Origin of the sequence: Streptomyces sp. NPDC002884 (assembly GCF_040295245.1) — a bacterium.
Taxonomy (GTDB): Bacteria; Actinomycetota; Actinomycetes; order Streptomycetales; family Streptomycetaceae; genus Streptomyces.
This window is the reverse complement of record NZ_JBEOVB010000006.1, coordinates 285,824-342,577: the sequence shown is the minus strand read 5'-3', so window position 1 is coordinate 342,577 and position 56,754 is coordinate 285,824. Positions and strand designations below refer to the sequence as shown.

Annotated in this window: 47 protein-coding genes and 3 tRNA genes (1 of these 50 running past the window's edge); 25 read left to right on the top strand and 25 right to left on the bottom strand. The window is 72.0% G+C overall.

The window, feature by feature from the left end; genetic code table 11:
- Positions 1-31: 31 nt before the first annotated feature.
- Positions 32-1,162, bottom strand: a complete 1,131-nt coding sequence (locus tag ABT070_RS16140; protein ID WP_351760359.1) for a WD40/YVTN/BNR-like repeat-containing protein — start codon at positions 1,160-1,162, stop codon at positions 32-34.
- A 285-nt stretch (positions 1,163-1,447) separates the two neighbouring features.
- Between ABT070_RS16140 and ssgD the strand changes: the two genes are divergently transcribed.
- The 5 genes from ssgD (at position 1,448) to ABT070_RS16115 (ending at position 6,752) form a co-directional block, all read left to right on the top strand.
- Entirely contained in the window at positions 1,448-1,807 is a 360-nt protein-coding gene (gene ssgD / locus ABT070_RS16135) for a spore wall synthesis regulator SsgD (RefSeq protein WP_351760581.1), read from the top strand.
- A 267-nt stretch (positions 1,808-2,074) separates the two neighbouring features.
- Complete coding sequence (locus tag ABT070_RS16130) at positions 2,075-3,697, top strand: ABC-F family ATP-binding cassette domain-containing protein (RefSeq protein WP_351760357.1); 1,623 nt, start codon at positions 2,075-2,077, stop codon at positions 3,695-3,697.
- Between the two features lie 157 nt (positions 3,698-3,854).
- On the top strand, positions 3,855-4,631 hold the full coding sequence (gene ddaH / locus ABT070_RS16125) for a dimethylargininase (protein ID WP_351760354.1): 777 nt from the start codon (positions 3,855-3,857) through the stop codon (positions 4,629-4,631).
- A gap of 217 nt (positions 4,632-4,848) precedes the next feature.
- The gene (locus tag ABT070_RS16120) at positions 4,849-5,823 is read left to right on the top strand and encodes an acyl-ACP desaturase (RefSeq protein ID WP_351760351.1); all 975 of its coding nucleotides are present in this window, start codon (positions 4,849-4,851) and stop codon (positions 5,821-5,823) included.
- Positions 5,824-5,909: 86 nt separating this feature from the next.
- Positions 5,910-6,752, top strand: a complete 843-nt coding sequence (locus ABT070_RS16115) for a hypothetical protein (RefSeq protein WP_351760348.1) — start codon at positions 5,910-5,912, stop codon at positions 6,750-6,752.
- A gap of 45 nt (positions 6,753-6,797) precedes the next feature.
- Here ABT070_RS16115 and ABT070_RS16110 read toward each other — a convergent pair.
- A tRNA-Trp gene (locus ABT070_RS16110) sits at positions 6,798-6,873 on the bottom strand.
- A 98-nt stretch (positions 6,874-6,971) separates the two neighbouring features.
- On the opposite strand from ABT070_RS16110, the gene ABT070_RS16105 reads away from it, so the two are divergent.
- Both ABT070_RS16105 and ABT070_RS16100 read left to right on the top strand, forming a co-directional pair.
- On the top strand, positions 6,972-8,378 hold the full coding sequence (locus ABT070_RS16105; protein WP_351760345.1) for a vWA domain-containing protein: 1,407 nt from the start codon (positions 6,972-6,974) through the stop codon (positions 8,376-8,378).
- 17 nt (positions 8,379-8,395) lie between these two features.
- Positions 8,396-10,219, top strand: a complete 1,824-nt coding sequence (locus ABT070_RS16100) for an AAA family ATPase (RefSeq protein WP_351760342.1) — start codon at positions 8,396-8,398, stop codon at positions 10,217-10,219.
- Between the two features lie 27 nt (positions 10,220-10,246).
- Here the strand turns inward: ABT070_RS16100 and ABT070_RS16095 are convergent, their stop codons facing one another.
- The 5 genes from ABT070_RS16095 to ABT070_RS16075 all read right to left on the bottom strand — a co-directional run bounded on the left by ABT070_RS16095 (position 10,247) and on the right by ABT070_RS16075 (position 13,367).
- Positions 10,247-11,488: a leucine-rich repeat domain-containing protein gene (locus ABT070_RS16095; RefSeq protein WP_351760339.1), complete on the bottom strand. Its 1,242-nt coding sequence runs from the start codon at positions 11,486-11,488 to the stop codon at positions 10,247-10,249.
- Entirely contained in the window at positions 11,485-12,852 is a 1,368-nt protein-coding gene (locus tag ABT070_RS16090) for an SDR family NAD(P)-dependent oxidoreductase (RefSeq protein WP_351760337.1), read from the bottom strand. Before ABT070_RS16090 ends, ABT070_RS16095 begins: the two co-directional genes overlap by 4 nt.
- A 43-nt stretch (positions 12,853-12,895) precedes the next feature.
- Positions 12,896-12,967: transfer RNA gene (locus ABT070_RS16085), tRNA-Glu, on the bottom strand.
- A gap of 9 nt (positions 12,968-12,976) precedes the next feature.
- Positions 12,977-13,049: transfer RNA gene (locus tag ABT070_RS16080), tRNA-Ser, on the bottom strand.
- A 72-nt stretch (positions 13,050-13,121) separates the two neighbouring features.
- Positions 13,122-13,367 (bottom strand): WhiB family transcriptional regulator, encoded by a 246-nt coding sequence (locus ABT070_RS16075; RefSeq protein ID WP_351760334.1) that lies wholly within the window; start codon positions 13,365-13,367, stop codon positions 13,122-13,124.
- A gap of 312 nt (positions 13,368-13,679) precedes the next feature.
- Here ABT070_RS16075 and ABT070_RS16070 point away from each other — a divergent pair, with 312 nt between their 5' ends.
- On the top strand, positions 13,680-14,471 hold the full coding sequence (locus ABT070_RS16070; RefSeq protein WP_351760331.1) for a VOC family protein: 792 nt from the start codon (positions 13,680-13,682) through the stop codon (positions 14,469-14,471).
- Positions 14,472-14,533: 62 nt separating this feature from the next.
- Here the strand turns inward: ABT070_RS16070 and ABT070_RS16065 are convergent, their stop codons facing one another.
- Together ABT070_RS16065 and ABT070_RS16060 are read right to left on the bottom strand one after the other, a co-directional pair.
- A complete protein-coding gene (locus tag ABT070_RS16065; protein WP_351760328.1) occupies positions 14,534-15,559 on the bottom strand; it encodes a LacI family DNA-binding transcriptional regulator in 1,026 nt (341 codons plus the stop codon).
- A gap of 81 nt (positions 15,560-15,640) precedes the next feature.
- Positions 15,641-16,648 (bottom strand): multicopper oxidase domain-containing protein, encoded by a 1,008-nt coding sequence (locus ABT070_RS16060; protein WP_351760325.1) that lies wholly within the window; start codon positions 16,646-16,648, stop codon positions 15,641-15,643.
- A gap of 199 nt (positions 16,649-16,847) precedes the next feature.
- Between ABT070_RS16060 and ABT070_RS16055 the strand changes: the two genes are divergently transcribed.
- Both ABT070_RS16055 and ABT070_RS16050 read left to right on the top strand, forming a co-directional pair.
- The gene (locus ABT070_RS16055) at positions 16,848-19,325 is read left to right on the top strand and encodes a ThuA domain-containing protein (protein WP_351760323.1); all 2,478 of its coding nucleotides are present in this window, start codon (positions 16,848-16,850) and stop codon (positions 19,323-19,325) included.
- A 53-nt stretch (positions 19,326-19,378) separates the two neighbouring features.
- The gene (locus ABT070_RS16050; protein WP_351760578.1) at positions 19,379-21,526 is read left to right on the top strand and encodes an OmpL47-type beta-barrel domain-containing protein; all 2,148 of its coding nucleotides are present in this window, start codon (positions 19,379-19,381) and stop codon (positions 21,524-21,526) included.
- 10 nt (positions 21,527-21,536) lie between these two features.
- Here ABT070_RS16050 and ligD read toward each other — a convergent pair whose 3' ends face one another.
- On the bottom strand, positions 21,537-22,574 hold the full coding sequence (ligD, locus tag ABT070_RS16045) for a non-homologous end-joining DNA ligase (RefSeq protein ID WP_351760320.1): 1,038 nt from the start codon (positions 22,572-22,574) through the stop codon (positions 21,537-21,539).
- A 95-nt stretch (positions 22,575-22,669) separates the two neighbouring features.
- Here ligD and ABT070_RS16040 point away from each other — a divergent pair, with 95 nt between their 5' ends.
- A complete protein-coding gene (locus ABT070_RS16040) occupies positions 22,670-23,746 on the top strand; it encodes an ATP-dependent DNA ligase (RefSeq protein WP_351760317.1) in 1,077 nt (358 codons plus the stop codon).
- A 355-nt stretch (positions 23,747-24,101) separates the two neighbouring features.
- Here the strand turns inward: ABT070_RS16040 and ABT070_RS16035 are convergent, their stop codons facing one another.
- A complete protein-coding gene (locus ABT070_RS16035; protein ID WP_351760314.1) occupies positions 24,102-25,292 on the bottom strand; it encodes a zinc-dependent alcohol dehydrogenase in 1,191 nt (396 codons plus the stop codon).
- 445 nt (positions 25,293-25,737) lie between these two features.
- On the opposite strand from ABT070_RS16035, the gene ABT070_RS16030 reads away from it, so the two are divergent.
- Positions 25,738-26,724 (top strand): DUF3048 domain-containing protein, encoded by a 987-nt coding sequence (locus ABT070_RS16030; RefSeq protein ID WP_351760311.1) that lies wholly within the window; start codon positions 25,738-25,740, stop codon positions 26,722-26,724.
- A 186-nt stretch (positions 26,725-26,910) separates the two neighbouring features.
- Here ABT070_RS16030 and ABT070_RS16025 read toward each other — a convergent pair whose 3' ends face one another.
- Positions 26,911-27,375: a MarR family winged helix-turn-helix transcriptional regulator gene (locus ABT070_RS16025; RefSeq protein ID WP_351760308.1), complete on the bottom strand. Its 465-nt coding sequence runs from the start codon at positions 27,373-27,375 to the stop codon at positions 26,911-26,913.
- Between the two features lie 212 nt (positions 27,376-27,587).
- On the opposite strand from ABT070_RS16025, the gene ABT070_RS16020 reads away from it, so the two are divergent.
- From ABT070_RS16020 to pcaDC, 7 genes are read left to right on the top strand one after another with little or no spacing between them, the layout of a single operon-like run.
- A complete protein-coding gene (locus ABT070_RS16020) occupies positions 27,588-28,370 on the top strand; it encodes a CoA transferase subunit A (protein WP_351760305.1) in 783 nt (260 codons plus the stop codon).
- Positions 28,370-29,017, top strand: a complete 648-nt coding sequence (locus ABT070_RS16015) for a CoA transferase subunit B (protein ID WP_351760302.1) — start codon at positions 28,370-28,372, stop codon at positions 29,015-29,017. Before ABT070_RS16020 ends, ABT070_RS16015 begins: the two co-directional genes overlap by 1 nt.
- Positions 29,014-30,228, top strand: coding sequence for a thiolase family protein (locus ABT070_RS16010; protein ID WP_351760299.1), 1,215 nt, complete (start codon positions 29,014-29,016; stop codon positions 30,226-30,228). Before ABT070_RS16015 ends, ABT070_RS16010 begins: the two co-directional genes overlap by 4 nt.
- Positions 30,229-30,244: 16 nt before the next feature.
- Positions 30,245-31,018 (top strand): protocatechuate 3,4-dioxygenase subunit beta, encoded by a 774-nt coding sequence (gene pcaH / locus ABT070_RS16005; RefSeq protein ID WP_351760296.1) that lies wholly within the window; start codon positions 30,245-30,247, stop codon positions 31,016-31,018.
- A gap of 6 nt (positions 31,019-31,024) precedes the next feature.
- Entirely contained in the window at positions 31,025-31,630 is a 606-nt protein-coding gene (gene pcaG, locus ABT070_RS16000; RefSeq protein WP_351760293.1) for a protocatechuate 3,4-dioxygenase subunit alpha, read from the top strand.
- A complete protein-coding gene (gene pcaB, locus ABT070_RS15995) occupies positions 31,627-32,958 on the top strand; it encodes a 3-carboxy-cis,cis-muconate cycloisomerase (protein WP_351760290.1) in 1,332 nt (443 codons plus the stop codon). Before pcaG ends, pcaB begins: the two co-directional genes overlap by 4 nt.
- Positions 32,955-34,079, top strand: a complete 1,125-nt coding sequence (pcaDC, locus tag ABT070_RS15990) for a bifunctional 3-oxoadipate enol-lactonase/4-carboxymuconolactone decarboxylase PcaDC (protein WP_351760287.1) — start codon at positions 32,955-32,957, stop codon at positions 34,077-34,079. The genes pcaB and pcaDC overlap by 4 nt, the downstream gene beginning before the upstream one ends.
- A gap of 290 nt (positions 34,080-34,369) precedes the next feature.
- Here the strand turns inward: pcaDC and ABT070_RS15985 are convergent, their stop codons facing one another.
- Entirely contained in the window at positions 34,370-37,084 is a 2,715-nt protein-coding gene (locus ABT070_RS15985; RefSeq protein WP_351760284.1) for an ATP-binding protein, read from the bottom strand.
- Positions 37,085-37,370: 286 nt separating this feature from the next.
- Between ABT070_RS15985 and ABT070_RS15980 the strand changes: the two genes are divergently transcribed.
- Complete coding sequence (locus ABT070_RS15980; protein ID WP_351760282.1) at positions 37,371-38,411, top strand: DUF2510 domain-containing protein; 1,041 nt, start codon at positions 37,371-37,373, stop codon at positions 38,409-38,411.
- Positions 38,412-38,581: 170 nt separating this feature from the next.
- Here the strand turns inward: ABT070_RS15980 and ABT070_RS15975 are convergent, their stop codons facing one another.
- A complete protein-coding gene (locus tag ABT070_RS15975; protein WP_351760279.1) occupies positions 38,582-39,196 on the bottom strand; it encodes a TetR/AcrR family transcriptional regulator in 615 nt (204 codons plus the stop codon).
- Positions 39,197-39,416: 220 nt separating this feature from the next.
- On the opposite strand from ABT070_RS15975, the gene ABT070_RS15970 reads away from it, so the two are divergent.
- On the top strand, positions 39,417-40,214 hold the full coding sequence (locus tag ABT070_RS15970; protein ID WP_351760276.1) for a phosphatase PAP2 family protein: 798 nt from the start codon (positions 39,417-39,419) through the stop codon (positions 40,212-40,214).
- Complete coding sequence (locus ABT070_RS15965) at positions 40,211-41,170, top strand: DMT family protein (protein WP_351760274.1); 960 nt, start codon at positions 40,211-40,213, stop codon at positions 41,168-41,170. The genes ABT070_RS15970 and ABT070_RS15965 overlap by 4 nt, the downstream gene beginning before the upstream one ends.
- 61 nt (positions 41,171-41,231) lie before the next feature.
- On the opposite strand, the gene ABT070_RS15960 is transcribed toward ABT070_RS15965, so the two are convergent.
- Positions 41,232-42,050 carry an LURP-one-related family protein gene (locus ABT070_RS15960; protein WP_351760271.1) on the bottom strand — a complete coding sequence of 273 codons (819 nt, stop codon included), beginning with the start codon at positions 42,048-42,050 and terminating at the stop codon, positions 41,232-41,234.
- Positions 42,051-42,141: 91 nt separating this feature from the next.
- Complete coding sequence (locus tag ABT070_RS15955; RefSeq protein ID WP_351760268.1) at positions 42,142-44,196, bottom strand: phosphocholine-specific phospholipase C; 2,055 nt, start codon at positions 44,194-44,196, stop codon at positions 42,142-42,144.
- A gap of 697 nt (positions 44,197-44,893) precedes the next feature.
- Between ABT070_RS15955 and ABT070_RS15950 the strand changes: the two genes are divergently transcribed.
- Positions 44,894-46,354 carry an MFS transporter gene (locus tag ABT070_RS15950; RefSeq protein WP_351760266.1) on the top strand — a complete coding sequence of 487 codons (1,461 nt, stop codon included), beginning with the start codon at positions 44,894-44,896 and terminating at the stop codon, positions 46,352-46,354.
- 369 nt (positions 46,355-46,723) lie between these two features.
- On the opposite strand, the gene ABT070_RS15945 is transcribed toward ABT070_RS15950, so the two are convergent.
- The 6 genes from ABT070_RS15945 to ABT070_RS15920 all read right to left on the bottom strand — a co-directional run bounded on the left by ABT070_RS15945 (position 46,724) and on the right by ABT070_RS15920 (position 51,913).
- On the bottom strand, positions 46,724-47,677 hold the full coding sequence (locus tag ABT070_RS15945) for an SDR family NAD(P)-dependent oxidoreductase (RefSeq protein ID WP_351760264.1): 954 nt from the start codon (positions 47,675-47,677) through the stop codon (positions 46,724-46,726).
- A 253-nt stretch (positions 47,678-47,930) separates the two neighbouring features.
- Entirely contained in the window at positions 47,931-49,169 is a 1,239-nt protein-coding gene (locus tag ABT070_RS15940) for a cytochrome P450 (RefSeq protein ID WP_351760261.1), read from the bottom strand.
- A gap of 49 nt (positions 49,170-49,218) precedes the next feature.
- The gene (locus tag ABT070_RS15935; RefSeq protein WP_351760258.1) at positions 49,219-49,413 is read right to left on the bottom strand and encodes a ferredoxin; all 195 of its coding nucleotides are present in this window, start codon (positions 49,411-49,413) and stop codon (positions 49,219-49,221) included.
- Between the two features lie 19 nt (positions 49,414-49,432).
- Positions 49,433-50,638: an NAD(P)/FAD-dependent oxidoreductase gene (locus ABT070_RS15930; protein ID WP_351760256.1), complete on the bottom strand. Its 1,206-nt coding sequence runs from the start codon at positions 50,636-50,638 to the stop codon at positions 49,433-49,435.
- 66 nt (positions 50,639-50,704) lie between these two features.
- Entirely contained in the window at positions 50,705-51,445 is a 741-nt protein-coding gene (locus tag ABT070_RS15925; protein ID WP_351760253.1) for an SDR family NAD(P)-dependent oxidoreductase, read from the bottom strand.
- Positions 51,446-51,520: 75 nt separating this feature from the next.
- Positions 51,521-51,913: a carboxymuconolactone decarboxylase family protein gene (locus tag ABT070_RS15920; RefSeq protein WP_351760251.1), complete on the bottom strand. Its 393-nt coding sequence runs from the start codon at positions 51,911-51,913 to the stop codon at positions 51,521-51,523.
- Between the two features lie 178 nt (positions 51,914-52,091).
- On the opposite strand from ABT070_RS15920, the gene ABT070_RS15915 reads away from it, so the two are divergent.
- Positions 52,092-53,762: a flavin-containing monooxygenase gene (locus tag ABT070_RS15915; protein ID WP_351760248.1), complete on the top strand. Its 1,671-nt coding sequence runs from the start codon at positions 52,092-52,094 to the stop codon at positions 53,760-53,762.
- Positions 53,763-53,826: 64 nt separating this feature from the next.
- Here the strand turns inward: ABT070_RS15915 and ABT070_RS15910 are convergent, their stop codons facing one another.
- Together ABT070_RS15910 and ABT070_RS15905 are read right to left on the bottom strand one after the other, a co-directional pair.
- Positions 53,827-54,234: a nuclear transport factor 2 family protein gene (locus ABT070_RS15910; RefSeq protein ID WP_351760245.1), complete on the bottom strand. Its 408-nt coding sequence runs from the start codon at positions 54,232-54,234 to the stop codon at positions 53,827-53,829.
- Between the two features lie 38 nt (positions 54,235-54,272).
- Positions 54,273-54,671: a nuclear transport factor 2 family protein gene (locus ABT070_RS15905; RefSeq protein WP_351760243.1), complete on the bottom strand. Its 399-nt coding sequence runs from the start codon at positions 54,669-54,671 to the stop codon at positions 54,273-54,275.
- Positions 54,672-54,835: 164 nt separating this feature from the next.
- On the opposite strand from ABT070_RS15905, the gene ABT070_RS15900 reads away from it, so the two are divergent.
- Positions 54,836-55,882 (top strand): cyclase family protein, encoded by a 1,047-nt coding sequence (locus ABT070_RS15900; protein WP_351760240.1) that lies wholly within the window; start codon positions 54,836-54,838, stop codon positions 55,880-55,882.
- 140 nt (positions 55,883-56,022) lie between these two features.
- Here the strand turns inward: ABT070_RS15900 and ABT070_RS15895 are convergent, their stop codons facing one another.
- Positions 56,023-56,754: the 3' end of an alpha-ketoacid dehydrogenase subunit alpha/beta gene (locus ABT070_RS15895; RefSeq protein WP_351760238.1), read on the bottom strand. Its footprint extends 1,266 nt past the window's final position; only the last 732 of its 1,998 coding nucleotides appear in the window; its start codon lies off the right edge, out of view — the gene reads right to left on this strand; it ends in the stop codon at positions 56,023-56,025.

Sequence of the window (56,754 nt, the reverse complement as noted above, 5' to 3'; positions counted from 1 at the left end):
GCGTTCGCGCCCAGCGGTGCCCCGAAGGCGCTCAGCTCTCCAGGCGTGCCACGCGCCCCTGTTCGCCGGCGGCCCAGCAGCCGAGGTCGGGGGTGCAGTCCACGGTGTCGTACGAGCCCGTGTCGAGGGTGCGCCAGGTGCGGCCGGCGTCGGTGGTCAGGTCGGTGCCGGTGGGCCCGACGGCGAGGGCGGCGGAGCGGCTGTGCGGGAGCCAGGCGACCCCGGAGCGGTAGGCCGGCGGCGGCGTGGCGGCCGGCCGCCAGGTGCGGCCCGCGTCGCCGGTCGTCGCGGCCGCCCGCGCGGAGGGCTGGTCGGCGCGGTAGTCGCCGCCGACGGCGAGGCCGTGGGTACGGTCGCGGAAGGCGACGGCGAAGACCCCGCGCGCGGGGTCGCCCGCGGGGATCGGGGTGTCGGCGGCCGTCCACGTCAGCCCCCGGTCGGAGGAGTGCAGCACCCGCGCGCGGGCGGCTCCGCCGGTGGCCAGCCAGACGTCCTTCGTCCCGGCGGCGACCAGGCACTGGCCACTGGCCGCGAAGCCCGCCTCGCCGTCCAGGGCGGCCGGCATGCCCTCGTTCGGCAGCACCTGCCAGGAGCGGCCGCCGTCGCCGGTCGACAGGATGCGGAATCTGCCGTCCACCGGGTCGCTCATGGCGAGGCCGTGGCGGCGGTCGAAGAAGGTCATGCAGTCGTAGAAGGCGTGGGCGTCGGTGTTGCGGAAGGACTCCGTCCAGGTCGTTCCGCCGTCCTCGGTGCGGTAGACGCGCGACGCCTCGCCCTCGCCGATCGCGAGCACCACGGCGCGGCGCGCGTCGAACGCCTCGATGTCCCGGAACTGGAGGCCGGCGGCGCCGGGCGGCGAGACGTCCCGCCAGCTGTCGCCGCCGTCGGTGGTGCGCAGGACGGTGCCCTGGGTGCCGGACACCCAGGCGGTGCGCCGGTCGACCGCCGCGAGGCCCCGGAACCGTACGGCGGCCGCGCCGGTGTCCTTGAGGTCCCAGTGCGGCGCCGCGGACCCCCGGGTGTGCTCCGGGTCGAGCGGTGTGTGCGCCCGGGCGGGCAGGGCGGTCAGGAGGGCCAGAGCCGCCCCGAGGGCCGCCGCCACCACCCGTCCGCTCCCGAATGCTGTCCGAACCGTGCGTCGCGTCTTCCCCAAGCGCCTCATGGCGGGCGAAGCTAGCCCACGGCTTTCGGTGACGTCCAGAGGCCCGCGATCACCTCGACCGTCCCAGCAGACACGGGAGGAGAGGTGAGTCACTCGCGTGCATGAAAGGCGGTGACCGAGGTCACTAGGAATGGGTGTGCACGGATCGGCCGCTTCCGGCGTCTCTTCCAGTGTCCGGACGCACCGCCCGGAAGATTCGTCCCGCCGTCACGAGGGAGCAAGGCGTTGTCCACCACCGTCATCGAGCAGCCCGTAGAGGCGCGTCTGGTCGCCGCCGCGCCTCGGATGCAGACCATCCCCGCCACCTTGTCCTACGACCGGCAGGACCCCTTCGCCGTCCGCATGACCTTCCCGGCCCCGGCCACCCTGGAGGGCGTCGAGGTCTGCTGGACCTTCGCCCGTGACCTGCTCGCCGCGGGCCTGCACGACGCCGAGGGCCACGGCGACGTCCGTGTGCGGCCCTACGGGTACGGCCGCACCGTGCTGGAGTTCCACGCGCCCGAGGGCACCGCCGTCGTGCACGTCCACACGGAGGAGATCCGCGACTTCCTGCGGGCCACGAGCGAGCTGGTGCCCACCGGCACGGAGTACCGGCAGCTCGACCTCGACCACGACCTGGCGGAGCTGATGCGGGACGCCTGTTAATCCGTTGACAGCCCTTGCGGGCCTTCCTACCGTGTAGAACGGTTCTGTTGCCGCCGATAGGAGAAGGACGTTGCTCGTCTGAGGTCATGAGACACCGCGCCACGCCTCTGGAGTGTGTGCGCCGCGTGCGACCTCGGCCTTCGAGCCGTCCCTGCGGAGCAGGACTTCCTGCATGTCTCCGCGCTCCCCCGCTGCCGCGGTGGTCGCCGCTTTCCGGTGTCTCGACACGTGTCGCCCCTGACCGCACACGCCACCACGAGGCCCGCTTTGACTCACTCCATCACCTGTACCTCCCTCGCCTTCTCCTGGCCGGACGGCACCGCCGTCTTCGACGGACTCGACGTCGCCTTCGGCCCCGGCCGGACCGGACTCGTCGGCGTCAACGGCTCCGGCAAATCGACCCTGCTGAAGCTGATCGCCGGGGAACTCGCCCCCGCCGACGGCACGGTGCGCCTCGCCGGCGAGGTCGGACACCTCCCGCAGCACGTCACCCTCGACACCACGCTGAAGATCGACGCGGCACTCGGCATCGCCGCACAGCGGGCCGCGCTGCACGCCATCGAGGCCGGTGACGCGTCCGAGCGGCACTTCGAGACCGTCGGCGACGACTGGGACGTCGAGGAGCGCGCGCTGGCCACCCTCGGCGAGCTGGGGCTCGGCCACATCGACCTCGACCGCACCATCGGCGAGGTGTCGGGCGGCGAGTCGGTCCTGCTGCGGCTGGCCGCGCTGCTGCTGCGCCGGCCGGACGTCCTGCTGCTCGACGAACCGACCAACAACCTCGACCTGTACGCCCGGCGGCGGCTGTACGCGGCCGTCACGTCCTGGCCGGGCGTCCTGGTCGTGGTCAGCCACGACCGGGAGCTGCTCGACCTCGTCGACCAGATCGCCGACCTGCGCGCCGGGGAGGTCACCTGGTACGGCGGCAACTTCTCCGCGTACGAGGCGGCCCTGGCCACCGAGCAGGAGGCCGCCGAGCGCATGGTGCGCGTCGCGGAGGCCGACCTGAAGAAACAGAAACGCGAACTGGTCGACGCCCAGGTCAAGCTCGCCCGCCGCAAGCGGTACGGGCAGAAGATGTGGGACAGCAAGCGCGAGCCGAAGATCGTCATGGGGGCGCGCAAACGCGCGGCGCAGGAGTCGGCGGGCAAGCACCGGATCATGCACGAGGAGAAGCTCGCCGGGGCCAGGGACCGGCTCGACGACGCGGTGGAGGCCGTACGCGACGACGACGAGATCCGCGTCGACCTGCCGTACACGGCCGTACCGCCGGGGCGGGAGGTCCTGCTCCTCCGGGACCTCCGGCTCGCGTACGGCGCGCGCGTGGACGGCGGTCTCGACCTGCGCGGTCCCGAGCGGGTCGCGCTGGTGGGACGCAACGGCGCGGGCAAGACGACGCTGCTGCGCACCATCGCCGGGGAGCTGGCGCCCGAGGCGGGGGAGGCGCACGCGTACGTGCCGCTGCGTTTCCTGCCCCAGCGCCTCGACATCCTCGACGGCGACCTCACGGTCGCCGAGAACGTGGCCCGGTTCGCGCCCGGCGCCACCAACAACCGGGTCCGGGCCCGGCTGGCCCGCTTCCTGTTCCGGGGCGCCCGCGCCGACCAGAAGGCGGCGACCCTGTCCGGCGGGGAGCGCTTCCGGGCGAGCCTGGCGGCGCTGATGCTCGCCGAGCCGGCGCCCCAGCTGCTCATCCTGGACGAGCCGACCAACAACCTCGACATGGCGAGCGTGCGCCAGCTCACCACCGCCCTGGAGTCCTACGAGGGCGCGCTGATCGTGGCCGGCCACGACCTGCCGTTCCTGAAGTCCATCGGCATCACCCGGTGGCTGCTGCTGGACGGGGAGCTGCGGGAGACGACGGAGGCGGAGGTGGCGGACCCGGCCTGACGCCGCCGGCGGTCGCTCGGTCCCAGGAGGGGCACATGGTCTCAGGAGGGGCACATTGTTACTGCGGGGTTTTGTCCTGGTGGCCCCGCCCTGCATGATGGCTGACCGGCGCCGCGTCCGAGGCGCCGGTTGTGCCACCCGATTCGGAGACCTGGACGTGCCCAGCAAGAAGGCCCTCATCCGCCGCCCCAGCCCGCGCCTCGCCGAAGGCCTGGTGACGCACGTCGAGCGGGAGAAGGTCGACGTGGAGCTCGCCCTGGAGCAGTGGGAGGCGTACGCCGAGGCCCTGCGGGCGCACGGCTGGGAGACCGTCGAGGTCGACCCGGCCGACGACTGCCCGGACTCCGTGTTCGTCGAGGACACGGTGGTGATGTACAAGAACGTCGCCCTGATCGCGCGCTCCGGCGCCGAGTCGCGGCGCGACGAGACCCTCGGCGTCGAGGAGGCCGTGGCCCGTCTGGGCTGCTCGGTGAACTGGGTCTGGGAGCCGGGCACGCTGGACGGCGGTGACGTGCTCAAGGTCGGCGACACGATCTACGTCGGCCGGGGCGGCCGCACCGACGCGGCCGGGGTGCAGCAGGTGCGCGCCGCCTTCGAACCGCTGGGGGCGCGGGTGGTGGCCGTACCGGTGAGCAAGGTGCTGCACCTGAAGTCGGCGGTCACGGCCCTGCCCGACGGCACGGTGATCGGCCACATCCCCAAGGTGGACCGGCCGTCGCTGTTCCCGCGCTTCCTGTCGGTGCCCGAGGAGGCCGGTTCGCACGTGGTGCTGCTCGGCGGTCCGCACGTGCTCATCTCGGCCGCCGCGCCGAAGACGGCGGACCTGCTCGCCGATCTCGGTCACGAGCCCGTCGTCGTCGACATCGGCGAGTTCGAGAAACTCGAAGGATGTGTGACATGCCTCTCGGTGCGTCTGCGTGATCTGTACGCCTGAGCGGGTGATCGAATCACCCATTCGGCCCTGGGACCTGCGGCTCCCGGGGCTGTTTGACATGCCCCGAATCACCTGGCGCAACCCGGCTGATCAGCGATCTTTACGTTGTTCTTAACCTACGGTTTCGTAACCTACGGATACGTAGCCTACGATCCCGTAAGTTCCGGCCTCGCTCGCCGGAGTGTTCCACTCCGCTTCACGTCCCCCTGGAGTTCTCGTGACGATCACCTCCCCTCACCTCGGTAGCCCCGCCGTCTGGACCGACGCCAAGCTGCTGCACGCGCTGGAGGAAGTGGTCGAGACGGAACTCAACCGGCATCTGAAGGTCACCAAGGACTGGATGCCCCACGAGTACGTGCCGTGGAGCGACGGCCGCAACTTCCCCGGCTTCTTCGAGGACGGCCAGGCCTGGGACAAGGAGCAGTCCAAGGTCACCGAGATCGGCCGGATCGCGCTCGTCGTGAACCTGCTCACCGAGGACAACCTCCCCAGCTACCACCACGAGATCGCCTCGCTCTTCGGCCGCGACGGCGCCTGGGGCACCTGGGTGCACCGCTGGACGGCCGAGGAGGGCCGGCACGGCATCGTGATGCGCGACTACCTGCTCGCCTCGCGCGCGGTGGACCCGGACAAGCTCGAAGCCTTCCGCATGCAGCACATGAGCGAGGGCTTCGAGTCGGACAACCGGCACTCGATGCTCCACTCGGTCGCCTACGTCGCCTTCCAGGAGCTGGCCACCCGCGTCTCGCACCGCAACACCGGTCACCAGTCCGGGGACCCGGTCTGCGACCGCATGCTGGCGCGCATCGCGACCGACGAGAACCTGCACATGGTCTTCTACCGCAACCTGTTGAAGGCCGCCTTCGAGCTCGCCCCCGACCTCACCATGCAGGCCGTCCGCGACGTCCTCGTCAACTTCCGCATGCCCGGTCACGGTATGCCCGGCTTCGAGCGGTTCGCCGCGCAGATGGCGATCGGCGAGGTCTACAACCTGCGCATCCACCACGACGACGTCATCCAGCCCGTGCTGCGCTTCCTGAAGGTCATGGAGATCGACGGCCTCGGCCCCGAGGGACAGAAGGCGCAGGAGGAGATCGGCCTGTACATGGGCGGTCTGGACAGCGAGGCGTCCAAGTTCGACGAGAAGCTGGCGACGCGCAAGGCCCGGATGGCGGCGCGGGCGGCCGGCTGACCCGCCCCCGCCTCTCGCTTCGACGGCTCGCACAGGGAACCGAATTCCCGGTGCGGGCCGTTCGCGACCTGCGGCATCATGCCGCCATGGGTGACAGAGAAACGGTCCAGCAGGCGGTCGGCTTCCTGCTCGGCCTGACCGCCGAGGACACCGCCGACCGGATCCGGGCGCGGATCGGTCTGCCCCCTGCCGCCACCGGGAACGCGGCCGCGATCCGGCGCAGGCTGGACCGTGCGTGGACCTGGCCCGCCGCGCCCGCCTCGGTGGTGCTGTGGGTCCTGGAGCAGGACGACCCCGCGCTGAACGCCGTCGTGTGGCGCTTCGTCGGCAACGACCTCGGCCTGCGCCGGGCCCTCGCCCGCGGGGTGCCGTTCGGTCCCGGGCGCACGAAGCCCCTGAAGGTGCGCTCCGGCCACGAGCGGCAGGAACCCGACATCCCCGAGAGCTACGTCCGGCACGGCCTCGTCGGTGCCCTGCGCAAGGCGCACTCCATGCCCGCCGCCCGCGCCGCCGCGTCCATGGTGCTGACCCGGGGCGACTGGGAGACGGTCGGCGCTGCCCACGACGAGCTTCCGCTGCCCGGTTACGCGCGCTGGGCGCTGTCGGTGCGCCCGGACTGCCCGCCCGCGCTGCGCGCCGGGTTCGGCTCGCACCCCAAGTTCACGCACCGGCTGCGGCAGGCGGGCGTCCTCGACGGCCCGGCCGAGTACGCGACGGCCCACGGTCCGGCCCTCAAGGTCCTGGAGGTGCTGTCCCTGGGCCATCTCCTGTTCCCGGCCCGGGTCCGCGAGGCCGAGGACGCCCTGCGCCCGCTCGTGCGGGACCACTTGGGCGGGCGCGAGGAGGCCTGGGCGGTGCTGGCGCAGCTCATCGACACGTTCCACGGGACGACGCCGGAGCTCGTCGTGACGGCGGGCGCCATCGCCTGACGCCGCGGAGGCGCCGGGGGCGCGAGGGGCGGGCGTTCCGAGGGGGGCGGGGCGGCTGGATTCGAACCAGCGTGATCCGGTTCTGGAGACCGGTGCGGCTGCCCCTGCGCTACGACCCCGCCCTTGCCCGAGAGCGTAATGCCTTGGCCCGATGTCAGTGGGGCCTGCTACCAATGAGGCACTGGGGAAAGCGCGGCAAAGAGGGCACGGGGGCACGACATGGCGTACGGGGAGGGCGGGCGGCGGCGTCCGGCGGTGGTCGACCTGGCCGACCGCAGGGCGCTGGAGGCATACCTGCCGGCATCGCCCGAAACGGTCGCCGAGGCACGCCGGTTGAAAGAAGCCGCGCTGCTGGACTTCGGGCTGACCGAGTCGGCGGTGGCGTCCTGGCTGTACACCAAGTGCCATCACCAGATCCCGACGACGGCGGTGGACACGGCGGCCGTGGTCGCCTCCGGCGACGGCACCTGTCTGCTGCTGTACAACCCGGACTTCTTCGTCGGACTGGGCCTGGACGGCGTCAAGTTCGTCCTGTTCCACGAGGCCCGGCACCTCGTGCACCGGCATCTGCTCGCCGAGCCGGAGCTGCGCGAGGATCCGGTGTTCGAGCTGGCCGCCGAGGTGTCCATCAACCATGTGGCACTGGTGCGGCTGGGCCGCGAGGAACTGCCCCTGCTGAACGGCCGCCCCACCGGGGTCGACCCACGCCGGGTCCACGACCTGTACGTCGAGGACCTGACGGCACACGGGCTGGAGCCGGTGCCGTACGAGACGTTCACCCGGACCGACACCCGCGTGTACGGCGAGCTGAAGCGCATGCGCCACCCGCCCGTGCCCGAAGAACGGCTGTGCGTGCACCTGACCGCCGGCGCGGTCCCCGCCGACCAGGAGACCGTCGACGCGGTGACGTCCTCCGCCCTGCTCAACTCCCTGCTGGCGGCCCGGCGCGGGCACGCGGGCGCCGAGCGCGAACTGCTCGACCTGATGGGCCGCACGGAGGGCGACTCGGCGCGGGCCGCCCGACTGTGGGGCAGGCTGGGCGCCGGCATGCTGCGCGGCGAGACCACCCGCACGCGCACGGTCGACTGGTGGCAGCGCTGGCTGGTCGACGTGCTCGGCTCCAAGCTGCGGGACGGCGAGCGGCTCGTCTACCCCAAGAAGCGGGGCGCCCTGCTCGCCGCGCTCGGCCAGGATCCGGTGCTGGCGCGGCGCGGCCCGGTCCGCGACAAGGTCCTGGTGATCGCCTACGACACCTCGGGGTCGATGCCGCAGCACGTCGTCCACTGGCTCACCGAGCTGGTCGGCCGGATCGACGGCGTCGAGGCCCACTGGCTGTCCTTCGACACCGTGGTGATGCCCTTCAGCCCCGGTGAGCGGGTGTACGGGGGCGGCGGCACGAGCTTCCAGGCCGTCGCCGACCACGTGGAGGGACGCACGGAGGTGAACGGGCGCCGCTTCGACGAGCGTCCGGACGCGGTCGTCGTCCTCACCGACGGCTACGCGCCGCCGATCACCCCGGCCGAGCCGGACCGCTGGATCTGGCTGATCACCGAGGGCGGCCACGAGTGGCCCGAGACGCACACACCCGCGATGCTCTGCCATCGCGTCACCACAGGATCGAGGTGAAGGACCGGATGGACGCCATGAGCACACGGACCGAGCCCACGCACGACACCGGCGACCGGCCGGCCGCCGGCGAGGTCTCCCGCCTCGAAGGATTCATCGACGCGATGATCGACCTCGGGCAGACCGGCCAGGTCTTCGGCGAGCACGGCATCGGCAAGACGGCAACGTTCTTCTCGCACATCGCCCGCGCCCACCCGGGCACCGAGCTGGTGTACGTGCCGGCGGCGAACCTCACCCCGGACGACCTGCTCGTCAACGCGCCGGTACGCGATCCGCGCTCCGGTGAACTGGTGCTGCGCCAGCTGGTGATGAGCCAGTTGCAGCCGGGCCGGCCGTTCGTGCTGCTCATCGACGACTCGTTGCAGGCGGGCGACACCATCCAGTCGCAGCTGATGCAGATCGCCTGCGACTGGACGCTCGGCGAGCACGACCTGCGCGCCCTGGGCTGCGTCGGCGTCTTCCTCACGGACAACGAGTCGCAGGCGGAGACGTCGGCCCGGCGCAGCGACCTCGCCCTGCTGGACCGGATGGTCACGATGCGGATCTCGGCGAACGACACGTCCTGGCGCCGGCACCTCGCGGTCAAGTACCGCCCGTGGGACCTGCGTCCGGTGTTCGCCGTTTGGGCCTCGCTCTCCCCCGCCCTGCGCGAGCTGCTGTCACCGCGCACGCTCGACCACGTCCTGGCCAACGCCCGTGAGGGGTTCCCGCTGCGCTGGGGCCTGCCGTTGATCGACGGCGAGCGGCTGCGACTCACCGAGCCGGGTCCGGACGGCCGGCCCGGCCAGAACCGCACGGCCGAGATCCTCGACCGGCTCGCGCAGGCACTCGGCGTGGCCAACCCGGCCACCGTTCCCGACCCCGTACGGCAGGTGGTGCGGGCGGCCCTGCGCAACCGCTGGACGGTGCTGCTCCAGGGGCCGCCCGGGTGCGGCAAGACGGAACTGGTGCGGGAGACGGTGCGTGCCGGGCTGGGGCGGGACGCCCTGTACTTCTCGCTGCCGGTGACCAACGTCGAGGACCTCTGCGCGCCCGTGCCGTCGCCCGACGGCACGCTGGACAACCTCCTCGCGGCGAAGTTCACCGGACCCGAGCCCAAGGCGATCGTGTGGGACGAGTACAACCGGCCCAAGGACAAGGCCGCGTTCGCCAAGCTGATGGAGATCACCCAGGAGTGGTCGCTCGCGGGGAAGCGGATCGAGAACCTGCGGGCCCAGATAGCCGTACAGAATCCGCCGTACCACCTGGGCCGCAAGCTGCTGGTGTCCCGCAACAACATCGCGCAGGCGACCCGGTTCACGGCTTCCCTGGAGGTGGCGCCGCAGGACATCCCCGCCAACGAGTGGCTGCTGGCGCGGTACGGGGCGGACGCCGAGACGGTACTGGAGTGGTGGAAGCACGACATCGACGAGGAGGGCCGCGCCTGGATCACCAAACGCACCCTGGAGCGGCTGATCAAGCTGCACCGGCACGGGCTGCCGCTGGAGATGGCGACCGTCTACCTCGGCGACGGCGAGTACGCGCCGGTGCCGCTGACCGCGCTGATCGACCGTCTGAAGGGCCGCCCCGTGACAGGCCTGCGGGAGCTGGCCCGGGACGCGGACGCGTGGGAGGCCCGGCTGCGCCGCGCCGCCGCCCGCTCCGACGAGGGCGGCGACGACAGCGACGTCGTCCACCAGATCCTCGCCAACGCGGAGCTGTCCCAACTGCGCAGGCATCACGCCGTGGTGGCCCGTCTGGTCGCCCATCTGCCGGCCAAGCTGCGGGCCACGTACCTGGTGGGGGCGTCCGAACAGCAGCAGAAGTTCTGGACGGGGGTGTTCACCGGGATGCGGCGCTGAGCGCAAGGGGGCGGGAGGGGACGGGCGTCAGTCCTGCGCGGGCGACTCCGCGCGGGGCTCCCCGGGGGTCTCCGCCGGTGCCTCCGGCGCCGGGGTGCGGTGCACGCTGCGTACGGCCGCCACATCGGGCGGGACGACCGGGGCCGGGACATCGGCGCTGAGGGCCGCCAGCCGGCGTTTGACGGTGGCGGCCACGCCCTGGCCCAGGACGAAGCGGGTGGCGGTGGCCGCGCGGGGCGCGTGGTCGAGGAGGCGGTGGGCCTCGCGGCTGCGCAGCCCCGTGTGGCGCAGGACGAGGTGGGCGAGGCGGTGCTCGCCGGCCGCCAGCGTCCGCCCGATGCTCTCGGCCGCCGCCAGGTCCAGCCGGTTGTCCGCCGCGCCGAGCACGGCCGCCGCCCGGACCCGGCCGAGGTCCAGCAGGGTGACGCCGGCGATGGTGGCCGCGCCGACCAGACGGGCGGCGGCGGAGGGTCCGATGCCGTTGCTGGCCACCGACAGCCGGGTGAGCCGTCCGTACGGCGCCCGCTCCAGGGCGTCGACGAGCCGGAGCGCGCCCGCGTCCCCCAACCGGGCGGCGGACACGTACAGTTCGTCGATCGCTCCGGCGGCGACCACCTCCGCGAGCGCCTGCGCACCCGCCTCCTCCAGCGTGTTGCCGCCGACGAACAGCCGCTCGACGCGCCGTCCGTTGCCCGCGGCGGCCAGCAGCGCGTCGGCCAGTACGGCGACGCCCGCCGCGTCGAGCCCGGTCTGCACCAGGTCGAGCGTGCGCAACGTCCGGGCGGACTCGACGAGTTCGGCCGCCGCCCGGCCGCCGCCACGGCCCAGCGGGTTGCGCTTGAGCCACACCCCCCTGACCACCTGGGGCGAGGCGCGCAGCTGGTCGGCGATACGGCAGGCGCCGCCCGCGGTGATGCCGTTGCACCCGAGGTAGAGCGTCTCGACCGGCGCATCCGTACCGGCCACGGTGGCGGCGCCGTCGTCCCCGAGGGCGTCGGTGCCGAGGAGCAGATGCCGTACGGGCGAGGGCCCGTCGGCCAGGGCCTCTGCGACGAGGGCCGCGCCCTCGGCCCCCAGTCCCTGCTTGCACAGGTCGAGCCGCCCGTCGGGCAGCGCGGTGCCCGCCGCGAAGTCCAGCCGCTCCCCCGCCGGGCGGCCGGCCCGCAGCCAGTCGAGCAGCGGGGCGAGTTCGGCGAGGGGCCGGGGCACCACGTGAGGCACTCCGGCGAAGCCGGCCGGCCCCGGGCCCGCCGTGTTCTCCTCGCTCACCACTGCGCCTCCCGGTAGTCCTTGAGGAACACGCCCGACACCGGCCGGCCCGCCTCGCCGCGCACGATCGGGTCGTACACGCGGGCCGCGCCGTCCACGATGTCCAGCGGGGTACGGAAACCGGCGCCCGCCATCCGGGCCTTCTTCGGCGCCGGGTTCTCGTCGGTGATCCAGCCGGTGTCCACGGCGCACATGTGCACACCCTGCTCGGCGAGCGCGGCCGCGCTGGTGCGGGTGAGCATGTTGAGCGCGGCCTTGGCCATGTTGGTGTGCGGATGCCCGGGCATCTTGTTGCGGACCGCGAACCGGCCTTCGACGGCCGTCACGTTGACCACGTACCGGCGCGGATGCGGGGACGCCAGCAACAGCGGCAGCAGCCGGTCGCACAGCAGCGCGGGCGCGAGGGCGTTGACGAGCTGGGTCTCCAGGACCTCGGCCGGGTCGAGCGCGCCCAGCCGGGCCGACCAGGAGTTCTCCGGGGAGGGATCGGGCAGCAGTCCGGCCTCGTCGGCCTCCCGCAGGGCGGCGGGCAGCGCGGAGACCGAGCCGCCGAGGCCCTCCAGCATCCGCATCGGGGTGAACCCGGGCGCCCGGCGTGTCCCCTCGGGCAGCGCGTCGTGCTCCGCGGCGGCCAGCAGGGCGTAGGACTCCGGCGGGCGACGCACGGTCTGCGCCGCGTTGTTGACGAGGATGTCGAGCGGTGCGCCCTCGCTGCGCAGTTCCTCGCACAGGCCCAGCACCTGGCGCGGGTCGCGCAGGTCGACGGCGACGACGGTGAGCCGGTCCAGCCACCGCGCGCTGCCGGGCTCGGCACGGAAACGGCGGACGGTGTCGTGCGGGAAACGCGAGGTGACGACGGTCTCCGCGCCGTCCCGCAACATCATCAGCGCCAGCTGGAAGCCGATCTTCACCCGGCCGCCGGTGAGCAGGACGCGGCGCCCGCTCAGGTCGGTGCTCAGCGAGCGGCGGGCCGCGTTGTCGGCTGCGCAGGCCGGGCAGAGCCGGTGGTAGAAGGTGTCGACCTCTCGATAGGCCGACTTGCAGACGTAGCAGGTGCGCGGCCGGTGGAAACGCCCGCCGTGCCCGGCGTCCAGCAGGGGCGCGTCCTCGCGCCGGTCCAGGGCGCCGGTCGCGGTCGCGGCCATCGCCGCCGCGTCGGCGGCCGCCACCTCGGCGCCCCGCTCCTTGCGCCGCCGCAGTCGTCCGTCACGTGCGAAGGACGCGGCGACCTGCTCGGCCCGCAGCCGTACGGGATCGTCGACGGGCAGCGCGCGCAGCCTGCCCACGACGTCGTGGAAGGCGGCCAGCTCCGCCTCGGTGACCGGCGGGTGGCCGAACGCCGCCCCTGCACTGTCCTCGCCCACCGTCGCCGCCCCGCCCCGTCCCCGCGTCCTGCTCGCCGTACCGTGGTCCCGACCGGATTCGAACCGGCGTATCCACCCTGAGAAGGTGGCGAGTCTGCCTCTGCTCTACGGGACCGCGCACGTATCCGGACGACCGGATTCGAACCGGCGTGATGCGCCTGAGCAAGGCGCTGCGCCTGCCTCTGCGCTACGTCCGGACACGCTCCCGGATCCTAACCGCACCCCCGCGACGCGGTCACTCGGATTCGGGGTCGCCGCGACTGCGCGGTTCAGTGCGCCGTGCGCCGGAGGTTCAGGCGCTCCTTCTCGGACATGCCGCCCCAGACGCCGAAGCGCTCATCGTTGGCCAGGGCGTACTCGAGGCAGGCGGTACGCATCTCGCACATGCCGCAGATGCGCTTCGCCTCCCGCACCGAGCTGCCGGGTTCGGGGAAGAAGAACTCGGCCCCGGTCTGTGCGCACAGCGCCTCCCGCTGCCAGCCGAGGTCGGGTGTCGGAATCGTGTCGGTATACATGGCCAGGATCGTGCCCGGCGGCGAAAAACGTTCGATCAACGCCGGATATACGCGGCGCCCGAAGGCCCCCGGCCGCCCGATGATGCTCCTGCCGGGTACCGCCGCGCACGGCGGCGCGCGGTGCGCCCGGCACACTCCCGAAAAGCGCCGGAGCGCACGCACGGCAACCTTGTGCGGCCGTCGGTGATCGCCTGTGCCCTTCCGCGGCCGGGCGGTGAGGTCGCGCCGGTGGCCGTGCTCCGGCAGCGTTTGTCGGTGGGCGGTGCGAGACTCGGCAGTGCACAGGACGGGACCCCTTCGAGGAGGGCAACGATGCTCACCACCCGTTTCGTCAACGGCGCTCCGAACTGGATCGATGTCGGCACGTCCGACATCGACGGCGCCACCTCCTTCTACGGCGCTCTCTTCGACTGGCGGTTCCGGTCGGCGGGACCCGACGCCGGCGGCTACGGCTTCTTCCAGCTGGACGGGAGGACCGTGGCGGGCGGCATGCAGACCGCGCCCGGGCAGGGCCCGCCGTCGTGGACGGTCTACTTCCGCACGACGGACGCGCAGGCGACGGCGCAGGCCGCCGAGCAGAAGCACGGCAGGGTCCTCCTCGCGCCGATGGACGTGATGGGCCAGGGCACGATGGCCGTCCTCTCCGACCAGGCGGGCGTGCCGTTCGGCCTCTGGCAGCCGGGACAGACCGTGGGCGTGGACGTGGCGAACGAACCCGGCGCGCTGTGCTGGGTCGAGCTGTACACGCCGGACATCGCCGCGGCGGCCGCCTTCTACAACGCGACGCTCGGCCTGGAGACCTCGGCCGCCCCCTTCCCCGGCGGCACGTACACCTGCCTCAACCCGGCCGGCGCCGGGGAGGAGGCGATGTTCGGCGGGATCGTGCCGCTGGCCGACGACCCCACGGAGGCCGGGACCGGCGCGTACTGGCTGCCGTACTTCGAGGTCGCGGACGCGGACTCGGTCGTGGCCGAGGCGGAGAAACTGGGCGGCACGGTGCGGATGCCCGCCACGGACGTCGAGGGCGTCGGCCGTATCGCCAAGCTCGCCGACCCCTACGGGGCACGCTTCGCCGTGATCAAGAGCGTGCCCCAGGAGATGTGAGGCGGTGGGCGAGCACGGGGACGGACGGGGCGGGGCCGGGGCGATCCGGGCGGCGGCCCCGCTCAGGCCGAAGCGCGGCGCACCAGAGTGGTGGGCAGGACCACCCCGCCCGATTCCTCGTCGGCGACGCGTCGGTCGAGGCGGCGCAGCAGGAGGCGGGCCATGATCCGGCCCATCTCCTCGATGTCCTGACGGACCGTCGTCAGTGGCGGGTCGCTCTGTTCGGCGACGGGCAGCATGTCGTCGAAGCCGACCACGGCGACGTCCTCGGGCACCCGCCGCCCGTGCTCGCGCAGGACGCGCAGGGCGCCCGAGGCGGCGAGGTCGTTGGCCGCGAACACGGCGTCCAGGTCGGGGCAGTGGTCGAGGAGTTCCCGCATGGCCCGCTCGGCGCCGCCGGGGGTGAAGTCGCTCTCGACGACGAGCCGCGGGTCGCTGTCGCCCATGACCTCCCGGTATCCGTCGAGCCGGTCCGCCGCAGAGGTCTGGTCGAGGGGTCCGGTGATGTGCGCGATGCGGGTGCGGCCGAGCCCGGTCAGCAGGCGTACGGCCTCACGGGCGCCGCCCCGGTTGTCGCTGTCGACGTAGACCACGTCCCGTGTGCCGTCGCTCCAGCCGGGACGGCCGCCGAAGACGGTCGGGACGCCGGCCCCCTGGATCAGGCCGGGGAGCGGGTCGTCGAGGTGCAACGAGAAGACCAGGGCCCCGTCGACATGGCCGCCGGCGAGGTAGCGGGCGACGCGGGCGTGGTCGTCGCGGCCCTCGGTGAGCAGCAGCACCAACTGGTTGTCGTGGGCCGTCAGTTCCTTGCTGATGCCGCGGAGCTGGAGTGCGAAGAACGGGTCGGCGAAGACCCGGGTCTCCGGTTCGGCGATGACCACGGCGACGGCGTCGTGCCGCTTCGTCACCAGGCTGCGCGCCGCCTGGTTGGGGACGTAGCCGAGTTCCTCCACCGCCCGCCTGACCCGTTCGACGAGCGGCTCGCGGACGCCGTCACCGCCGTTGACGACTCGCGACACGGTCGCCCGGGAGACCCCGGCCCGCGCGGCCACGGCCTCCAGCGTGGGGCGCGACGCTGTCTCGGTCACTTCGGGGCTCCTCCTGGCCGGCTGCGGCTCAGGATAACTCCGGAGGACGGCCGGGGTGAGAGCGCTCTCCGACCTGGTCCCTCAGTGCTCGTGCGTGGCGCCGGTCCCGTCCGGCTCCTGAGGCTCGTGCGACGCGTGCGGCTCATGCGGTTCGTATCCCGGGATGGTGCCGTCGGGCTTCTTCACCAGGAACAGTCCGACCATCCCCATGTCGGAGTGGCTCTGCACATGGCAGTGGTACATCCACGCGCCGGCGCCCACCCCCTCCCCCGCGACCACCTGGAAGCCGAAGGAGTCGGCCGGGCCCACGATCTTGTTGTCGACGACCTGACTCGGGTCGTCGGGGCCGGTCAGCAGGCCGGTGCGGTTGTCGGCCCAGCGATGACCGTGCATGTGGAAGGTGTGGTAGTACTCGCCGTGCGTGATCATCACGAACTCGACCCGATCGCCCACCGTCGCCTCGAAGTCGCGGCCCTGGTGACCCGAGTGGGCGGGCCTGTTGTTGATGGTCATGTCGTTGAAGACGATCGTGTGGGTGGCGTCGGGCAGGATGTCGCCCTTGCGCCGGACGATCACCGGTCCGTACAGGCCCTTGCGGATGCCTCCGGTGCCGTGTTCCGTTCCGACCACGTGGTCGTGGTAGTGCCAGTAGCCCGCGCTGCCCGCACGCCAGGTGCCGTCGGCGCGGCGACCGGGGGCGTGGGTGCGCCAGGTGTAGGTGCGCGTGCCGCCCGGCTCGATGTCGCTCCTGTTCAACTTCGTCCCGTCGCTGGAGACTTCGTAGTCCAGGCCGTGGACGTGCAGGCTCGCGGCCACGTCCAGGGTGTTCTCCACCTCGATGTGGACGGTGTCGCCCTCGTTGAGTTCGATCAGCGGCCCCGGGACGGTCGCCTTCCCCTTCTCGAAGCCGTAGCCGAGTTGTCCGTCGGCGAGCTTCTCCGCGTACAGCTTGAGGTGTCTGACCGCTCCCCCCGCCGGCGCGGTCTTCGCCGGTCCGTCGGCGCTCACCGCCCTCGGACCGAAAGACAACGATGTCGCGGCAGCGGCGCCGCCCAGTAGCACCCGGCGGTTGAACCCGCGTCTGTCCATGCCGAACTCCCCACCCTGGTACGGGACTTGCGACGACGAAGAAGGTGAGCCTGTGATGAACCTGTGAGACGGTACCGGTCGTTCCGCAGTTTCTCCACACCCAGGACAAAGTTCATGCCATTGCGGTCATAGCTATTGGCGAGTCGTGCAAATGGGGTCTAGCTTCCTTGGCGCTGTCGCTGTGACCGAGGAGGTGCCCATGCACTTACGAGGGTTGAGTAAGAAAAGACGAGTCCGGGTGACCGCTGTGGCGTGCGCAACGCTCGTCGCCGGCCTGCTGTCCGCGCCCGCCGCGGACGCGCGCCCGGCCCCGGAGCCACCCCTGACAACGATGTCCATCAAGTCGCCGCCGGGCGGCGCCAATGTACGGGTGCTGATCTTCCACGGATCGGCCGCGGCCGGGGACGAGTCGCCGGTCGTCAACGCCGGCATCGAGGCCATCGAGCGGATCGGCCTGTCCGGGCCGGTGGACCAGCGCTTCGAGGTCGAGGCCACGGACGACGCCTCCGTCTTCACCAGCGAGACGAGGCTGGGAGGTTACAACGCCGTCGTGTTCCTGACCGGGGGCGGTGACGTCCTCGACCCGGAGCAGGAGGCGGGCCTGGAGGCCTACATGGAGGCCGGCGGCGGATTCGTCGGCGTCCATGACGCGGCCCGAGCGGAGCCGTACTCGAGCTGGTTCACCGGCCTGATCGGCGCCCGTCCCGCCGCGACGAGCCCGACATCCGTACAACGGGCCACCGTCGAGGTCGGCGACCGGCGGCATCCGGCCACCGCAGCCCTGCCGCTCGAGTGGAAACGCCCGGACCAGTGGCCGAACTGGGTGAAGAACCCGTCCGGCGAGGTGCACACCGTCGCCCGGGTGCGCGAGTCGACGTACCAGCCGGGTGCGAGCGCCAACGGCGCCGACCATCCGGTGAGTTGGTGCCGCGACTACGACGGCGGCCGTTCCTTCTACACCGGCATGGGCGGCACGGTCTCGTCGTACGACGAGACCGATTTCCGCAAGCATCTGCGCGGCGCCCTGCTCTGGACGTCCCGGCTGGTGCAGGCCGACTGCAAGGCGACCATCACCGGGAACTACAAGGCCGAGCGGCTGACCCCGGCCAACCAACCGGGCCAGAACGACCAGATCGGCGAACCGCACGGTCTGGTCACCGCGCCCGACGGCCGGGTTCTCTACATCGGGCGGGGCGGCGCCGACTCCTCCCGGCCGGTGATCACCGACTGGAACAACCCGGACGTGGGCAAGGGCAAGGGCCAGATCCACGTCTACAACCCGGCGACCAAGAAAGTGACTCTCGCAGGGGAGTTGACGGTCTTCGGCAACAAGGGCGGGGGCGACGAACTCGTCAAGGTCGAGGAAGGTCTTCTCGGTATCGAGCTCGACCCGCGCTTCGAGCAGAACGGCTGGGTGTACCTGCACTACACGCCGCACTCGGGCGTCGACCGGGTCACCCGGACGGCCGAGCGGCGGGTCTCCCGCTTCACGCTCGACCCCGCCACGAACCGGCTCGACCTCGGCAGCGAGAAAGTGCTGCTCAAGTGGCCGGTGCAGGTCCACAGTTGCTGTCACGCCGGAGGCGGGCTGGCCTGGGACTCGAAGGGCAACCTGTACATCGCCACCGGCGACAACAACTCCAGCGGTTTCAGCGGCGGTTACTCCGGCAACAACCCGCAGCCGAACTTCAAGGGCGTCTCCTTCGCCGACGCACGCCGCACCGCCGGAAACACCCACAACCTCAACGGCAAGATCCTGCGCATCCATCCCGAGCCGGACGGAACGTACACGCTTCCGGCGGGGAACCTGTTCACGGGCCGGGAGGCCGACGAGGGCGGCGGCAAGACCCGCGGCGAGATCTATGTGATGGGCGTCCGCAACCCCGCGCGCATCTTCGTCGACCGGACCACCGACATCCTGTACGCGGGCTGGGTCGGCCCGGACGCCGGCGAGCCGTCGACGACCTGGGGTCCGGCGAAGTACGACACGTTCGCCGTCATCACCCAGGCGGGCAACCGGGGTTGGCCGTACTGCATGGGCAACAAGCAGCCCTACCGGGACCGCAACCTGCCGGATCCGTCGCAGCCGCTCGGCTGGTACGACTGCGACCACCCGAAGAACGAGTCGCCGAACAACGACGGCCTGGTCAACCTGCCGCCGGTCACCGGCAACAACATCTGGTACTCGCCCCAGGGCGGCGCACCCGACTACCCGCGCGATGCGAACGGTGTCCCCTCCTACCGGCAGGACCAGGCGACCTACCGGCTCCCGTGGCTCAAGGGCGGCGGCCAGGCGGCGATGAACGGGCCGGTCTACCGCTACGACGCCGCCGGCGCGAGCACGGTCAGGTGGCCCGCGTACTGGGACGGCAAGTGGTTCGTCGGCGACTTCTACGACGCCGATCAGCCACGCAACGCGGTGGTCATGGACCCGAGAACCCAAGGGTCCGGCGGTCTGCCCGTCCACTCGGAGTCGCTGAAGAAGATCGTGCCCGTCGGCAACGACGGCATCAAGAACCTCATGGACTGGAAGTTCGGCCCGGACGGCGCCCTGTACGTCCTCGACTACGGCCGCGGCTTCTTCACCTCGGACGCCAAGTCGGCGCTGTGGAAGGTCACTTACCAGGGCGGCGGCCCGACACCGGCCGCCGACCGGCTGGCGAGGGGGACTCAGTGATACGGCGAACACGGCAACGAAGAATCCGGACGGCACTGCTGGCCGCCGTGCTGATGGTGCTCGGGCTCCAGGCGGCGCCCACCGCGGCGCGGTCCGCACCGGCGGCCGCCGCCGCCCAGGTGCTCACCTGGACCGCCGGCGACGACATCACGGCGTACGGTTCGGCGCCGACGACGGCGGTGGCGGGCCGGGCGACGATCGTCTTCGAGAACAGTGCGGCGACCGGCAACACCATGGGTATGCCGCACACGTTGACGTTCGCGACCAGCGACCCCGAGTTCAACGACGACGTCACGCTGAACATCCTGGCCAACCCGAACGACGACACGGGAGGCCGGCACACCGCCGAGGTCACGCTGACCCCGGGCCGCTACTTCTACCACTGCACGATCCCCGGCCACGGCCAGATGCAGGGCATCCTCGTGGTGACCGAGGGCGGCGGCGAGGACACGACACCGCCCGAGACGGCGGCGCGGGTCACCGGCACGCAGAACGCGCAGGGCGAGTACGTCGGCTCGGCGAGTGTCGCGATCGGGGCGACCGACGACGGCGGGTCGGGGGTCGACGCGATCCAGTACGCCGTCGGCGCTGCGGGCGACTGGATCCCGTACACCGCACCGGTCGTCGTCGACCAGGTCGGCAGCCACCGGATCCGCTACCGGGCGTTCGACAAGGCCGGCAACGTCTCCGCGGAGAAGACCGCCGCGTTCACGGTCGTCGCCCCGCCCTCCGACGACACGGCACCCCCGGACACCTCGGGGACGGTGAGCGGCGAGCGGAATCCCGACGGCACGTACATCGACATGGCGACCGTCACCGTGTCGGCCTCCGACACCGGATCCGGGGTCAACACCGTCGAGTACGCCGTCGGCTCCGGGGCCTGGCAGCCGTACACCGCGCCCGTGATGGTGCACCAGGTCGGCACCCACACCGTGCGGTACCGGGCCACCGACCGGGCGGGCAACGTGTCCGCCGAGATGAGCGTCGTGTTCACCGTGGTCGCGGCGACCCCGCAGGACACCACACCACCGGTGACCGGCGTGAGCGTCGAGGGCACGAAGAACTCCGGCGGGGCCTATGTGGGCAACGCCCGGGTGACCGTGAGCGCGACGGACGAGCACGGGTCGGGTGTCGACCGGGTCGAGTACTCACTCGACGGTGGCCCGTACATCGCCTACACCGTCCCGGTGGTGGTCGACCGGGCAGGCCCGCACACCCTCGCCTACCGCGCCACCGACAAGGCGGGCAACACCTCCACCTCACGCACGGTGACCTTCACCGTGGTGTCGAGCCAGGTTCCGGCCCCCAACTGCCCCGAGTACGACGAGCGGTTGACGGTGATCGTCGGCACGGTCGACTCGGGGGTGCCGAACCGGCTGACCGACAAGCGGTGCCGGATCAACGAGTTGATCGAGGACGAGAGGGAGTGGACGTCCCACGCGCTGTTCCTCAAGCACGTCACGGCCGTCCTCGACGAACTGTTCGGCGCGGGGGTCGTGGACGGGCGCGAGTACGACGCCGTCCAGGAGGCCGCCCGCGAGTCCGGGATCGGCAGGCCCGGCCAGACCGAGGGCTACCGCACGATCCTCGACGGCAGCGCGGCCTCGTTCGCCAAGTGGCAGCAGGTGGGCGGCGGATCGTTCGCGCAGAACCCCGACGGGTCCATCACCAGCGGGACCACCCGGCAGGGCCTGGGCATGCTGTGGTTCCCCGAGCGCAAGTACGGCGACTTCTCGCTGAAGCTCCAGTGGCGTGACGACGCCCCGGGCACGGGCAACGCCAACTCCGGTGTGTTCGTGCGCTTCCCGTGGGTCCACGACCACGCGGAGGAGTCGCGACCGGAGTGGGTCGCCATCAAGTACGGGCACGAGGTGCAGGTACTGGACCGGCCGGACGGGGACATGTACAAGACCGGTTCCGTGTACGGCTTCGACCGGGTGGGACTCGCCGGCGCCGGCGTCACCCAGAAGGGGACCTGGAACGACTACGAGATCAGGGTGGTCGACCAGCGCTACTCGGTCTACCGCAACGGTGTGCTGATCAACGAGTTCGACAACACCGGCGGCCAGGAGTTCTCCCCGCCGCGCGCGGACGACCCGGGCACGGACGGACGGCGTTTCGCCTCCGGATACCTCGGGCTCCAGGTGCACGGCACGACGGACGTCGTCTCGTACCGGGACATCCGCATCAAGGAACTCTGAGAGGAGTGGTCTAGGACGCCCCGGGTCCGCCCGGGGCGTCCTCGTGCCGGGCCCGGCTCGGCTGCACCCGCTTCGGCTCCCCCGGCATCTTCGGGTACTCCGGCGGATACGGCAGGTCGCCCAGGCCGTGGTCGTGTTCGTCGCGGCGGGCGAGTTCGAGAAGGGGCTCCAGGGAGAACGCGTGGTCGTCCATGTCGGCGTGCACATCGCCGAGTTCGGCGAAGCGGGCCGGCATGGTCGCGAGGTCGAAGTCGCCCGGGTGGGCGTCGTCCACCTCCTCCCAGCGCAACGGCGCCGAGACGGGCGCGTGCGGGCGGGGCCGTACGGAGTAGGCGGAGGCGATGGTGCGGTCGCGGGCGGTCTGGTTGTAGTCGAGGAAGATGCGCTCGCCCCGCTCCTCCTTCCACCACTTGATCGTCACCCGCTCCGGCAGCCGCCGTTCCATCTCCCGGCCGACGGCGATGGCGGCGCGCCGGACCTGGGTGAAGGTCCAGCGGGGTTCGATCGGCACGAAGACGTGCAGACCACGGCCGCCGGAGGTCTTGGGCCACCCGCGCAGACCGCCGAACTCCTGCAGTACGGCACGTAGTTCATGGGCGGCGTGGACCGCGTCGTCGTAGTCGGTGCCGGGCTGCGGGTCGAGGTCGATGCGCAGTTCGTCGGGGCGGTCGACGTCGTCGCGGCGCACGGGCCAGGGGTGGAAGGTGAGGGTGCCGTACTGGGCGGCCCACAGGACGGCGGCCTCCTCGGTCGGGCACATCTCGTCGGCGCTGCGTCCGCTGGGGAAGGTGATGTGGGCGGTCGGGATCCAGTCGGGCATGTTCTTCGGCGCCCGCTTCTGGAAGAAGGACTCCCCGGTGACGCCGTCCGGGTAGCGCTCCAGTGTGGTGGGGCGGTTGCGCAGGGCGCGCAGGATGCCGGGCGCGACCGCCTGGTAGTAGCGGGCCAGGTCCAGCTTGGTGAAGCCGCGCTCCGGGAAGAAGACCTTGTCGGGGCTGGACAGCCGTACCGTCCGGCCGGCCACTTCCAGTTCCACCGCATCGCCCATGCGAGCCACGGTAGACACACCTCCGACAGCTCGCATCAGCTCACGGCCCGCTCGCACACCGGGCGGCCCCCGGGATCCTCGCGCAGAATCGGAGCATGGATCTGCCGGTGATGCCGCCCGTGAAGCCGATGCTCGCCAAGTCGGTGGCGGCGATCCCGCCGGACATGCAGTACGAGGCGAAGTGGGACGGTTTCCGGGCGATCGTGTTCCGCGACGGTGCCGAGATCGAACTGGGCAGCCGCACCGGAAAGCCGTTGACCAGGTATTTTCCGGAGCTGGTGGAGGCGTTGCGGGAGCGGGTGCCGCAGCGGTGTGTGCTCGACGGGGAGATCGTGATCGCCCGGGAGGGGCGGCTCGACTTCGACGCCCTCACGGAGCGCATCCACCCGGCCGACTCCCGGGTGCGCACACTCGCCGAACGGACCCCGGCGTCGTTCGTCGCCTTCGACCTGCTGGCGCTCGCCGACCGGTCGCTTCTGGACGTGCCGCTGAGCGACCGGCGCGAGCTGCTCACCGAGGCGCTCGCCGGGGTGACGGCGCCCGTGCACGTGGCGCCGGCGACGACCGACGCGGAGGTGGCGCGGCGGTGGTTCGAGGAGTACGAGGGCGCGGGCCTGGACGGGGTGATCGCCAAGCCGCTCAGCCTGCTCTACCGCCAGGACGAGCGCGCCATGTTCAAGATCAAGCACGAGCGCACCGCGGACGTCGTCGTCGCCGGATACCGCTTCCACAAGAGCGGACCGGTGGTCGGCTCACTGCTGCTGGGCCTGTACGACGACCGGGGCGTCCTCCAGCACGTCGGCGTGTCGGCCGCCTTCGCCATGAAACGCCGGGCGGAGCTGGTCGAGGAGCTGGAGCCGCTGCGCATGGAGGACGCGGCGGGCCACCCGTGGGCGGCCTGGTCGCAGGAGGCCGCGCACGAGACGGCACGGCTGCCCGGGGCTCCGAGCCGCTGGTCGGGCAAGAAGGATCTGTCCTGGGTGCCATTGATGCCCGAGCGGGTGGTCGAGGTGGCGTACGACCACATGGAGAACGGGGCGCGCTTCCGGCACACCGCCCGCTTCCGCCGCTGGCGCCCCGACCGCACCCCGGAGAGCTGCACGTACGCGCAACTGGAGGAACCGGTGCGCTACGACCTGTCGGAGATCCTCGGGGCGCCGCCCGCAACGTGATCCACAAGCGGTTGCGCAATGACGGCTGAGATCCACAAGCGGTTGCGCAACGGCCGCCGAGATCCACAGCAGAGGTCGCGCAGAGAACCGGATCCACAAGCGGTTGCAGACCGGTTTCAGGCGCAACCCGATTCACAACCGGTTTCGCGCTCGCCTTCGCTTCGCAAGCGGTTCCCCGCTCGCCTTCGCTTCGCAAGCGGTTCCCCGCTCGCCTCTGCTTCGCAACCGGTTTCCTGTGCGCCTTTGCTTCGCAAGCGGTTTCCCGCTGACCTCTGCTTCACAAGCGGTTTCCCGCTCACCCCGTCCGCCCCGTTCACCCCGTACGCCCCCGCTCACCCCTGATCCGTAACCGGTTTCACGGCGTCATCAGGACCTTCACCGCGCCGTCCTGCTTGCGCTGGAACATCTCGTAGGCGTGCGGGGCGTCCGACAGCGGTACGCGGTGGGTGGCGAAGTCGTCGACGCCGAGCGGGTCCTCATCGGTGAGGTACGGGAGGATGTCGTCGATCCAGCGGCGCACGTTGGCCTGCCCCATGCGGATCTGGAGCTGCTTGTCGAACATGGTGAGCATCGGCAGCGGGTCGGCCATGCCACCGTAGACGCCGACGAGGGAGAGGGTGCCGCCACGGCGCACCAGCTCGATGGCGGTGTGCAGGGCGGCGAGCCGGTCGATGCTGAAGCGTTCCGCGAGCGGGCCGCTCAGTTTCCGCGGCAGCATGGCGGAGGCGTTCTGGATCATGCGGGCGGCGGCGCTGCCGTGCGCCTCGGTGCCGACGGCGTCGATGACGGCGTCCGGGCCGCGGCCGTCGGTCTCGTCGCGGATCGCGGCGACGAGTTCCTTCTCGCTGTCGAAGCTGCGCAGGTCGTACGTCTCCACGCCCCGCGCCCTGGCCCGGCGCAGTCGGTCGCCGACCAGGTCCACGCCGAACACCCGGCTCGCGCCGCGCACCTGGGCGACGCGGCAGGCCATGTCGCCGATGGGCCCGAGCCCGAGCACCGCGACGGTGCCGCCCTCGGGAATGTCGGCGTAGGCGACCGCCTGCCAGGCGGTGGGCAGGACGTCGGAGAGGTACACGAACCGGTCGTCGGGCGGTCCCTGGGGCACCTTGACGGGGCCGAACTGGGCCTGCGGTACCCGCAGATACTCGGCCTGGGCGCCGGGCACCGCCCCGTACAGGCGGGTGTAGCCGAACAGGGCCGCGCCCATGCCCTCGGCGGTGACCTGGGTCGTCTCGCACTGGGTGGGCAGCGAGTTCAGGCACATCCAGCAGTTGCCGCAGGCGATCTGGAAGGGCACCACGACCCGGTCGCCGGCCTTGAGGTCGGGCACCGCGGCGCCGACCTCCTCGACGATGCCCATGGGCTCGTGGCCGAGGATGTCGCCCGGGGTCATGAACGGGGTGAGCACCTCGTACAGGTGCAGGTCGGAGCCGCACAGGCCGCTGGACGTGATGCGGATGACGGCATCCGTCGGTTCCTGGATCGTCGGGTCGGGCACCGTGTCCACGCGTATGTCCCGCTTGCCCTGCCAGGTCACTGCCTTCATCGCGCCGCGCTCCCTCCGCCGACCGGCCCGTCCCGGCTGGTCCGGGGGTACCGGCTGCCGCCCGGGTACCCGACCGCCCGACCCCGAACCGCGACCCCGAACCGCGACGCCCACCGCTCGTGGCCCACCGCCGTCACAGTCCCCACGATCCCCACAGCTCGTACAAGCCCCACCACCCCGACGACCCGCACAGCCCCACCGCCCCACAGCCCCTCGACCCCTATGACCCCACCGCCCCACAACCCCTCGACCTCTATGACCCCACAGCCCGCACAGCCCGCACAGCCCGCACAGCCCGCACAGCCCGCACAGCCCGCAGCCACGCATAGCCACTCTCGAACGGATGAGCGCACAATCGAGACACGAAACGGGGGTGGCCATGACAGGCACGAGTGGTTCCGGACGTCCGCGGGATCCAGGACGTCCGAGACGCCCGGCGCGCGCGATGCGTGCCGGACCCAACGCGGTGGCCGCGGCGCTGCTGGCCGCCGTACTGGTGATCGTCCTCGCGGCGGGCTGCACGACGACCCGCGAGCCGTCGAGGAACGACGACGGCCGGAGCGCGTCGCAGGCGCCGAGCCCGAGCGGCAGCACCAGCCCTGCGGCCGCCGTCGGCTCCGTGCTCGCCGTGAAGATCGACAACGCTCCCGGCGCCCGGCCGCAGACCGGGCTCGACTCCGCGGACGTCGTCTACGTCGAGCAGGTCGAGGGCGGACTGAGCCGGCTGATGGCCGTGTACGCGACCGAGGTGCCGAAGGCCGTCGGTCCCGTGCGCAGCGCCCGCGAGTCCGATCTGGAGCTGCTGGGCCAGTTCGAGCGGCCGGTGCTGGCGTTCTCCGGGGCGCAGGGCAAGCTGCTGCCGCTGATCGACCGGGCGCCGCTGGAAGCCGTCACGCCCGAGGACGCGGCCGGTGACGGGGCCTACTACCGGGGCGCCGACCGGGCCGCGCCGCACAACCTCTATCTGCGCCCGAGTCGCCTCTTGCCCTCCGCGCCGGGCTCCGCGGCGCTGACCACCGGGTTCCGTTACGGTGCCGCGCCCTCCGGCGGGACGGCGCAGCCCTCGCTCACCGTGCGCTATCCGGCGGCCCGCTTCGCCTTCACCTGGTCCGCGAGCCGGGCGCGCTGGCTGGTCTCGACGGACGGCTCGCCGACGGTGACGACCGACGGTCGGCGGGTGGCCCCGGCCACGGTGGTCGTGCAGTACGTGAAGGTGCGCGCCTCGGGCTTCCACGACTTCCTCGGCAACAACACGCCGTACACCGAGTCGGTCGGCTCGGGAAGGGCGCAGGTGCTGCGCGACGGACGTCGCTACGACGTGAACTGGAAGCGGGCGACGGCGACGGACGGCACGGACTTCACCACCGACGACGGCGCCCCGGTCGCCTTCGCCGAGGGCCAGGTGTGGGTGGTGTTCGCGCAGACACCCTGAAGTCGCGCAGACACCCTGAGGTCCCGCGGGCGCCCAGCGGCCGTGCGGCCCCATCAGCCACCCTGCCGATCAGGCTTCCTGTGGCCGTGCGGCACATCAGGCACCCTGAAGTCGCGCAGGCACCCTGAGGTCGCGCGGGCGCCCTGGGGTCGTGCGGCCCGATCGCGGGCAGGCGTTGCGCCCTGTTCAGGACGGCGCGACCAGGGGCTCCCCCGCGTTGCGCAGCCCCTCCGCCGCGTCGGACACGCGCTGGATGAGCTCCAGGAACAGGGTCTGTTCCGCGGCCGAGAGCGGAGACAGGAAGACCTGGTTCATCCGGGCCGTGCGCACGGTCAGCCTGCGGTGGGTGCGCAGTCCCTCGTCGGTGAGTCCCAGCAGGAAGCGGCGCCCGTCCTGCGGGTCGCGGACCTTGTCGAGGAGCTCCCGGCGGATGAGCCGGCTGATCACCTCGGCGATGGTGGAGCGGTCGAGCCCCACCCGCTCCCCCACCGTGCGCTGATCGAGGCCCGGCTCGGCGACGAGCGCGTTGAGGACCGCGAACTGCGGCGAGGTGATCTCCTCGGAGACCATCGTGTTCCACAGCAGGTAGTGGGCCTGCTGGAGCCGCCGGGCCAGGTGCCCGGGGTGGCTGGTGAGATCCACCGCGGCCATGTGCGCTCCTCAGCGTGTGATTTCGTCGGTGCACTGAACGATACCGCGTGATACTGGCCGAGTCTCGTGCCTGAGTGACCCTTGCCAGACCTCCGGCCTGGGGTCTTGACTGCTCCACTCCGCAGTGGCAGCGTGTGGGAAACCTCGGAGAAATAATCAGTGCCCTGATTAATTGACGGCCGGGGGCGCGCGGAAGAGATGGGGCTTCACGGATGGACAAGGTGGTCGCCACGGCCCTGGAGGCGGTGGCCGACGTGCCGGACGGCGCGTCTGTGGCAGTGGGCGGATTCGGACTGAGCGGCGTGCCGAACGTCCTCATCCAGGCTCTGTACGAGCGGGGCGTCGCCGGACTGTCGGTCGTCTCCAACAACTGCGGCGCGATGGAGTCGGGCCTCGCGGTGCTGCTCGCCGCCGGGCGGATCGCCCGGGTGACCGGTTCCTACATCGGCGCGAACAAGGAGTTCGCCCGCCAGTACCTGTCCGGTGAGCTCGAGGTCGAGATGATCCCGCAGGGCACGCTGGCCGAGCGGCTGCGGGCCGGCGGCGCCGGGATCCCCGCCTTCTACACCCCCGCGGGCGTGGGCACCCAGGTCGCCGACGGCGGACTGCCGTGGCGTTACGACGGCGAGGGCGGCGTCGCCCTGGCCTCGCCGCCGAAGGAGGTCCGGGAGTTCGACGGCGCGGAGTTCGTGCTGGAGCACGGTATCCGCACCGACTTCGCGCTGGTCAGGGCGGCGAAGGGCGACCGGCACGGGAACCTGGTGTTCAACAGGTCGGCCCGCAACTTCAACCCGCTGTCCGCGATGGCAGGACGGATCACGATCGCCGAGGTCGAGGAGCTCGTCGAGCCCGGTGAGATCGACCCGGACGCGGTCCATCTGCCGGGCATCTTCGTGCAGCGCGTGCTCGCGCTGACCCCGGAGCAGGCGGCGGACAAGAGGATCGAGCAGCGGACGGTCTCCGCGCCCGCGGTCGAGGGAACGGTGAGCGAGTGATGGCCTGGACACGTGAGGAGATGGCCGCCCGCGCCGCGCGCGAGCTGCGGGACGGCCAGTACGTCAATCTCGGCATCGGACTGCCGACCCTCATCCCCAACTACCTCCCGGCGGACGTCGAGGTGGTGCTGGAGAGCGAGAACGGCATCCTGGGCACCGGCCCCTATCCCACCGAGGACGCCGTCGACCCGGACCTGATCAACGCCGGCAAGGAGACCGTGACGGTCCTGCCGGGCGCGTCCTTCTTCGACTCGGCGCTGTCCTTCGGCATGATCCGCGGCGGGCACATCGACGTCGCCGTGCTGGGCGCGATGCAGGTGTCCGAGCGCGGCGACCTGGCGAACTGGGCGATCCCCGGCAAGCTGATCACCGGGATCGGCGGGGCGATGGACCTGGTGCACGGCGCCCGTACGGTCATCGTCGTCATGACCCACACCGCCAAGGACGGCAGCCCCAAGATCCTCACGGACTGCGCGTTGCCGCTGACCGGGAAGGCCTGCGTGAACCGGATCATCACCGACCTGGGTGTCCTCGACGTCACCGAGGAGGGTCTGGTGCTGGTGGAGACCGCGCCGGGCGTCACCGCCGAGGAGATCGTGTCGAAGACGGCGGCCACGGTCCGTCTCGCCGAGGAGGTCCGGTCATGAGCAACGGTTCCAGGGCCGTGTACATCGTCGACGCGGTCCGCACCCCGATCGGGCGCTACAACGGCGCTCTGGCCTCGGTGCGCCCGGACGACCTCGCCGCGCACGCCATCCGTGAACTTCTCGCCCGTACACCCGCGTTGGACCCCTCCCGCATCGAGGACGTGTACTTCGGCAACGCCAACGGGGCCGGCGAGGAGAACCGCAACGTCGGCCGCATGGGCGCGCTGCTCGCGGGTCTGCCCACCTCCGTGCCGGGGGTCACCGTCAACCGGCTGTGCGCCTCCGGTCTCGAGGCCGTGATCCAGGCGGCCCGCGCGATCGCGGTGGGCGACGCCTCCATCGCCGTCGCCGGCGGTGTGGAGTCGATGACCCGCGCGCCGTACGTGCTGCCGAAGTCGGACCGGGCGTTCCCCGCCGGGCACAACGAGCTGTACTCGACGACGCTGGGCTGGCGGATGGTCAATCCGCGGATGGACCCGCAGTGGACGATCCCGCTGGGCGAGTCGGCCGAGCTGATCGCCGACAAGCACAAGATCGGCCGCGCGCAGCAGGACGAGTTCGCCCTCGCCAGCCACCGCAAGGCCGCCGCGGCCCAGGAGGCGGGCCTGTTCGACGCCGAGCTCGCGCCGGTGTCGATCCCGCGCCGCAAGGGCGACCCGGTGGTGTTCGGCGCCGACGAGTGCGTACGGGCGGACGCCTCGCTGGAGGCGATGGCGAAGCTCAGGCCCTCGTTCCGGACCGAGGAGGGGACCGTGACCGCGGGCAACGCCTCGCCGCTGAACGACGGCGCCGCGGCGCTGCTGCTGGTGGACGAGGAGGGGCTGGCGGCGACCGGACGTGAGCCGCTCGCCCGGGTCGGTGCCACCGGGGTGTCCGCGATCGACCCCCGGTACTTCGGGCTCGCCCCCGTCGAGGCCGTCAACCGCGCGCTCGCCAAGGCGGGCAAGGGATTCGCCGATCTGTCGGTGCTCGAACTCAACGAGGCCTTCGCGGCCCAGGTGCTCGGCTGTGTGGCCGAGTGGCCCGAGTTCGACCCGGCGGTCCTCAACCCGCAGGGCGGCGCGATCGCCCTCGGTCACCCGCTCGGCGCCTCCGGTGCCCGGCTCGCGGGCACGGTCGCCCATCAGCTCGCCCGTCGGGGCGGCGGCGTCGGGGTCGCCACCCTCTGCATCGGCGTGGGCCAGGGCCTCGCCCTCGTCCTCGAACGTTAAGAACCCAGGAACTCCCATGACTCTCACGCAAGCCGACATCGACCAGGAGATCGCGGCCGAGCACGCCGCGTACGAGAAGCGGCTCGCCGACGGCGCGCCCGTCGAGCACCAGCCGCGCCGCGACTACGCGCCGTACCGCTCCTCCGTCCTGCGCCATCCGAAGCAGCCGCCGGTCGCCATCGACATCGCCAAGGACCCGGAGCTGGTGGAGCTGGCGTCCCCCGCCTTCGGCGAACGGGACATCACCGAGATCGACAACGACCTCACCCGGCAGCACAACGGCGAGCCGATCGGTGAGCGGATCACGGTTTCCGGCCGGTTGCTGGACCGCGACGGGCGTCCGGTCCGCGGTCAGCTGGTCGAGATCTGGCAGGCCAACTCGGCGGGCCGCTACGCCCACCAGCGCGAGCAGCACGACGCCCCGCTGGACCCGAACTTCACGGGTGTCGGCCGCACGCTGTCGGACGACAACGGTTTCTACCGCTTCACCACCGTGCAGCCGGGCCCCTACCCGTGGCGTCAGCACGTCAACGCCTGGCGGCCGGCCCACATCCACTTCTCGCTCTTCGGCACGGCGTTCACCCAGCGGCTGGTGACGCAGATGTACTTCCCTAGCGACCCGCTGTTCCCCTACGACCCGATCATCCAATCGGTGACGGACGACGCGGCCCGGCAACGGCTGGTCGCCACCTACGACCACAGCCTGTCGGTGCCGGAGTTCTCGATGGGCTACCACTGGGACATCGTGCTCGACGGGCCGCACGCCACCTGGATCGAAGAAGGACGCTGACCTGCCATGACGAAGATCGACACGAGCCGTCCGGAGACCGTGCTCCCCACTCCGTCGCACACGGTCGGCCCGTTCTACGGCCACGCCCTGCCGTTCCCCGGCGGCGGTGACATCGCCCCGCTCGGCCACCCGGACGCCATCGCCCTGCAGGGCTATGTGTACGACGGGGAGGGCAACCCGTTGCCGGACGCGTTCGTGGAGCTGTGGGGCGCCGACCCCGAGGGCAACCTGCCGCAGGTGGACGGCTCGATGCGGCGCGACCCGTCGAGCGGCGGTTTCCTCGGCCGCAACGGCGTGGAGTTCACCGGCTGGGGCCGTGTCCAGACGGATGCCAACGGCCACTGGTCCGCGCGGACGCTGCGGCCGGGCGCACGCGGGCACAGCGCCCCGTACCTGAGTGTCTGTGTGTTCGCCCGCGGGCTGCTCGTGCACCTGTTCACCCGGATCTATCTGCCGGACGACGAGGCCGCGCTGACCGCCGACCCGCTGCTGGCACGGGTGGACCCGGCGCGGCGCGACACCCTCATCGCCACGCGGGGCGAGCTGGGGACCTACCGTTTCGACATCCGCCTTCAGGGCGAAGGCGAGACGGTCTTCCTGGAGTTCCAGTGACAACTGCTCACCACGACGCCGGTCTGCTCGCCCCCGGGTGGACCGGCTCCCCCGCCGCGGCCACGACCGGAGACGGCGCCTATCTGCGGGCGCTGCTCGACGCCGAGGCCGCGCTGACCCGCGCCCAGGAGGCGCTGGGGCTGGCCCCGCGGGGCGCCGGAGCGGCGGTCACCTCGGCCGCCGCCGACGGCGGGTTCGACGTGCGCTCGCTCGCCGAACGGGCGCGCGCCGGCGGGAACCCGGTGATCCCGCTGGTAGCCGATCTGACGAAGGCGGTCGGCGAGGAGTACGGCCCGTACGTCCACCGGGGCGCGACCAGCCAGGACATCATGGACACGGCGACGATGCTGGTCGCGGTCCGCACGCTCGATCTCCTGCTCGCCGACCTCGACCGTGTCCAGCGGGCGCTGGCCCGGCTGGCCGCCGAGCACCGCGACACGCCGATGCCGGGCCGGACGCTCACCCAGCACGCCGTGCCGACGACCTTCGGGCTGAAGGCGGCCGGCTGGCGGTCGCTGGTGCTGGACGCGCGGGACCGGGTGACGGCGGTCCGGGACTCGCTGCCCGCCCAACTCGGCGGCGCGGCCGGGACGCTGGCGGCCTTCACGGCGTACGGCGCCCCCGACGCGACCGCTCTGCCGGACGCCTTCGCCGGTGAACTCGGCCTGCGGGCACCGCTGTTGCCGTGGCACACCCTGCGGACGCCGATCGCCGACCTGGCCGGCTGTCTGGCCCTCGCGGCGGGCGCGCTGGGGAAGGTCGCGACGGATGTCCTGACCCTCGCCCGCACCGAGATCGCCGAGGTGGCGGAGGGCAGCGGCGGCGGTTCCTCGGCCATGCCGCACAAGGCCAATCCGGTGCGGTCCACGCTGATCGCGGCCGCCGCCCGGCGCGCCCCGCAGCTCGCGGCCACGCTGTACGGGTCCCTGGCGGCGGAGGACGAGCGGCCGGCCGGGGCGTGGCACGCCGAGTGGGAGCCGCTCAGGGAGCTGCTGCGGCTGACCGGCGGAGCCGCCCGGGACGCGGCCGAGCTGACGGAGGGGCTCCGGGTGGACGCGGACGCGATGCGGGCGCACCTCGGCCTCACCCACGGGCTGATCGTCTCCGAGCGGCTGTCCGCCGCGCTGTCGGCCGTGCTCGGCCGGGCCCGCGCCAAGGAACTGCTCACCGAACTCGCCCGGCGCACCTACGCCGAGGACCGTCCGCTGGCCGAACTCCTGGCCATGGAGCCCGACCTGAAGGACGTCGACCTCGGCGACCTCACCGACCCCGCCCGCTACACCGGCTCCGCCGGGAGCCTCACCGACCGTGCGCTGGAGCGACGTTGACCGAGAAGCTGCTCAACCACCGTGCCGAGGGCCCGACTTCCGCTCCCCCGCTGCTGCTCGGGCCCTCGCTGGGCACCTCGTACGCCCTGTGGGACAAGGTCGCGCCGGAGCTGTCCGCCACGCACCGGGTGGTCCGCTGGGACCTGCCGGGGCACGGGGGTTCGGCGGCAGGCCTGATCGGTGCCGGGGCCACCGTGGCCGACCTCGCCGACCTGGTGCTGGCGCTGGCCGACTCGCTCGGCCTGGAGCGGTTCGCGTACGCGGGGGTGTCCCTGGGAGGCGCGGTGGGTCTGCAGCTGGCGCTGCACCACCCGGAGCGGGTGTCGTCGCTGGCGGTCATCTGTGCGTCGGCCCACTTCAACGGGTCCAAGCCGTGGGAGGAGCGGGCCGCGCTGGTGCGCCGGGAGGGACTGGCGGGGCTCGCCGAGGGCGCGAACGCCCGTTGGTTCACGCCCGGGTTCACCGTGCCGGGGCTGGTGGCCGACCACCGCGACGCCGACCCTGAAGCCTACGCGGCGTGCTGTGACGCGCTGGGCGCGTTCGATCTGCGCGAGCGGCTGCCGGAGATCGCCGTACGGACGCTGCTGATCGCCGGACGCCAGGATCCGGCGACGCCGCCGGCGCATCTGCGGGAGATCGCGGACGCGGTGCCCGGCGCCGCGCTGGTCGAACTCCCGGGCGCCTCGCACCTCGCGCCCGCCGAGTGCCCCGAGGCCGTGCTGACCGTGCTGCGCACCCATCTCGACGGCGAGGCCAAGCGGGGCATGGAGGTGCGCCGGGAGGTGCTCGGGGACGCGCATGTGGACCGGGCGCAGGCCCGGCAGAACGCGTTCACCGCGCGCTACCAGGACTTCATCTCCCGCTATGCCTGGGGCGAGATCTGGACCGACCCGACACTGAGCCGCCGCGAGCGCAGCATGATCACGCTGACCGCGCTGGTGGCGCACGGCCACTACGACGAGCTGGCCATGCATGTGCGGGCGGCCCGGCGCAACGGGCTCACGCCCGAGGAGATCGGCGCCGTCCTGCTCCAGACGGCCGTCTACTGCGGGGTCCCGGCGGCGAACTCGGCGTTCGCGACGGCCCAGCGGGTGCTGGCGGAGGAGGACGGGACCGGCTGAGACGCGGCGCGGGCGCACGAGGCGACCTACGAGACCCTTCAAGGTCCTTCGAGGTCCTTCGAGGTCCTTCGAGAGGTCCATCGGGGTGCTGACCGTCCCGCGCCCGGCGGCCGCCGCGGGTCCGGGCGCGGCTCAGCAGTTCGCCCGGCTCACGCGGCTCACGCTGCTCGCGCTGCTCACGCGGGAGCCGCCGGGTGTCTGACGGCGGGACGCCCTTCACGAGCGGCGACGGGCCGTCGAGGGGGCCGCGGGAGGCCGCCGGTGTCACCTCCACCGGCGGCCTCCCGCGGCTACCGCCGGGTCTGTCCGGGTACCAGGCCCACCTGCGGCGCGCCCATCCCCCGCAGTGCCTGCTGGGCCTGGTCCACCAGGCCGTCCGCTCCGCAGGAACGTGCCAGTGACAGGCCCCGGCCGAGTTCGGACACCGAGCGGGAGAGGATGCCGTACTCGACGCGGGCGGCCGCGTGTTCGTACAGACAGGGCGAGGACTCCAGGAAGGTGACCGCCTGCTGGGCCAGCCGGACCGCGCGCTGGCCGGTCTCCAGGGCGGCGGCGCAGCGCAGGGCCTCCCCGATCGCGGTGTCGGTGCCGAAGCGCTCGGCCTGACGGCGTGCCTCGGAGACGAGCCGGTTCGCCCGGGCCGGATCCTCGGTGGCCAGCGCCCGGGCGAGTTCGACGGCCCAGGGGACCATCACCGGGTTGAGGTGGCCGCGCACGGCGGCCGCCTTCTCGGCCGCCTCCAGCTCGTTGATGCCGTCCTTGACCCGGCCGACGGCCAGCAGCAGCCGGCCGCGCACCGAGCGGGGGTCGGGCAGCACGATCGTCGACGGGTACGGCGGGGCGAAACCGTACTGTTCGGCGGTCTCCCAGGCCTCGGCGACATGGCCGCGGGCCAGCAGGGTGTCGACGAGGTTGCAGGTCGCCGACCAGTACAGGGGCAGGCCGCGGCCGACGCGTTCGGCGACCCGCAGGGATTCCCTGAGGGACTCCTCCGCCTCCTTCAGACGGCCCCGGCGGCGCAGGCCCAGTCCGAGATAGGCGTGGGCCAGGGCGAGGTGGCCGCCGCTCCAGCCGGCGGACGTGTAGGCGCGCAGGGCTTCGTTGAAGAGGGCGTCGGCACGGTCGAGCCGGTCGGTGTAGGCGTAGGAGCTGGCCAGCATCATCAGCAGTTCGATGCCCCACTCCTGGTCGGTCCAGCCGAGCCCGGGGCCGAGGCCGCCGTTGACGAGGGCGCGGTCGCAGAACTCGGCGACCTCCTCGGCGTTCTCGCCGTGGGTCATGGCGTCGAAGCCGCGCAGGATGAGCAGGGCGCGCTCGGCGTTGTCCCGGCCGGTGCAGGTCGCGGCGAGCTCGGCGAGTCTCTCGGAGCGGCGCGGTGTGGTCGTCTCCCCGGCGTGCACGCCCTCCCACATGAACTGCACCGCCTGGAGCCGCAGCCGCGCAGGTCCGGGAGCGTGCCGGGCGGCCTCCGCCTCGACGGTGCGGACGGCCTCCTCCAGCTGGTCGTTGTGCAGGAGGGCCTGGGAGAGGCGGTAGACGGCGTCGACGCGCTCGGTGCCGTCCAGACCCGGCATGGCGAGTGCGGTGCGCAGGTGGTCGATGGTCCTGGCGGGGGCGGTGAGAAGCGTGGCGCAGCCCAGTTCGTAGAGCACGTGCGCGTGGACCTCGAGGGCGGGCGGTTCGTCCAGGGCCCGTTCGAGACAGCGGCGGGCCGCGTCGGGGGCGCCGACCGCGAGGTGCTCGCGGGCGGCCTCGCGCAGCTGCTCGACGAGTTCCTCGTCCCCCTCCGCGTGCACCTGGAGCAGGTGCCGGGAGGCGGCGGCGAGGCCCATGCCGGCCTCGGTGACGACCTGGGCGGCGATGCCGTGCATCGCGGTGCGCAGGCCCCCGGGGATGGAGTCGTAGACGGCGGAGGCGATCAGCGGGTGGACGAACTCCAGGTCGCCGTCGCCCGCGGGGACGGCTCCGGGGACGGGTTCGGTGAGGATGCGGGCGTTGCGCAGCAGCTCGGCGCAGCGCGCCGCGTCGTCCCGGCCGAGTCCGGCGAGCAGGGCCGCCTGGTCGACGGAGATGTCCGCGCCGAGGATCGCGGCGGCCATGGCGAACTTGGTGGCGTCGACGCCCAGTTTCTCCAGGCGGTCGACGAGGCCGCCGCCGCGGGCGGCGCGGTTCAGCGCGCGCAGTTCGCCCGCCGAGGACTCGCTGGCCTCGAGTTCGCTGTCGCGGACCTTGGCGAGGAGTTCGACGGTCTCGTAGGGGTTGCCGTCGGTGACGGCCCACACCTCGCGGCAGAACGCGGCGTCGGCGTGCGGGCCGAGGGTGGCCCGGGTGAGGCCGGCGACCGCGGGCGGCGTCAGGGCGCTGAGGCTGGTGACGGCGGGGCCCGCGGCCAGGCCGATGGCCTCGAGGTGGCGGGCGGCGTCGCCCCGGACCTCGCCGGGCCTGCGGGCCACGACGACCAGGACGGAGAGTTCGTCGAGGCGTTCGACGAAGGCGACGAGCCAGCGCAGGGTCTCCTGGTCGGCCCAGTGCGCGTCGTCGATCAGCAGGACGAGCGGGTAGTCGCGCCTGGCCAGTCTGGTGACCGCGGCGACGAGGCCGTCGCACACGCCCTGCGGGTCGGCGTGGCCCTCGCCGGGTTCCAATATGCCGAGGGCGGGGCCGGCGATGTCGTACCAGTCGCCGAGGTACTCGCGGGCCTCCTCCGGGTGCAGGGACAGCAGTGTGGGCTGAAGCAGCTGCCGTACGACGTTGAAGGGGACGGACCGCAGTGTCTCGCCGCCGCGGGCCGACCAGACCGCGCAGCCGCGGCTCTCGGCGATACGGCGTGTCTCGGCCAACAACGCGGTCTTGCCGAAGCCCGCCTCGCCCCGGAGCACCAGCAGGTGACCCGACGACGACCGGTCGGCGCAGAGTGTCTCCACCGCCTCCGCGATGGCGGCGACTTCCCGCTCGCGCTCCCACAGGAAAGCCGAGGCGGCCGCCGCCGGCCTGACCTCCGTCATCCCGCCACCTCCCCAAGTCGCCCGAACGACGTACCGACGTCGAGCGTAGCCTTCCTCGGGCCCGCGCGGAGGGCGGTCCGGGCAGGTCCCGCCTTCACGGGTGACACGCGACGGTCCGGGACCCCCCGGCGGGCCTGCGGAAGTCGTCCCCTGACGTCAACGGCGAGTGACGGGCACCGAATTGACGTCTAATTCACGCCAGCCGGGCCACGGGAGCCCGCAACGGATTCCAAGAGAGTGCCCTCCCTCTCATCCGGCTTTCACCGACGCCTCATACGGTGGGGGCATGACGCAGGTGACTCCTCCCGGGTGGTATCCCGATCCGGGGCAGACAAGTGACGGTCCCGCCACCGAACGCTGGTGGGACGGCAAGGCATGGACGGACCAGACCCGCGCCGCGGGTTCGGCCGCCGTATGGGGTCCGCCGGCGCAGACCCCGGCGGACGGGTCGTACCCGGCGTATCCCGGATATCCGGGGTATCCCGCGGCGCCGGCGAACACGGGCCGACGGCGCGGGCTGCGGACGGGTATAGCCGTCGCCGCGGCCGTGGCGGTCCTCGCCAGCATCGGGGTCGGCGTGTACGCGCTGGCCAAGGACGACGGCTCCGGCGGCAGCGGCACGGCCCAGGGACCGGGCGGTCAGGGCGGGCCCGGCGGCACGGGCGGCCAGGACGGCAGCGGCGGCCAGGGCGGGCCCTTCGGCGACTCCGGCGGTTCGGGGGGCTCCGGCGGTTCCGGTGGCTCGGGGGGTTCGGGCGGGGCCTCTCCCTCGCCCGGGGAGTCCGAGGCGCCGAAGATCAAGAGCGGTTCGGTGACCGACGCCCTCAACGGGATCAGCCTTCCCATCCCGGACGGCTGGACCGGCCAGGAGCTGAGCGTGGGCGCGCAGCTGACCTCCGACTCCTCCTACAAGTGCCCCGGCGACACGTCCAAGACCTGCACCAAGGGGGGCGTGTACTCGGCGCCCGTCGAGGTGCTGGAGACCAAGGGCGAGACCGCAGAGGCGGTCGCGAAGGCGGACATCTCGGCCAACGCCGAGGAGTCCTACGGCGGCACGACGTACGGCGCGATCACCTCGCACCAGGTGCTCGCCTCCAAGGCGGTGACGGTGGCCGGGCAGAAGGGCTATCTGGTGCGCTGGAAGGCGGTCACGAGCAAGGGCGCGGACGGCTATGTCGAGTCGCTGGCGTTCCCGGCGCCCGCGGACACCAAGCGCCTGGTGGTGCTCCGCTTCGGTGTCGACGCCGACCAGAGCGTGTCGGTCATCGACACGATCACCAAGGGCATCAAGGTGTCGACGGGCGGCGGCAGCGGACAGGACGTCTGACACGGTCGGCCGGGTGGGGCACCCCTCCGCTCAAGGGGGCCCCACCCGGCCGGGTGGTGCGCGCCGCCCCCGTCCCCACGGTGCGGCGCGAGACAGGTCACCGTCCAGTCATCCCGTGGACGGCGGCCTGAGCCATGTGCTGATCTCTGTGTCGGTCTGCGTGCCGGTCCCTAGGTGAGGCCGAGCGCCGGCAGCACGGCGGCCTCCACGAAGCGGACCAGGTACTCCTGGTCGGCGTACTCCCCGTCGACGACGGGACGGGCGCGGATCACGCCGAACATCTGCGCCGGGACGTACTCCAGCGCCGGGTGGTCGTGGGCGATCTCGCCGCGTTCCACCCCGCGCCGCAGGATCTCCCGCAGCGCCTCGATCTCGGGGGTGACGATCGCCTCCCGCAAGGCCAGCGCGAGGTCCTGGTCTCCGGTGACGGCGTGGCCGAGCGCCTGCAGCAGCTTGGTGTCGTTCGTCGACCAGCGGCCGGTGGCCCGCGCGGCCTCGCGCAGGTCCTCGGCGAGCGAGCCGGTGTCGATGCCGGTGAGCCGCGCCTCACGACGCGAGCGCAGGGCGGCCACGACGAACTGGGGCTTGGTCTTCCACTGCCGGTAGAGCGTGGACTTGCTGCACCGGGTGCTGGCGGCGATGCCCTCCATGGTGACGGCTTCGTAACCGCATTCACGGACCTGGTCGAGGACGGCGTCGAAGAACTCCTGCTCACGCTCGGGCGTGAGCTTGGAGCGGCTCGTGGCGGCGACCGACTCGGGCCCGTCCGCTGCCTGCGACATCATCTGCCGTTCCCCTCGCTTCTCTTCCGTTCCTTCGGCCTGTCTCGAGGCCGTCGCGCGATTCTCGTCCAGTGTGGCGCACACCATCGATACGCCAGTGTACCGGTACGCCGGCGTATCGGTACACTGACGTATCGGTACGACACAGTATCGATGGTGTATGCACGAGTCACGAGCACGTCAGCACCACCACACGCACCACCGTCAGTGAAGGGGCCGGGGGATGAATGCCCGCACCGAGCCTGGGGAAGCGGAGCCGGTCACACCGGCGCGGCCGCCCATAGTCCGAGAGCTCCTGCTGGTCGCAGGGCTCTTCCTCGTCTACAAGCTCGGCCGGCAGCTGGCCGCCGGCCACACCGGCGAGGCCTTCCGCAACGCACACGACGTGTGGCACGTCGAACGTCTGCTCCGGCTGCCGCGGGAAGGCTCCGTGCAGGCCCTGCTGCTGCACGGCGACACCCTGGTCAAGGCCGCGAACACCTACTACGCGACCGTGCACTTCCCCGCCACCCTGGCTTTCCTGGTCTGGCTGTACCTGCGGCGCCCGGCCCACTACGTGTGGGCCCGCCGGGTGCTGGCCGCGGTCACCGCCGCCGCCCTGGTGCTGCACCTCGCCCTGCCGCTCGCCCCGCCGCGGATGCTCGCGGCGACGGGACTCGTCGACACCGCGCGCGTCTACGGGCCGTCGGTGTACGGCCCGCCGCGGACGGACCATCTGTCGAACCAGTTCGCGGCGATGCCCTCGCTGCACTTCGGCTGGGCCCTGATGGTCGCGATCGGCCTCGTCGTCGCCACCCGGTCGCGGTGGCGGTGGCTGTGGCTGCTGCATCCGCTGCTGACCCTGCTGGTGATCGTGGGCACCGCGAACCACTACTGGCTCGACGCGATCGCGGCGGGCGCGCTGCTCGGCCTCGCGCTCGCGCTGATCCACGCCCCCCGGCGCGGGGCGGCGACGGCCGGACGCGGTGCGCCCGCCACCGTCCCGGCCGAGCAGCCGGTCCTCGTGGGAGCGGGCCGATGAACGCCACCCTGGTCGCCGTCGTCCTGTCCCTCTTCTCGGCCGTCGCCTACGCGGCCGCCGCCGTCGCCCAGGAGCGGCTGGCCTCCCGGCACCCCGGCTCGGGTCTGCTGCGCCTGCTCGGCAACGGTGCCTGGTGGTGGTCGGTGGGGCTCAACGCCGCCGCCGCGCTGCTGCACGTGGTCGCCCTCAAGTACGGACCGCTCACCGTGGTGCAGCCGCTCGGCGCGCTCACCCTGGTCGCGGCGGTGCCGATGGGCGCGCGGGTCGCCGGACGTCAGGTCAGCGCCGCCGAGTGGCGGGGCACCGCCTTCACCCTGGCCGGCCTGGCCGCGATCCTGGTCACCGCGTCGGGTCCGGCTCCCGAGGACGTCCTGAGCCTGCCGGAGGCGGTCGGGGTGGCGGGAGCGACCGCGACGCTCATCGGACTGCTGGCGCGGCGCGGCGCCAGGCCGGGACTGCGGCACGCGACCGCGTCCGGCTTCGCCTCGGGGGTCGCCTCGGCGCTCACCCAGACCGTGACGGTGGCCGCGACGGACCGTTCGGGTCCGCTGCTCGGCGTGCAGGTGATCGGGGTGGCGCTGCTGGTCGCGGCGTTCGCGACGGCCGGGCTGCTGCTGTCGCAGACCGCCTACCGCGGTGGTCTCGGCGCACCGCTGGCGATGGTGACCCTGGCGAACCCGGTGGCCGCCGCGGCGATCGGCCTCGCGCTCCTGGGCGAACGCCTGCAGGGCGGGGCGGCGGGTGTGCTCCTGGCGCTGGCGGGAGCGGGCGTCGCGGGCTGGGGCGTGGTGCTGCTGTCCCGGGCCGCGCCGGAACCCGGCGCCCTCCCGGACGGGGACCACGACGAGGACCACCCCGTGGCGGCGGTGCTGGCCCTGCGGCCGGAGACGGCGTCGGCCGAACCCGCGCTGCTGCCCCGGCCGACGACCGGTCCCGAGCACCTCACCCCGCTGTAGGGCGGTGCGGCCGGGCGGCACCTCGGGGGGTGCCGCCCGGCCGCGTCGGCCGCGAAGGGCGTCAGCCCAGGCCGCGCGCGTCCTGCTTGAGCGCGGTGTCGACGGTCAGGGCCGTGGCGACGACCAGGCTCAGCAGCGGCTCGGGCAGCTGGTAGTGGATCTGCAGGACGTAGTTGTCCGCCGTGGTGAACATCGTCTTGGCGAGGCCTTCCCAGGTCTTGGTGATCCGGGCGACCTCGTTGTCGGCGTGGTCGACGATCGCGAAGTTCCACGCCCGCCAGTTCTCCGCCTTGATCGCGCCGACCTGCCGGCCGTCCGCGTTGATGGCGAAGTTGATCTTTCCGAAGACGTTCTGCTGGACGATCTCGCCGACCGGCTGCCCGTCGGGGCGCGTCACGATCACCCGCGACTTGAGGAACTTCGCCGGACGCGTCAGCAGCAGCACCGGCTGCCCGTGGACGTCGCGGATCTCCAGCTTGTGCGTCAGGTACTGGTCGATGCTGACGACGAAGCGCAGGATCTTGCGCAGCGCGCTCTGACCGACCTGGACGACCGAGCCGAGCTGACCGCCCTGCTGGTCCATGACCTTGTACTCGTTGGTCAGCTCGATCAGCTTGGCCTTCTGGTTCACCACCAGCACCGGCTCGCTGAACAGCGTGCCGCCGCCGGGGCCGCTCGAGGCGACCCCGGCCTGCTGCTGTACCTGGCGCTGGACCCGCTCGTCCGGCCCCGCCTGCTGGGGCACCTGCGGCGCGGGCTGTCCCTTGGCGTCCGCGTGGGTGTGCTCGGTCCACTGGGCGCCGTCCCAGTAACGCAAGGTCTGGGCCGCCCCGTGCGGGTCCGGATACCAGCCTGAAGGTGTGTTCGAATGCGTGGTCACCGGGGCACATTACCCCGAGCCCACCGGGACCTGACCAGCCCCCACGATGCGGTGTCCACCGCGCATTTACCGTGACGGCGGCCCAAGCGGGTCACTCCGTGACGATCGCCGGGTCGCTCACGCCGGGACGGCCGTTCTCGACGTGTCCGGCGAACCGCCTGAGGAACGTCGGGGCGGCGCCGGACGTGACGGTGAGGTCGTACCACCGGCGGCTCGCCCGCAGGTCCAGGGTGCGCCTGACCGACTGGCCGGGGCGCAGCCCGACGGTCGTCGGCCGGCCGCCGTAGCCGTCGGCCACCTTCAGCTCCACCGTGCGGTAACCCCGGTGGGTGAAGGTCAGTTCGAGGCCGTCGCCGACGTGCCGGGCGGTCACCTCGGGCCCGGCCGTCTTCCCCGTGCCCTTGAAGACGCGCAGGAAGCCGTTCGGACCGTGCACGGTCAGGTCGTGCGAGCCGCTGGAGTACGCCGAGTTCCAGGTGTCGGAGACGGTCGCGCCCGCCCCGGTGGTGTAGCTCCACGGTCCGTCGGCGCGGTTGCCGGAGGTGACCAGGAAGGCGGCGCCGGCCTTGGCCCCGGAGGCGAAGGTGAGGGCGAGGGTCCCCGCGGTCGGATCCACCGCGCCGTGCACGGCGGGCGCGTACGCGAGCGGGCGGGTGGGCCGCGGACCGCGTTCCTGCTTCGGCAGGACGGGTCGGGCCGGCGGGGTGGGCACGTAGTCGGGGTGGCGGTCGCGGTCCGGGGGCTCGTAGCCGTCGGTGTCCGGCAGGGCGACCGGCCGGGTGTCCGGGCGGGAGAAGTCGAACGCGGAGGTCAGGTCGCCGCACACCGCGCGCCGCCACGGCGAGATGTTCGGCTCGTGAACGCCGAAGCGGCGCTCCATGAACCGGATGACCGAGGTGTGGTCGAGCGTCTCGGAGCAGACGTAACCGCCCTTGCTCCAGGGGGAGACGACGAGCATGGGTACCCGCTGGCCGAGCCCGTAGGGGCCGGCGGTGTGGCCGCTGTCGCCCGGGAAGACGTCCAGACCCACGTCGACGGTCGAGCGGCCCTGCGCGGCCGAGGCGGGCGGGAACGGCGGGAGCAGGTGGTCGAAGAAGCCGTCGTTCTCGTCGTAGGTGACGAACAGGGCCGTCTTCGCCCACACCTTCGGGTCGGAGGTGAGCGCGTCGAGGACCTGGGCGACGTACCAGGCGCCGTAGTTCGCGGGCCAGTTGGGGTGCTCGGTGAAGGCCTCGGGAGCGACGATCCAGGAGATCTGCGGCAGCTTGCCGCCCTTGACGTCCGCCTTCAGCCGATCGAAGTACCCCTCGCCCGTACGGGCGTCGGTACCGGTGCGCGCCTTGTCGTACAGCGCGTCGCCGGGCTTGGCGTTCTGGTACTGCTTGAAATAGAGCAGCGAGTTGTCGCCGTAGTTGCCGCGGTAGGCGTCCTGGATCCAGCCCCAGCTGCCGTTCGCGTCCAGGCCGTCGCCGACGTCCTGGTAGATCTTCCAGGAGACCCCGGCCCGCTCCAGGCGTTCGGGGTACGTCGTCCAGCTGTAGCCGGCCTCGTCGTTGCCGAGGACCGGGCCGCCGCCCTTGCCGTCGTTGCCGGTGTGACCGGTCCACAGGTAGTAGCGGTTGGGGTCGGTGGAGCCGATGAAGGAGCAGTGGTAGGCGTCGCAGATGGTGAAGGTGTCGGCGAGCGCGTAGTGGAAGGGGATGTCCTCGCGGGTCAGGTACGCCATCGTGGTGGCGCTCTTGGCGGGCACCCACTTGTCGTACTTGCCGCCGTCGAAGGCGACATGGCCGTCGTTCCAGCCGTGCGGGAGGTCCTGGATGAAGGCGAGACCCAGGTCGTCGGCGTCGGGGTGGAACGGCAGGACGTCCTTGCCGGCGCCGTCCGCCTGATGCCAGACCGACCTGCCGTTCGCGAGGGTGACCGGGCGCGGGTCGCCGAAGCCTCTGACACCCCTCAGCTTGCCGAAGTAGTGGTCGAAGGAGCGGTTCTCCTGCATCAGGACGACGATGTGCTCGACGTCCTCGATCGACCCCGTGCGGTGGTTCGCGGGCAGCGCGGCAGCGCGTTCGACGCTGCCGGAAAGAGCGGTGAACGCCGTTGTGGCGCCCGCGAGTTGGAGGAATCGGCGCCGGTTGACCTCGGACATGGGTGAGGCACCTCTCGTACGGAAGGGGCTGCGCCTGCCGGTTCGTGACGCAATGCGGGCGCAAGGAGTGTTTCAAGGGCACCGAACGTCAGGGAAGGGCCGGATGACGCCGGCGTGAAGGTCGACGGTACGAGGAGTGTGCGACCGGCCAAGAGATCCCCAAGGGGCCCCGGTCCGCCGACTCGGTGCCGGAAAACGGCGGTTGACCGGGAACCTGCGCCACGCGCGCCCTCCGGGGTCCTCCGCCCGGCACGGAGGGCGGGCCGGCACGACCGGTACACGCCGAACCGGCCCGCCACACCGGCCCGCCGCACCGGCCCGCCGACCGCCGAGCCTGCCGACCCCGCGCGCGGGAGCCGGTCCGAGCAGCGCCCGCCTTCGGACGACCTGGCTCCAGGCGGAGCGGAGCAGGGGCACGTCCCACTGAGCGGGACGGAAACCGGACGCACAGCGCCGCACACACCGCCGCCCTCGAGAAGAGAACCGCTGGTCACAGCAGCCGCGAGGGCCGTCGCGCGGAGGCCTTCGGTATCGAGAGAAGCCCGGCTTCTGCGCGTTTCATTGATTGTACCGACCGTTGGGTCTATCTTTCCGGCAGCCGCATCGAAGCTCCCCACGCCGCGCGCTCGTCCCCGCTTCCCGGCCCGCAGCCACTCGGGCCCCTCTCCGGTTCTCCGCTCACCCATGGAAGGCCCCGATGTCGCAGACACCCACCGCCGCTCCGCCGGCCCCGGCCGAGAGATCCTCCTCCACCCCGCGCAACGTCCTCATGGTCGTCTCGCTCGTGTGGACCGTTCAACTGGTCGCGCTCATGGCCGCGTTGTCCGGCATCGCGCAGGCCGAGGTCGCGATCCACTTCCGGACCACCGAGATCGCGTGGTTCACCCTGATGACCCTGCTGACCGGGACGTTCTTCCTGCCCTTCGCGGTCAAGGCCGCGGCCCTCTTCGGCAAGAAGCGCGTCCTGCTCGTCGCCACCGGGCTCGGCTTCGTCGGCGACCTGATCGCCGCCGTCGCCACCGACTACCGCACGCTGCTCATCGGGCGCGGTATCGCGGGCATCTACGCGGCCACCGCCCCGCTCGCCTACGCGATCACCCGCGATGTGTTCCCCCGCCGCTGGGTCGGACTCGCCAGCGGGATCCTCGCCGGCGGCGTCGGTCTCGTCGCCTTCGGCGGGCCGTTCCTGTCCGGCTGGCTCCTGGACGACTACGGCTTCCGCGGCGTGCTGTGGTTCATGGCCATCAGCACCGCCGTGAGTTTCGTCCTGGTGGCCGCCTTCCTGCCCGAGAGCCCGGTCCGCGCGGCCGGCGGCCGAATGGACTGGATCGGCGGACTCCTGCTCGGCGGAGGCATCACCGCGATCGTCTACGCCGTCGGCCAGGGATCGCACTGGGGTTGGGACAGCGGCAGGTTCGCCGCCTACATCGTCGGTTCACTGGTCGCGCTGGTCGCCTTCGTCCTCGTGGAGCGCCGGGTCGCCGAACCGCTGTTCCCGCCGTCCATGACACGGCGCCGCCCCGTGTGGACCGTCCTGCTGGCCACCTCCATCGCGGCCGGCTCGCTCAGCGCCGTCGGCGTGGTGCTGCAGATGCTGATACTGATGCCGAAGATCCCCACCATCTCCGAGGGCCTGGGCTGGTCCGGCACCCACAACGCCATCGTCACCAGTCCGATCAGCGCGATGATCATCGTGGGGGCCGTCGGCACCGGCTGGCTCGCCCGCCGGATGGACGCACGCATCCTGCTGGGCACGGGATCCGCGCTCACGGTCCTCGGCTACGGCATCGGCACACAACTGCACCACAACGCCGCCCAGATCGTGGAGATGGGCCTGATCGCAGGGCTCGGCACGGGCATCGTCATGGCCGTCGTACCCATCATGATCATCGAGGTGGTCACCCCCGAGGAGCAGGCGCTGGCCAACGGCGCCCAGACCCTGGGCCAGGGCGTCGCCCAGATCATCGTCTCCCAGCTGGCCTTCGTCGTGATGGCCCAGCACGGCGCGATCCTGAAGGGCACCCAGTTCTATCTCGACGCCGGGTTCACCAACGGCCTCTGGCTGGTCGTCGGCTGCTGCTCCGTCGGCGCCCTGCTCGTCCTGCTCATCCCCCGGAGCAAGCGCCTCGACGAGGCCGAGGTCGGTCAGGCGGCCTGACGGCGCGTCCTCGGAGCACCCCGCGTGGGACCGGCTCCGCTCGCTTCCCTCCCCCGGCCGTCGAGCCGGGCAGGACAGCGCGGCGGAGCCGGTCCCACGCGGCCTTCGGCGTCGCCCCGACAGCGCCCCGCGCCCGCGCCGGCCCGCACGGCGGCTGCCCGCGGACCAGCACGCCCCAGGTCACCGGGCGCTCACGGTCACTCACGTCGCGCGCGGTCGTCCGCAGGCCGCAGACCGCAGACCGCAGACCGCAGACAGAAGGCGATCCCGTGGCGGCTGTCGGCGCGCGCGGCGGAACGCCGAGAGGGCCGGGCATCGCGCCCGGCCCTCTCGGCGGCCGTCCGTCTACGTGCCCGTGTCCGCGTCCGCCTACACGTTCGGGTTCGTGGAACCGGCGCTCGGGATCGGGGTGAACTGGTGCTTGAGGAACGCGCCCGACCAGGCCATCAGGTCCGACGGCACGTAGTAGCCCTTCTCGTCGTTGATCGCGTCCCAGTTGCCCGCCACGTCCTCGACGGTGACGGAGCCGCCGTCATGGACGTAGCCCTCGGTCGAGGCGATGAACAGGCGCGCGAAGCGGCCGGCGCCGGCGGTGTAGATCTCCCCGTTCACCGGGCAGCTCTCGTGGGCGAGGTACGCCACCATCGGCGCCACCGCGTCCGAGGGCATGTACGGCATGCCGGGGGCCGTCTCGGCGGGCTCCTCCTCGGGGCCGCCGCCCATCCGGGTCATCGCCGCGGGCGCGATCAGGTTGACCTTGATCCCATGGGGCTCGCCGGACAGTTTCGCGCTGCGGGCCAGCCCGACCGTGCCCGCCTTCGCCGCCGCGTACGACAGGTTGTTGTCGAGCCCGAACAGACCGCTGGAGGTGGTCAGCACGACGCGGCCGTACTGCTGCTCGACGAAGTGCGGCCAGGCGGCGCGCAGCGTGTTGAACGAGCCGACGAGGTGCACGGCGAGGTGGCGCTCCAGGTTCTCCGCGTCGACCTCCGGCAGGCCGGCCCAGCGGATGATCCCGGCGTTGTTGACGAGGACGTCGATGCGGCCGAAGTGCTCGATCGCGGTGTCGATGACGGCCTGGCCGCCGGCCGGCGTGGAGACGTCGTGGGTGTCGGCGACGGCCTCGCCGCCGGCCGCGACGATCTCCTCGACGACCTTCTGCGCGGGGCCGGCGTCCGAGCCGTCGCCCTCCATGGATCCGCCCAGGTCGTTGACGACGACCTTCGCCCCGCGCTCGGCCAGCAGACGGGCGTGGGCCCGGCCGATCCCCCGGCCGGCGCCGGTGACGACCGCGACGCGTCCTTCGAAGCTGAACTCGCTCATGCCTGACTCCTGTTGTACTGCCGTAGCCGTTTCGGATGCGGATGCGGATGCTGTTGCTGTTGCGGTTACTGCTGCCGTCGTTGCTGTTGCTGTTGCGGTTACTGCTGCCGTTGCGGTTGCTGCTGTTTCACAAGCCGTTACGGCTGCCGTGACGAACTGCCGGTAGGGATGCGACGGCCGGTCCCGCCCGGGTGGGTGGGACCGGCCTGCCGGTCGGCGCCGTGGCGCCCGGGGGTGCCGCGGCGAGGCCGGACTACCAGGTCACCGGCAGTTCCTTGATGCCGAAGGCGAGCGCGTCGGCCGGGCGGAACTCGAGTTCGTCGCGGTCGACCGCGAGGCGCAGGGTCGGGATGCGCCGGTAGAGCGTGCCGTAGACGACCTGGAGTTCGATCCGGGCGAGCTGCTGGCCCAGGCACTGGTGAATGCCCCAGCCGAAGGCGTGGTGGTGGTTCGCCTTGCGGGTGAGGTCGAGCTTCTCGGGCTCGGGGAACGCCTCCGGGTCCCAGTTGCCGGCGGGCAGCGGGACGACGATGCCGTCCCCCGCCTTGATCCGCGCACCCTCGAACTCGAAGTCCTCGGAGGCGATGCGCCGCTGGCCGAACATCGCCACGGTCAGGTAGCGCAGGATCTCGTCGACCGCGTTCGCGGCGTCCCGGGTGTCCTCGACCTCGCGCAGCCGCGCGATCTGGTCGGGGTTCTCCAGCAGCAGCGCGGTACCCAGCGTGATCATGGTCGCGCTGGTCTCGTGACCGGCGATCAGCAGGATCATGGACAGCAGGGTGGCCTCGGGAAGGGTGAGGTCGCCCTCCTTGATCCGCGCGGCGAAGTCCGAGAGCACATCGTCCGCGGGCTCCTCCATCTTCTTCTGGAGCAGTGCGGCCAGGTAGCCGCCCAGCGCATCGCCGGCCCGGCGGTCGTCCTCGGCCGTCTTGTCGCTCCGGGTGGCGAAGGAGGCGTGCTCCTGGAAGAAGTCGTGGTCCTCGTACGGCACGCCGAGCAGCGCGCAGATCATCAGCGAGGGCAGCGGCAGCGACAGCGCCGTCACCAGGTTCACCGGCTTCGGGCCCGCCAGCATCTTGTCGACGAGCTCGTCGGTGAACCTCTGGATGTCCGGCCGCAGCGCCTCCATGCGGGGGCGGGTGAACGGGCGGGTCATCATGCGGCGGATCCGCGTGTGGTCGGCGCCGTCGGCGTTGAAGATCGTGAGCGGGTGGTGGTGGGCGGTCTCCGCCATGGCCCGGTTGGGATACGGGAACCCCGGCTGCTTGTCGTCCGAGCTGACCCGGGGGTCGGACAGGATGGCGCGCTGCGCGGCGTGGCCCGTGACGAGCCAGGGGGTGCTGCCGTCCCAGATCCGGCCCCGGGACACGGGACCCCTGTCGTTCAGGGCGCGCAGCCCGGGCGGCGGGGCGAAGGGGCACTTGGCGTCCCGCTCGTCCTGGTAGAAGTAGAGGGACTCGTCGGGCGCGTCCCGGGTGTCTGCCTCGGCCATGGGTGTTCCTCCGGTGGTGGGGGTGGGGGGAAGGGGCGAAGTTCGGGGCCTACTCCTCGAGGCGGATCGCGAGCGCCGGGCACACCGCGGCGGCGTTGCGGACGTCCTCGGCCAGTTCGGCCGGCGGACTCTCGTCGAGCAGGACGACGATGCCGTCGTCCTCGCGCTGGTCGAACACGTCCATGGCGGCGGCCACGCACTGCCCGGCGGCGACGCACTTCTCCTCGTCGACGACAACCTTCATGGGAATCACTCCTGATCGTTCAGTGGGTCGGGGCGGGAGCGTCGAGACCGTCGGCGATCTCCTGACGGCGCGTGCGGGCCTGCTTGGGCATGTTCCAGCCGAGCACCCCGGTGACCCGGCCCTCGCTGCGGTACCGGGCGACGAACCGACGGGCGGTCAGATCCCCGTCGACGACGTCCACTTCGGCGTCGGCCGGCAGGAAGCCGTGCACCTGGAGCTTGGCGTCGTACTGGTCGGTCCAGAAGTACGGCACCGGTGCGTACGGCCGGTCCGCGCCGAGGATCTCGCCGGCGACCGCCATGGCCTGCTCCGTGGCGTTGGTCCGGTTCTCCAGGCGGACGAGCCGGCCGAGTCCCTCGTGGTGCCAGCGGGCCACGTCGCCGACGGCGTAGATCCCCTCCTCCGCCCGGCAGTGGGAGTCGCACACCACCCCGTTGTCGAGCTCCAGCCCGCTGTCGGCGAGCCACTCCGTCGCCGGGGACGCGCCGATCGCCACGACCACCGCGTCGGCCGGGAGCACCTCGTCGGTGGCGAGCCGGACGCCGGTGACCCGGCCGCCCTCGGCGGTGAGGCCGACGACGCCGTTGCCGAGCCGGAGTTCGACGCCGCGCTCGGTGTGCAGGTCGGCCAGCACGCCGGACACCAGCGGGCCCACCTGGAGCGCCATCGGCGCCGACAGCGGCCCGGTGAGGGTGACGTCCAGGCCCAGGGTCCGTGCGGTGGCCGCGATCTCGGAGCCGAGAACGCCCTCGCCGACGACCACGAGCCGGGTGCCGGCGAGCAGACCGGCGCGCAGCGCCAGCGCGTCGTCGAGGGTGCGCAGTACGTGGACGCCGGCGAGGTCCTCCGAGCCGGGAAGGCGCCTGGCCCGTACCCCCGTGGCGATGACGATCGCGTCCGCCCGCAGCTCCCGCCCGGACTGCGTGCGGACACCGCGCGACGCCCGGTCCAGTGCGACCGCCGGGTCGCCCAGGACGAACTCGGCGTCGAGCGCCGACAGCACGTCCTGGGTGCGCAGTGCGGCCCGCGCCGGCTCCCATGCGCCGGAGAGCACCTGCTTGGACAGCGGCGGCCGGTCGTACGGCGCGTGCGGCTCGTCGCCGAGCACGGTGATCCGGCCTTCGTAGCCCTTGCGGCGCAGGGTCTCCACGGTGGTCAGTCCGGACGCGGAGGCGCCCACTACCAGGACGCGGGCGGGGGCCCCGGCGGCGTCGTCGATGCTCATTCTCGGCTCCAGTACGGCGTTGGTGCGATGGTGGTGCGGTGTTCCGGGTGCGGACGGGCGGCTTGGTCAGGTGACGTAGCGCCCGCCGTTGACGCTGAAGGTCTGGCCGGTCACATAGCCCGCCTCGGGCGAGGCGAGGTAGGCCACCGCGTAGGCGACGTCCTCGGGTGTACCGGCCCGCTTCATCGGCATGGTGGCCGCGACCGCGTCCACGTCGACCGGGCCCTGGCGGACCAGCGGGGTGTCGATGAACCCCGGCGGGACGTGGTTGACGGTGATCCCCTTGTCGATGTACTCGACCGCCAGCGCCCTGGTGAGGCCGATGACGCCGCCCTTGGAGGCCGCGTAGTGCGCCATGGCGGGCGCGCCGGTCTGGGCGGAGGACGAGGAGATGTTGACGATCCGGCCCCAGCCCGCCTCGAGCATGTCGGGCACCAGCTCCTGGGTGACCAGGAACGGTCCCTTGAGGTTGATCCCGATCAGGCGGTCCCAGGACGCCTCGCTGATCTGGGTGAAGGGCTCGTAGGCGGTCGTCCCCGCGTTGTTGACGAGGATCGTGACCGGCCCGAGCTCGTCGCGGGTGCGCGCCGCGGAGCGGGCCACGGCCGCGGCGTCGGCGGCGTCACCGCCCACCGCGAGGGCCGTACCGCCGGCCGCCCGGATCTCCGCGACGGTCTTCTCGGCGCCCTCGGTGTTGAGGTCCCAGACCGCCACGGCGGCGCCCTGGGCCGCCAGCACGGTCGCGATCCCGCGTCCGATTCCCCGCGCGCCGCCGGTGACGACCGCGACCTTTCCCTGAAGTGACATGTGTGCTCCTCGTGTGCTCGGTGTGGGCCCCTGCTCGCTGACACCCGGACGCGGGGGGACACCCGGGTGGGGCCGTCAGCCCTCCAGCGCCTCGCGGGCGGCGGTGCGGGCGGCGACAGCCCGCGGGAACCCGGTGTAGCCGCTGGAGTGGTAGACGACCTCGGCGATCTCGTCCCGGGTCAGGCCGTTCGTCAGCGCGATCCGGACGTGGGTCTTCAGCTCGGTCTCGGCCCCGAGGGCGATGAGGATCCCGAGCGTGACCAGGCTGCGGTCGCGCGGGGCGAGCCCTTCGCGCGCCCACAGCGCCCCCCAGACGCTGGTGAGGCCGATGTCGACGAGTTCCTCGCCGAAGCGGCCGTCCCGCAGATCGACGTCCTCCTCGGGGAACACGCCCGGCAGGGCGGCCCGCATGGCCTGCCAGCCCGCGGCCCGCAGATCGGTGGTTTCTTCGACGCCGTTGTCACTCATGACTGCTCCTGTCGCGCGGCTTCGCGTCCCTGAGCGAAAGTTAGACCAGACGGTCGGTACAATCAATGTTCCAGCCGAGATTCGCATCCATTGAACGAATCCGACCCCTCCTCTACTCTCAGCCTGAATATTCGATCGACCGGTCGACATATGAATCAAGGCTCACGCGGGAGAGCACATGAGCGAAACCACGAAGACGGGCCCGGCGGACCAGGGCCTCGGCAGTCCCGACGGCCTCGGCGGCCTCGTTGACGTTCTGGTCATCGGCGCCGGCGTCACCGGTATCGGCCAGCTGTACCGGGCCCGGGAGTCCGGCTTCTCGACAAAGCTGCTCGAGGCGGGCAGCGGCGTGGGCGGCACCTGGTTCTGGAACCGCTACCCCGAGGCGCGCTTCGACTCCGAGAGCTACACCTACGGCTACCTGTTCTCCAAGGAGCTGTGGGAGGAGTGGGAGTGGTCGGAGCACTTCGCCGGCCAGCCGGAGATCGAGCGCTACTTCAACCACGTGGTCGACCGGTTCGACCTGCGGCGCCACATGGTGTTCGGCGCGAAGGTGACCGAGGCCGTGTGGGACGAGACGACCGGCACCTGGGCCGTGCGCACCGAGGACGGCACCGAACACCGGGCGCGGCACGTCGTGGCGGCGACCGGGATCCTCTCCGTGCCCTTCGTCCCCGGCATCCCGGGCCGCGAGGACTTCCGCGGCGAGCAGCACCACACCGGCCGCTGGCCCGCGACGCCCGTGGACTTCGCCGGCAAGCGGGTGGCCCAGATCGGCACCGGATCCAGCGGCGTCCAGATCGTGCCCGCGATCGCCGACGAGGTCGCGCAGCTGACGGTGTACCAGAAGGTGGCCGACTGGCTGACCCCGCTCAACAACCGGCCGATCACACCCGAGGAGCAGGCCCGGCTCAAGGGTGACTACGAGTCCGTCCGGGACACCCTGAACGCCTCACCGAGCGGCTTCCTGCACCAGATCACCATGCGTTCGGGCCTGGAGGACTCCCCCGAGCAGCGCCAGGAGTTCTACGAGACGCGGTGGAACGGCCCCGGCTTCACCAAGCTCTCCGAGCACTACTACGACATGACCACGAACCCCACGGTCAACGAGGAGTGGTGCACGTTCATCGCGGCCAAGATCCGCTCCATCGTCGAGGACCCGGAGACGGCCGAGAAGCTGATCCCCAAGGGGCACGGCTACGGCGGTCGGCGGCCCCCGTTCGGCACCGGCTACTACGAGGCGTACAACAAGCCGGCCGTCCAGCTCGTCGACATCAACGAGACGCCGATCGTCCGCATCACCGAGACCGGCATCGAGACCTCCGAGGGCCACCAGGAGTTCGACGTCATCATCTGGGCGACGGGCTACGACTTCGGCACCGGCGCCCTCAACCGCCTCGGCGTGCGCGGCCGCGGCGGTCTCCCTCTGGAGGAGTACTGGGCGGACGGTCCGTCGACCTACCTCGGGGTCACGACCGCCGGCTTCCCCAACTTCTGGTTCCCCGGCGGCCCGCACGGCGCCCTCGGCAACAACCCGCGCTACTCCGGCGACCAGGTGGACTACGTCGTGGACCTGCTCGTGCACGCGCGCGAGCACGGCCACGACGTCGTGGAGGTCACGGCCGCCGCCGAGCAGGAGTGGACGGACCTCGTCAACGACAGCGCGGGACAGTCGTCCTTCCTCAAGAGCAGCTACTTCTACGGCGCCAACATCCCCGGCAAGCCGGTCAAGCAGCTGCTGAACCCGACCGGGCGCTGGAAGCTCCAGGAGCTGATCCGCGAGTCGGTGCAGAACGCGTTCCCGGCCTTCGTCTTTGCCAAGGCCCAGGAACCGGACCCGGCCGTCTGAGCAGGCGGAACGCCCGTGCCGCCTGCTCCACAGGCGACACGGGCGTCCGGGGCCGGGCGGTCCGCTAGGGCCGGAAGGTCGTGACCCTCCGCCGGAACTTCCACACGCCGTCGCGCCGGCTCAGGGTGTCGTCGTAGCGGCCGACCAGCTGCACCGCCCAGCCCGACTCGCCGCGCTGGAAGAACGCCAGGTCGCTGACGGCCGTGGCCTCGTCGTCGGTGTACGAGGTGAGCACCGTGTTGGCCACCAGGTGCAGCTGCGGCCGGTCCGGCGCGAAGCCCGCGAAGCCCTCCCTGATCGCGTCCCGGCCCTCGAAGGTGGCCATGCCGGCTATCTCGGCGACGCCGTCCGGCACGAAGAGGTCGGCGAGATCGTCGGTGCGGCCGGCGTCCAGCGCCTGCGCGTAGGCGGCGATGGCGGTCTGCACACCGGCGGCGGCCGACGCCTCGGCATCGGCGGAAGTCGTACTCATGTCTCTCCAGGGTCGAAGGGATGGAACGGTGGGCGCGGTCAGATCTGGTACGTCGTCCTCCTGCGCCGCAGCAGCCAGGCGCCGTCGATCCGGCGCAGCGTGTCGTCGTAGTGCCCGACGACCTGCACCGCCCAGCCGGACTCGCCGCGCTGGAGGAAGGCCACGTCGCTCGCCGCCGTCGCCTCGTCGGGTCCCGCGGGGGTGACGACCGTGTTGGTCACCAGGTGCAGTTGCGGCTGGGTGGGCTCCCATCCCTTGAAGGCCTCGCGCAGCGCGTCGTGCCCCTGGAGCGGATCCGTGCCCGGAAGCTCCAGGACCGCGTCGGGTGTGTACAGCGCGACGATGTCGTCGGTGCGGCCGGCGTCCTGGGCCTGCGTGTGCGCCCCGATCACGGCACGCACAGCCGCCGCGACCCACGCCTGTGTGGATTCGCTCATTGCCCCTCCATGGGATAGACGTTTCGACCAGTCAGTCTATTACCGAAGCGGAGACAATCTGAAGCCTGAATTTCAAGCAATCAGACTTGTTGACCGAACGGTACAATCTCCATAGCATGCGGATGACAGTCAACGGGGACCTGTCGCCTGAGGAGGCGTTTATCGTGACGAAGCGTTGGAAGCAGCGGCCGCCGGGTTCGACATGGGGCGAGTTCGGTGAGGACGACGAACTGGGGCGCATCAACCTGATGACGCCGGAGAAGGTCCTCCAGGGGGTCCGCGAGGTCGAGCACGGGATCACCTTCAGCCTGAGCCTGCCGCTGGACTATCCGGGCGGCACCTCCCTGAACCAGCGCCGTTACCCACCGATCCTGCGGCCCACCGAGGACCTCCAGCACCAGCAGGACGTCTTCTACAACATCAAGGCGAGCGAGCACTTCTCGCCGGACCTGATCGACGTGTGGTCCGACGACGTGGTGACTCTCTGGCTCCAGTACTCGACCCAGTGGGACGCCCTCGCCCATCAGGGCGCCGAGTTCGACGCCGACGGCGACGGCATCGCCGAGCCGGTCTACTACAACGGGTACCGGCCCGGCGCCGACCTCGTCGGACCGCAGGAGGACGCCAAGGGGGACGGCAGCGGGAGCCTCAGCTTCGCCCGCCACCTCGGTCTGGAGCACATGGCGGAGCACGGGGTGCAGGGCCGGGGCGTCCTGATCGACCTCGCGCACCACCTGGGCACCGGCTACCAGCCGGTCGGCCTCGCGAAGCTCCAGGAGATCATGGCGGCGGACGACGTCGTGGTGGAGCCGGGCGACATCCTCCTGCTGCACACCGGCTTCGCGACCCAGCTCCTGGCCTGGGAGAAGAACCCCGACCCGGTGGCCATCCACCGCACCGCCGCCTACCTCGACGCGGACGACCCCGCGCTGCTCGACTGGATCGCCGAGTCGCAGATCGCGGGGCTGGTGGCCGACAACTACGCCGTCGAGGGCGTGGGCGTCACCCAGGCCCAGGGGCCGCACACCCTGCTGCCCATCCACCACCTGTGCCTGTTCAAGCTCGGCGTCCCGCTGGGCGAACTGTGGTACCTGCACGACCTCGCGGCCTGGCTGCGCGAGCACGGCCGCAGCCGCTTCCTGCTCACCGCTCCCCCGCTCAACCTGCCCGGCACCCAGGGCAGCCCGCTCACCCCGGTCGCGACCGTCTGACACACGGACGGGACCGGATCCGCCGTCGGCCCACGCCCTGATCCTGCCGGTGAGGCCGGGCCGGAGGCGGTCCGCACAAAGGGGGAGGCCCCGGGACGTCCGTCCCGGGGCCTCCCCCTTCGCCGTTGCCGCTCCCTCGTTCACACCGCCGCGATGCGCCGCAGGGTGTCGGCGATGGTGTCGCGCGAGGGCAGCCACAGCCGTTCCAGCGAGGGCGCGTAGGGCGCGGGCATCGGGGGCGGCGCGACCCGGGTGACGGGCGCGTCCAGGTGCCAGAACCCCTCGTCGACGGCCAGCGCCGCGAGTTCGGCGCCGACCCCGAAGTCCCGTACCGCCTCGTGCGCGATGACCAGCCGGTTGGTCTTGGCGAGGGAGGCGAGGACCGTCTCCCGGTCCAGCGGGGCGATCGTGCGCAGGTCGATCACCTCCACGCTCACGCCCTCCGCGGCGAGCGACTCCGCGGCGGCCAGGGCGTCCTGGACCATCCGCGACCAGGAGACGAGCGTGATGTCGGTGCCCTCGCGGACCACCTTCGCCCTGCCCAGCGGAACCAGGTGGTCGACCGGCGGCTTCGGGCCCTTGAAGCCGTACTGGAGCCGGTTCTCGACGAAGACGACCGGGTTGGGATCCTGGATGGCGGCCCGCAGCAGACCGTAGGTGTCGGCCGGGTTGGACGGCATCACCACCGTCAGCCCCGGAATGTGGGCCAGCAGCGCCTCCAGGCTCTGCGAGTGCTGGCTGCCTGAGGAGCGCCCGGCGCCGAACTGGGTGCGCACCACGAGGGGCATCGCGGCCCGGCCGCCCGTCATGAAACGCAGCTTGGCGGCCTGGTTGAGCAGCATGTCGAGGCAGACCCCGATGAAGTCCATGTA

Coding starts and splice junctions, on each gene's coding strand:
- ABT070_RS16140 (WP_351760359.1), bottom strand. CDS start 1,162: ATGAGGCGCTTGGGGAAGACGCGACGCACGGTTCGGACAGCATTCGGG.
- ssgD (WP_351760581.1), top strand. CDS start 1,448: ATGCAGACCATCCCCGCCACCTTGTCCTACGACCGGCAGGACCCCTTC.
- ABT070_RS16115 (WP_351760348.1), top strand. CDS start 5,910: ATGGGTGACAGAGAAACGGTCCAGCAGGCGGTCGGCTTCCTGCTCGGC.
- ABT070_RS16105 (WP_351760345.1), top strand. CDS start 6,972: ATGGCGTACGGGGAGGGCGGGCGGCGGCGTCCGGCGGTGGTCGACCTG.
- ABT070_RS16100 (WP_351760342.1), top strand. CDS start 8,396: ATGAGCACACGGACCGAGCCCACGCACGACACCGGCGACCGGCCGGCC.
- ABT070_RS16075 (WP_351760334.1), bottom strand. CDS start 13,367: ATGTATACCGACACGATTCCGACACCCGACCTCGGCTGGCAGCGGGAG.
- ABT070_RS16070 (WP_351760331.1), top strand. CDS start 13,680: ATGCTCACCACCCGTTTCGTCAACGGCGCTCCGAACTGGATCGATGTC.
- ABT070_RS16060 (WP_351760325.1), bottom strand. CDS start 16,648: ATGGACAGACGCGGGTTCAACCGCCGGGTGCTACTGGGCGGCGCCGCT.
- ABT070_RS16055 (WP_351760323.1), top strand. CDS start 16,848: ATGCACTTACGAGGGTTGAGTAAGAAAAGACGAGTCCGGGTGACCGCT.
- ABT070_RS16050 (WP_351760578.1), top strand. CDS start 19,379: ATGGTGCTCGGGCTCCAGGCGGCGCCCACCGCGGCGCGGTCCGCACCG.
- ligD (WP_351760320.1), bottom strand. CDS start 22,574: ATGGGCGATGCGGTGGAACTGGAAGTGGCCGGCCGGACGGTACGGCTG.
- ABT070_RS16040 (WP_351760317.1), top strand. CDS start 22,670: ATGGATCTGCCGGTGATGCCGCCCGTGAAGCCGATGCTCGCCAAGTCG.
- ABT070_RS16035 (WP_351760314.1), bottom strand. CDS start 25,292: ATGAAGGCAGTGACCTGGCAGGGCAAGCGGGACATACGCGTGGACACG.
- ABT070_RS16030 (WP_351760311.1), top strand. CDS start 25,738: ATGCGTGCCGGACCCAACGCGGTGGCCGCGGCGCTGCTGGCCGCCGTA.
- ABT070_RS16025 (WP_351760308.1), bottom strand. CDS start 27,375: ATGGCCGCGGTGGATCTCACCAGCCACCCCGGGCACCTGGCCCGGCGG.
- ABT070_RS16020 (WP_351760305.1), top strand. CDS start 27,588: ATGGACAAGGTGGTCGCCACGGCCCTGGAGGCGGTGGCCGACGTGCCG.
- ABT070_RS16015 (WP_351760302.1), top strand. CDS start 28,370: ATGGCCTGGACACGTGAGGAGATGGCCGCCCGCGCCGCGCGCGAGCTG.
- ABT070_RS16010 (WP_351760299.1), top strand. CDS start 29,014: ATGAGCAACGGTTCCAGGGCCGTGTACATCGTCGACGCGGTCCGCACC.
- pcaH (WP_351760296.1), top strand. CDS start 30,245: ATGACTCTCACGCAAGCCGACATCGACCAGGAGATCGCGGCCGAGCAC.
- pcaG (WP_351760293.1), top strand. CDS start 31,025: ATGACGAAGATCGACACGAGCCGTCCGGAGACCGTGCTCCCCACTCCG.
- ABT070_RS15985 (WP_351760284.1), bottom strand. CDS start 37,084: ATGACGGAGGTCAGGCCGGCGGCGGCCGCCTCGGCTTTCCTGTGGGAG.
- ABT070_RS15980 (WP_351760282.1), top strand. CDS start 37,371: ATGACGCAGGTGACTCCTCCCGGGTGGTATCCCGATCCGGGGCAGACA.
- ABT070_RS15975 (WP_351760279.1), bottom strand. CDS start 39,196: ATGATGTCGCAGGCAGCGGACGGGCCCGAGTCGGTCGCCGCCACGAGC.
- ABT070_RS15970 (WP_351760276.1), top strand. CDS start 39,417: ATGAATGCCCGCACCGAGCCTGGGGAAGCGGAGCCGGTCACACCGGCG.
- ABT070_RS15965 (WP_351760274.1), top strand. CDS start 40,211: ATGAACGCCACCCTGGTCGCCGTCGTCCTGTCCCTCTTCTCGGCCGTC.
- ABT070_RS15955 (WP_351760268.1), bottom strand. CDS start 44,196: ATGTCCGAGGTCAACCGGCGCCGATTCCTCCAACTCGCGGGCGCCACA.
- ABT070_RS15950 (WP_351760266.1), top strand. CDS start 44,894: ATGTCGCAGACACCCACCGCCGCTCCGCCGGCCCCGGCCGAGAGATCC.
- ABT070_RS15945 (WP_351760264.1), bottom strand. CDS start 47,677: ATGAGCGAGTTCAGCTTCGAAGGACGCGTCGCGGTCGTCACCGGCGCC.
- ABT070_RS15940 (WP_351760261.1), bottom strand. CDS start 49,169: ATGGCCGAGGCAGACACCCGGGACGCGCCCGACGAGTCCCTCTACTTC.
- ABT070_RS15935 (WP_351760258.1), bottom strand. CDS start 49,413: ATGAAGGTTGTCGTCGACGAGGAGAAGTGCGTCGCCGCCGGGCAGTGC.
- ABT070_RS15930 (WP_351760256.1), bottom strand. CDS start 50,638: ATGAGCATCGACGACGCCGCCGGGGCCCCCGCCCGCGTCCTGGTAGTG.
- ABT070_RS15925 (WP_351760253.1), bottom strand. CDS start 51,445: ATGTCACTTCAGGGAAAGGTCGCGGTCGTCACCGGCGGCGCGCGGGGA.
- ABT070_RS15920 (WP_351760251.1), bottom strand. CDS start 51,913: ATGAGTGACAACGGCGTCGAAGAAACCACCGATCTGCGGGCCGCGGGC.
- ABT070_RS15915 (WP_351760248.1), top strand. CDS start 52,092: ATGAGCGAAACCACGAAGACGGGCCCGGCGGACCAGGGCCTCGGCAGT.
- ABT070_RS15910 (WP_351760245.1), bottom strand. CDS start 54,234: ATGAGTACGACTTCCGCCGATGCCGAGGCGTCGGCCGCCGCCGGTGTG.
- ABT070_RS15905 (WP_351760243.1), bottom strand. CDS start 54,671: ATGAGCGAATCCACACAGGCGTGGGTCGCGGCGGCTGTGCGTGCCGTG.